This window comes from Nocardia sp. NPDC050630 (assembly GCF_044457245.1).
Classification (GTDB): domain Bacteria; phylum Actinomycetota; class Actinomycetes; order Mycobacteriales; family Mycobacteriaceae; genus Nocardia.
This window is the reverse complement of the sequence record NZ_JBITGN010000001.1, coordinates 1,689,414-1,741,296: the sequence shown is the minus strand read 5'-3', so window position 1 is coordinate 1,741,296 and position 51,883 is coordinate 1,689,414. Positions and strand designations below refer to the sequence as shown.

Genomic DNA, 51,883 nt, shown 5'->3' with positions numbered 1-51,883 from the left:
CCCAGAGATCCAGATGTCCGCCGATCCGGAGAAATCATGTCCGCCAGCCCGGAGCCAAATGTCCGCCCAGCCGGATTATCACGTGTCCGCTAGCAGGTGTGCGGTCCGGTTCGTCCGGCAGCGGCCAGGCAAAGGTATCCGCTCCGATCCCGGCCGCGCGCAAGCCGTCCCGGAGTCGCAGTAGACCTTCGGTCAGGAATCGCACCGGCGGTGATTCATCGTTCACCGCGATCTCTGTTTTCGGACCGTCCCCGAACAGGTTGCAGCGCTGCCATTCGCTGGTGATGTCGCGACCGGTCAACGGCTGCAAGCGAACCGCGAAGATCGGTTTGTTCAAGTCCTCGGCGTGGCGGTATTCGACCTTGCATTCGTGCGATGTGTCCCAATTATCGGAGACCAGACAGATGACCGCTTCGCACCGATCGCTCGCGCGGCGCAGCGCGTCTTTCCACCGCACACCCGCCGGAATCCCGGTCTGCCGGTCCAGATCGAGAAAGATCTCACCGGTCAGGCCTGGATCGGCTGCGATCAACCATGCCTTGACTGCGATCGCTTCGCGATCGTCAAGGCTGGAATGACTCAGAAAGACCCTGGACATCGGGCTATCACACCGTGCGTCGATCCTGGTGGAAGCCCACATCGAATATCGCAAGCGTCATACGAAAATCCTGCGCTCGAACAAACCGACGCACGCGAGTACCACCTACTCGATAACTCGCGCAAACACTACGCAAACGCTGTTGCGGCTACCGACAACTTCGGAAATCCGCATCGTCGACCTGGGGATCGCCTGCCGGGCGCTGCTGTGGAACCGGCTCGCGGGTTCATACGGTGTTGAGCAGTGCCATGAATCCGAAATCCATGTGGAGTTGAGCATGGCAGTGCAGCAGTGAGCGGCCGGGTTGGTCGGCGCGGAAGTCGACGTCCATCCGTTGGTAGCCGCCGAGCATCGCCACGTCCTTGTGTACTCCGGCGGTGGGTGTGCCCGCGATGTGGGTGATTTCGAAGCTATGGCGATGCAGGTGCATGGGGTGGATGTCGTCGGTGGCGTTGTAGAAACGCAACCGATACCGCTTGCCGTGCGTGATGTCGACGATCGGACGCTTGTTCTCCATATCGAAGGGGGCGCCGTTGATGGTCCACAGGTTGAATCCGTCTTGGGCGGCGTTGCGTTTTTCGATGAGCATTTCGATGACGTCATCGGCGGCCGGTGGCACTTGATCGGGAGTGGTGAATATCCGATAGTCCCATTGGAACGGCTGGGGCGGGAGCCATAGCGGTTCACCGGTGCGGTCGGCGTATTCGACGACGATGCCCATCCCCGCTTCCCGGTCCTCGTCGGCCAGATCTCCCAGCACCCACACACCGGGGTCCGTCATCTCCACGATCGCCGAAATCCGCTCGGCGGTGCCCAGCCACAGTACGGGCACCGTGGTGGGTCTGCGGACCGGGTTGCCGTCGAGGGCGACGACAGTGAAGGTGTGACCGGGCAGGGCGAGGCTGCGTGTTTCGGTGGCGCTGCCGTTCAGCACATGCAGCAGCACTCGATCGCCGGTCTTGACCCGGATCGGATCACCGTGGCCGAGGATGCGGCCGTTGATGGTAAAGGCGTCGTAGCCTACCTCGTAGCCGTGGGGCTCGCCGCGTGCCAGAGATGCGGCCATTGCCGCCTCACCCTTGTCTCTCAGTTCGGGCACCGGTTCTCCGGCCAGGAAGTCTTCGGGCATATCGCCTTCCTGGCTCAGGTTGGGCTCGAATTCCTTGAGGGTCAGGAACATTTCGTGGTCGTAGGCTCCGGGATTGTTCGCCGGTTCGATGTAGACCGGGCCTACTTGACCGCTGTACTGGCCACCGGTCACATTCGCACCGGGGTTCAGATGGGTGTGGTAGAAGCGGAATCCGGACGGCCCCGGAACGAATGAGATTCGCCGCATGCCACGGGCCGGAATGAACGGAGTACCTTCCTCGGCCGATCCGTCCACTTCCACACCGATGTTTTGACCGTGCCAATGCAACTGTTCGGGGATATCGGTGTCATTGTGGATATCGACCCAGGTCCGTTTCCCCTCGGTGAATCTCAGGAGTGGGCCCGGGAATTGACCGTTGTAGGTAACGGTCGACACGACCCGGCCTGGTGCGATTTCTATCTCACCCCGACCGATGCGCACGGCGTAATCGGGCTTACCGCTCGGGGGCGTGTCGGAAGGGTTATGCGCGCATCCTGTGGCGGCCATACCGGTACTCGTCAGCAGGGCCATACCGCTCCAGCGGAGGAAATCACGTCGATCTATACGCACGCTGATTCACTTCCTTCGCCTTCCGCGACAGATCGAATCGAACAGCGTTGATCCGGACTGGAACGACAATATCGAAAGTCCGCCGCACCGGCATCCGTGCGGCAGAGTCTGATAAACCGTCGCGGTGCTGACCGTCGGGCTGTTGATAGTCCGACCTCACATGCCGATTCATCCCGGTTGCTGGCGGGTCGATGCTAGTTGAGCGGCGACCAGCGACGAAGTAGCTTCGGGTGCTGACTGCTGTGCTGTCTGGAACCGCTCAGTTCGTCGAACGCGACGAGCAGTAGGCGCGCTGGCCAGTCGACCCCACGGTGTGCAGGTGACTTACCGCCTGGGCGTATGAGCCGAAAAGGAACTGAGCGAAGATCACGGCCAGAACACAGTAGTGCCCAGCTGCCACCACAGTCACCGATGAGTGCGAACGCGGTCCATCGGCAGCACGGGGTCTGTGTGGCGATCGAGCCGCTGAACAGAGCTCCGACGTCGGCGACCGAGGAGGCTTCGCCTTCAAGGCCTCATCTTAAATCGGAGAGTTGTCTTCGAATTGTTCCCCGGTTTCCGCCGGTTCGGGTGGTAGCCAGCGGTAAGCTCTACTTGACGCCTTACCGTGTACCAGACGGCGTCCCTGTTCGGTCCGGTCGATGCATCAACTGTCGGCCTCGCCGGAGGATCTGCCCCATCCGGGGCAAATCCTGTGAACTTCACCAAGCAACCAACCGCGTGTCAGCATTCCGATTCGGCACGTGACGCATTCAGAGCCTGATTCCGGCAACTCGGCAGCGTGGCCAGTTCGCGGACGTCATAGAGCTCGTCGGGGTCTACATCACCGAATTCGGCGCACCAGACAGGAGCGCATCGGCCCAAGAGGGCGACTACGGAGATGTTGAGAATCATTCTCGATTCAAGCCTTTAGTTGAAGGATGAAAAATGTCCAATAAGACAGTCAAAACCGTTGCCGCCACTGTTATGGCCTTGCCCTTGTTAGTCCTCGCAGCTCCTGCGGCTTCGGCCGACTCACCGTCGTCCTATGCCACTCCGACGACCGGATCGGTCGTGTTGTGTTTCCCTCTCGGTAGTGTCGTCTGGTGCATCTGAGGTTCCAGGCACGCCGAATGGGCTAGCCGTCTAGACGGCATTTCCCCCTTCCGGTGCGTCATGGGCGACGCACCGGAAGCGGAGATGGCAGGTAGCGGTGTCGTTGGTCCGACCTTGTCGGGCAGCGGGCCGGTACCGAAAGCAGTAGTAGGCCGCGCACAGATACGATCCGCCCTAGATGATGCGGCGTGGAATCGTTGTGGCGCTGTTGGTTCGGGGGTGTCCCCGCGTGGGTTGTGTGGGACACAGCAGGTCGGCGTCGGATGCTGGACGCGGAAGTAATCGACGGTCCGTTCCCACACGGGGTTGCGGTAGCCACGGATCGCCCGCCTCAATCACGCGAAAACGCAGCGGCCGCAGCCATTTCCAGGTCCTGGTACGGCTTGCCACTCACGTCCTCGATGACCTGGTGCATTGTTCCGCCCGTGAACGGGAACGGTGAGCGGTACCTCGCGGATACGGACTGACCGCTGTCACGGCCGACACGGATTCCTTCGCCGACGCCGGAGAAGACGATGGGCTGGGTCCGCATGTCATCGAGTGAGCCGACCGGGTCCTCATCGATGTAGAGGATGGCCTCGCCGGTGGGTGTGAAGTTGTCGGGGCGGGTACCGCGGCGTTCGTACCGGATCCCGAGGATGTGGTCGCCCAGGGGGACGGTTCGATCGGAGACGATGGTCTGCTCTTCCTCGCCGAGGAAGTTGTAGGTGTAACAAAGGCGGCCGTCCTTGACGTACAGGGTGTGTCCACCGAGCCGGCCGCCGTGGGCGAACAGCACCCCCTGGGCATCGGCACTGTCGATCGTCGCCTCTGCGAGCAGCGCGAACGACCGCCCCTGAATCTCCAGCGCCGCACCGGGTCCCACCTCCGCGACGTCCGGATAGTAGACAGCATTGTCGCGCTTGGCGCCATACGTCGGGCGCGAGCGGGTCATCATCGAGACGACGTCGAGATCGTTGAGCGGGAAGCCGTGGTATTTCTCGGCCTCCGAGAACCACAGCGCCTTCAGCTCCTCCAACTTCTCGGGATGAACCTCGGCCAGGTCGTGCATCTGGCTGCGGTCTTGCTCGATATGGAACAGTTCCCAGCGGTCCTGGTCGAAATGCCCCCAACCGGACGGGCATGCCGCGTGAATGGCGTCGGCGAACCATCCGTCGTGCCAGATCCCGCGCGTGCCGAGCATCGAATAGAACTGCGTGTGCTTGCCGACGTCCGCGTTCGCGTCATCGAACAGCGCTCGGAAACTGACGCCTTCCAAAGGACGCTGTGGCACGTTCTTCACCGTGTCCGGTGGTGTGATGCCGAGCAGGTCGTAGACGGTCGGTGTGACGTCGCAGACGTTGAGGTACTGGTGGCGCAACTCGCCGCGGGCCGCCACCCCGGCCGGCCACGACATCAGGCATGGGTCGGCGATGCCGCCTTCGTGCGAGGCGTATCGCTTGTACAGCTTGTACGGGGTGTTGAACGCCATCGCCCACCCGATGCTGTAGTGGCTGTAGGTGGTCGGCGAACCCAGCTCGTCGAGTTTGGTCAGACTGTCCTCGACCGTGTCGATGTAGCCGTTGAAGAACTTCATCTCGTTGGCGGTGCCGTTCGGACCGCCCTCGCCGCTGGCACCGTTGTCCGAGAAGGCGACGATGATGGTGTTGTCCAGTTGGCCGCTTTCTTCGAGATAGTCCAGCAGCCGGCCGATCTGCGCGTCGGTGTAGGACAGGAATCCGGCGAACACCTCCGCCTGCCGGCGGAACAGCCGCTTCTCGTCCTCCGATAACGAATCCCACGCTCGCACCGTGTCCAGCATCGGCCACGGCTTGCCGTCGGCACTGGTGGCATTCGCATACGGGTTCATCGGCGACAGCTCGGTGTTCTCCGGCACCAGACCCATGCGCTTCTGGTTTTCGAGCACGATCTCGCGATACTTCTCATAACCCATGTCGAACCGGCCGCGGTACTTGTCGGCCCATTCCCGTGGCACATGGTGCGGCGCGTGCCCGGCCCCCGGGCACAAGTAGGTGAACCACGGCTTGTCTGGGGCGACCACCTTCGAGTCGCGGATGAACTCGATCGCCTTGTCTGCCAGATCCTTCGACAGGTGATATCCGTCTTCCGGCGGGTACGGCTGTGGGATCGGGTGATTGTCGTAGACCAAATTCGGATACCACTGGTCGGCCTCGCCGCCCAGGAAACCGTAGAACCGTTCGAACCCGCGACCCAGCGGCCAATGCCGCTTCGACGCGGCCAGATTCTCCTCTTCCAGTGGAGTCATATGCCATTTGCCGACCGCGTAGGTATTCCACCCGCGCTCGGCGAGAACCTCCGAGCACAGCGCGGTTTCGGCCGGTATGCGACCACACATACTCGGGAACCCGTCGGTGAACTCCTCGATGGTCGCCATACCGACCGAAGTCGCATTCCGGCCGGTCATCAAGGAGGCACGCGTGGGTGAACACAAGGCGGTGGTATGGAACTGCGTGAACTGCACACCGCTATCGGCGACGCGCTTCATATTCGGCATCTCGACCAGACCGCCGTAACAGTCCCAGGTGCCGATTCCGATGTCGTCCCACACCAGATACAGCACATTCGGCGCGTCCCGTGGTGCGGTCGGCTCCGCATAAGGCCCCCAATCGGGGACCGAATCACGGATATCGAGCGCGACCTTCCCTTCGAACTTCCTGGCCATCATCCACCTCCGATAACTAGAGCTGTTCGTTTGCCATTCGTCCTGCTGCCCGGGCTCCGGACCTCATGCGGGGTACAACGCGAACACCGATCGGTGCGGCTGTGATGTCGGGACAGGCACGCCCAGCTCCGGTGATGGCGGAGAGGGGTACGGATATTCGATTCGACGTGTGGTGGTCACGCACCTCGCGGACATGATGTCCGAATATTTGCTGATCAACGCCTTCCGTACTCAGAGAGTACGGCGTCGGACGGCGCCGTGTCAGCAGTTGCGCTCAGTCCCGCAGGGCGCAATGCGGGGCAGCTGGTCGCGCCAGGCGGGAGTTTCAGTCGACGCCGAGGGCGACTTCGGTTGATTTGATGAGGACGGTGACTCGGGAGCCGTCGCTGAGTTCGAGGTCGTCGGCCGCGTCGCGGGTGATGGAGGAGGTGATTTCGTCGCCGCCGGCCAGCCGGACACGGACCACGGCCATCGCTTCGCCGCGGGTGACCGAGACGACTGTTCCATCGAGTTGGTTACGTGTGGATAGTCGCATGGCTGTGATCCTACGGGTTTCAGCCTCAGGTGGTGCCCGCGCTCATGCCGCCGGAAATGGTGATCGCTTCGCCGTTGAAATGGCGCCCGGATTCACCAACGAGGAGCAGGATCGCTTGGGAAACCTCTTGCGGCACAATCAGATCACCATTCGGCGGACCGCTGGCGAACATCGCCTCCACATCCTCTAGCGTGGGATTCTCGATATCGGGCACCATCGCCGAATACATTGCCGGATTCATGATCATATCGGTGCGCACACCGGCCGGAAGTACCGCATTGACGGTGATGCCGTGCGGAATTACTTCGTGGGCAAGCGATTTGACCAATCCGATGACGCCCCATTTCGCCGCGGCGTAGTGGCCGGAGTTCGCAGCCCCCATGCGGCCGACGATGGACGAGGTGGCAACAATTCTGCCCCATCGGCGCTCGATCATATGTGGCACCACGGCGCGGAAACTGTGGAAGACGCCGGTGAGGTTGACATCGATCATGTCCTGCCACATCTGCTCGTCCATCTCGGCGATGGCCGCGCCCGAGGCGATGCCCGCGTTGGCGAGCAGAATGTCGATCCGACCGAATTCGGCGATGGCCAAGTCGGCGAGCTCGTCCATCGCCGCGCGGCTGCGAACATCGGCCTGTACCGCGACGCAGCGCCGCCCGGTCTCCTCGACGAGCTTGACGGTCTGGGCGAGATCGTCTTCGGAGCTCAACGGATAAGGCACGCTACCGATCGGTTCGCTGATATCACACACCACGATGTCGGCACCTTCGGCCGCCAAAGTCACCGCGTGCGAACGTCCTTGACCGCGAGCGCCGCCAGTGATTACCGCAACCCTGCCCGCCAGCTGCCCCATGCACGTCCCCTTTCGACCGGTGATCCCATGCTTTCATGATCCGTGGCACATGCGCATTCGAAATAGCAGCGCGATCCACACCACGGGTCAGGTCGCGGACCAGCCCGACCAGCGGGTGACGTCGATGGCGAGCACCGGTCCGGGGGGCGGCTGGGTGCGGTAGATGGGATAGCGCGCGGTCAGAAGCTTCAGCGCCCGCTGCGCTTCGGGGGCGTCGGCGATTCGTGCGGTGCCGTCGGCTCTGGTCCACCACAGGTGCGTCCAGTCGTCGCTGTAGTGGTCGGCGAGCACGGCGACGGTGGGGTTCGCTGCGATATTAGCCAAGCGGCGCAACGCTGTTGTCGTCTTCGGCTTCGCATCGACGGCGCTGTAGATGATGTCGTCGATGACCGCGAATACGATCGGCACGATGTGTGGGTGCAGGTCCGTGGATACGGTGGCGAGTCGGGCCACCGGTTCTGCTGTGAACCGTTCCCGCGCTGCTTTCGCGTTCAGTCGCACCGCTCCTCCGCCTTACGATCGGCAACAGACCCATTCTCACCCGATCGGTGATTAGATGCGGACGAACAGTGGCCGCGCGGGATCCACGGGAATCGGTATGGCAGGGCCGATTCCGAACAGGATGAACACCGCGGGCTCCGGGCTGTCGCTCAAAGTGCCGTCGTAGTGCGGTGTACCCGCTGTGCGCGTGGCGAATTCGCCGGGGTACATGGGCGCGGTGGTGGTGAGGTCGATGGTGGGGCCCGCGCCGACGGTCCATACGCCCGAGAGCATTACGGCATGGCGGTCGAAGGTGTAGGCGTGCGGTGCGCTCATCCAACCGGGGTACCAGCGGGCATAACTGGCGTAGAAACCGGGGCCGCGATGTGAGCCGAGCACGTCGGCGGTTTCGAAGCTGTGGGGCGGTGCGCCGGGAGCAGGTTGCCAGTTCAGGTCGGCCAAGCCGTGAATCGTGGTGCCCGGACCCGGAGACCGGTCTGCGATGGTCGGAAATTCGACTGTCAACGGCTCGGCAGCGTTACCGTTGGAGCCCTTCCAGACAACGGGCAGCATCAGGCCGAGCGCTGGCGGCGCCAGCGCGATTCTGCGGCGCATTTCGCGCACTGTCTCGTCGTCGGCTTCGGCTAGGTATCGGTTGTCTTCCACGCGCATGACCTCCTGGACGTCATCGCAGCAGGTGCAAACCGAATTCTTGACGGAGCATACGACGGTGTGCCAATAGTTTGCTGGAAATCCGACGAGATCAACTCGAGCCCGCTCATCGCATCGCCATGGTGGTCCGCACACTGTCCGGCCGTACGATGCGAAGCGACTCCAGTCCACGGACGGTAAAGATGTGCCCATGACCAGCCATGTCCTCGCGATCGATCTCGGCAAGACCGGCTGTCGCGGTTCATTGCGCGTCGACGGAAGCCAGGTCGGCTATGCGCAAGCACCGGGTGCGCCCGGGCTGGCACATGCGACGGGTGTCATTGCGGCGGAGCGTGCGATCTACGCGGTAACAGATCAGATCGCTTCGCTGCCAACAACATTCATGCTATCGGTCGGCGCAGCGGGTGCCGCATCGGCACCGGACGCGGCGACGGCACTTGCTCGACGGCTGGCGCAAATCCCCGGCGCGGCAGCGGTCGCTGTTACTTCCGACGCCGTCACCGCACACGCCGGGGCATTGGGCGGGTCCCCGGGAGTCGTGCTCGCCATCGGAACCGGAGCCGTCGCTACCGCCGTCGACGAGGCGGGCCGGTTCACCCGAGTCGACGGCTGGGGGCCGCAACTAGGCGATGAGGGCAGTGGCGGCTGGATCGGCCTCGAAGGTCTACGCGCCGCGCTACGTGCCCATGACGGCCGCGGGCCGCGCACCACCCTGGTCGAGAAGGTTCGCGAACACTACGGCATCGAACTGGACGCGCTGCCGAAATACCTTGGCGAACAAGATAATCCGGCTCTGGTCGCCGCCGAGTTCGCACCCTTCGTAGCGGCCGCTGTCGACGATACCGCGGTCGCGATCATGGCGGCCGCCGCAGGCTCACTCGCTCGCACCGTCCTTGCCGCGATCGAACGATCCGGAATTCGGCCACCGGTCCCCTATGCGATCACGGGCGGTCTCACCAAACTCGGCGCGCCACTCCTGGAACCGCTCGGCCGCCAGATCGCGCACGCGATCGACCGCCGCGATCCGCTCGGCGATCCGATCGACGGCGCAGCCCTGCTCGCCGTCGATGCCACCACTGTGCTCGAAGCGCTGGTCACTCGACTCTCTGACACTTATTGACAGCACCTGTGACACACCTGACACTTAGTTGCACTCAGTCCATCGCGTCACCGGGGAGCTGCGTTGAACGCCCTCAATCTCGCCGTCATCGTCGTCTATCTGGTCACCGTTGCGTGGATCGGCCTGCGGCTGTCCGGAAAACAGAAGTCCAGCAGCGACTATTTCGTCGGTGAGGGCCGTATGCCGTGGTGGACGGTGTGTTTCTCGGTGGTGGCCACCGAAACGAGTGTGCTCACCGTCATTTCGATTCCGGGAGGCGCGTACACCGATCAAGCCTTCGGAAATGTGGAATTGGCCATCGGGTACGTCATCGGGCGCACGGCCGTGGCGATCGTGCTGATCCCGCTCTACAAGCGCGGCGGTTTCGTCAGCGCCTATCAATACCTCGAGCTGCGTTTCGGTCGGTATCTGCAGGGCGTGGCCTCGGTAACCTTCGTATTCACCCGGCTGCTCGCCGAGGGCGTGCGGCTGTTCGCCTCCGCCATTCCGATCAAATTACTGCTCAACGAATTCGGACTCGACTTCGGCTACGACGCGATCATTGTGGCACTGACGCTGCTGACCGTCGTGTATACCTACCTCGGCGGCATCAAGGCGGTGATCTGGACCGACGCATTGCAGATGGGCCTTTACCTCACCGGTGCGCTCATCGCGATCTGCGTGCTCACCGGCCATGTCGGTGCTTCCGGCTGGTCGGATGCGTTGCATGCGGGCAAATTCCGTGTCTTCGATACCGATTTCGGTCTGGCGCACATTCTCACCAGCACTTTTGCGTTGCCGACCGCGATCCTCGGTGGCGCGATTTTCGCCATGGCCTCGCATGGCTCGGATCAGCTGATCGTGCAGCGCATTCTGGCGACGCGGTCGCTGCGCGACAGTCAGAAGGCGATGATCGGTTCGGGCATCTTCGTTGCCATCCAGTTCGCCGCCTTCTCCCTGGTCGGCGTGCTGCTGTGGCCCTATAACGGCGGCAAGACGGCCAAGGAACTCGGATTGGCCAGTTCGGACAGCCTGTATCCCAACTTCATTCTGCACGGGCTGCCAGTGGTGGTCTCCGGACTGTTGGTCGCCGGAATCCTCGGCGCGGCAATGGGTTCGCTGTCCTCGGCGTTGAATTCCATGGCCAATTCGACGGTCGCCGATATCATTCGTAGCTTCTCCCGGCGCACACTCGCCGATGACACGCTGCTGCGGTTGGCGCGCGTGATGACACTGGTGTGGGCGGCGCTGATGGCGCTGTTCGCCATGGGTTTCAGTGCGACGACGGGCAATGTGTATCTGACAGCGCTCACCATCGCGGGCTACACCTACGGTGCGCTGCTGGGTGCGTTCCTGCTCGGACGGCTGGTCGCGCGCGCCAACCAGTTCGACGCGATCCTCGCCTTCATTGCCACGGTGATCGTGATGACATTCGTGGTGCGGGTGGTCAAGGTCGATGTGACCGTCGCCGGGAAGGTGGTCGAAAAGGGTATCGCGGCACAGTGGTTGGTGCCGATCGGCGTGCTCGTGACATTGGTCGTCGGTGGTTTCGCGAGCCTGTTCCATCCGGCGTCCGCTGCCGATGAGCCGGAGCATGTTGCGGCGGTGGCGTAGTGCGTGTCATCGGGCTGATGTCGGGAACCTCGCACGATGGTATCGATGCCGTCGGGGCGGATATCGTATTGCGGGATACGACGATTCAGGTGCGACTCGTCGGACATCTCAGCCGACCATATCCCCGACGAACTGCGCTCGGAACTCATCGCCGCCTTGCCGCCCGGTGCCATAGAGATGGCGACCGTGTGCCGTCTGGATACCGCGATCGGCCAGAGCTTCGCCGATGCGGCAATCGCGGCAATGTACGAGTTCTTCGGCGGCACAGCCGATCTCGTTGCCTCTCATGGGCAGACCGTCTACCACTGGGTGAGCGACGGTGTGGTGCGAGGCACGCTGCAGCTGGGTCAGCCCGCATGGATCGCCGAACGCACCGGGTTGTCGGTCGTCAGCGACTTTCGTGCGCGCGATATCGCGGCGGGCGGACAGGGCGCCCCGCTGGTCGGGCTGTTCGACCTGCTGTGGCTGGCGGGACATTCCGAACGCGCGACCGCGCTGAATATCGGCGGGATCGCGAATGTCACGGTCACCGGCGACAAACCGGTCGCCTTCGACACCGGACCCGGCAACGCATTGATCGATGCGGCGGTCGAATTGTGCACCGGCGGCGTCGAGCATCTAGACCGTGCCGGGGAACGCGCCGCCCGCGGCGATATCGATACCGGTCTGCTGGAAACCCTTCTCGCGGAACCCTACTACCGCGCACCGGCCCCCAAGACCACCGGGAAGGAGCTGTTCAACCGCGCCTACCTGGAGCGCGTGTTGGACGGCCATGCGGCATCCGCCGACGATATTGTCGCCACTGTGACCGCGCTGACAGCCCGTACCATCGCCGACGCCCTCGCACCACTGCGCCCGACCGAGATCATCGCGTCGGGCGGCGGCATACGCAATCCCACGCTGATGGCAATGCTCGGCGCCTATCTGGGGCCCACGAAAGTGCGCACATCCGATGAACTCGGCATACCGTCGGCGGCGAAGGAGGCCACCGCATTCGCCGTGCTCGGCTTCCTCACCGCTCACGGTCTCGCGGGTAACCATCGCGCCTGTACCGGAGCGGGTCGCGCGGCGGTGCTCGGTTCCATCACCCCGGGTGCGGCCGGATTCACGCTGCCCAGTGCGCCAACAACCGTGCCCCTACGACTCACGCTGGCGGGGTGAATAATGCCCGATTCCGACGACGTACGCACTCGCCTGCTGGCGGCGCTGCCACGACTCACCCCGACCGCACTGCGCGTCGCCCAGGTGATCCGGCTCGACCCGGCCGCCGCCGCACAGCTGACGGTGAGCCAACTCGCCGAGCAGTCGGCGACCAGCACCTCCGCGGTGGTCCGGTTGGCGAAAACCCTCGGCTACGAAGGCTATCCGCAGCTGCGACTTGCCATGGCCGCGGTCGGCGGCGATGAGGGCACGCCGGTATTCGCCACCGATATCGATGCCGACGACGCGTTATCGAAGGTGCTGCACAAACTGACCGCCTTCGAAACCGAGGGCATGATGGCGACCGCCGAACTCGCCGATCCGGCGACCATGGAAGCCGTCGTCGACGCACTGGTGGGCGCGCGGCGGGTGCATCTGGTCGGCATCGGCGCGTCCGGACTTGTCGCGATGGATATGGCGCAGAAGCTGACGCGCATCGGAATGTGGTGCGCAGCATGCACATCCGAGGACGACGCACTTGTGCAGGCCAGCCTGCTGGAGACCGGTGATGTAACGGTCGCGTTCTCGCATTCGGGCGAAACCGCCGCGATCGTCGAAGCCGTGCGCCGGGCCGTCGACGCGGGCGTGACGACGGTTGCTGTGACGGCCGGGGCGGGGTCCGGACTCGCGAATGCCGCCGCGCACACGGTGCTGGTAGCCGGACGTGAGGACGGATTCCGTTCCGCGGCAATGGCGAGTCGGATGAGTCAGCTCCTCATCGTGGATGCGCTGTATGTCGGTGTCCTGCAACGCACACCGTCGGCGGCCAGGGCGCTGCGGCGCACCTACGAGGCGGTAGCCGATCGTCGCAACAAGGAGGCCGAATGAACTACCCGGTGTCGCGGTGACCGAAATCGGTTCGCTGACAACCGAAGCGTCGAATCCACGCACCACCACGTTGGATTCGATGCCGATCGATGAGCTGCTGCGCACCATGAACGCCGAGGATGCCGGTGTGGCTTCGGTTGTCGCGCAGGCGATCCCGCAGATCGCACAGGCGGTCGAGCTCATTGTCGCGGCGCGGCGGCGGGGCGGTCGGCTGATCTACCTCGGCGCGGGCACCAGCGGTCGCCTCGGCGTACTGGACGCCGCCGAATGCCCACCGACCTTCGGCACCGCTCCCGGCGAGGTCCTCGGCATAATCGCGGGTGGACCGCAGGCCCTGCTGCGGGCCGTCGAAGGTGCAGAGGACGATCCGGTGCTGGCCGCCGCCGACCTGTCCGCCATCGCACTCACCAGCGACGATGTCGTTGTGGGGCTGGCGGCGAGCGGTCGAACCCCCTACGTCATCGGTGCGCTGCGATACGGCCGCTCGATCGGTGCCGCGACGGTCGCGATCTCCTGCAACCGCAATGCGCAAGCCAGCAACTGCGCCGACGTCGGCATCGAACTCGACACGGGCCCTGAGGTTTTGACCGGCTCCACCCGGTTGAAGGCGGGCACAGCGCAGAAGATGGTGTGCAATATGCTCTCCACCGCAGCCATGGTTCGGTCGGGCAAGGTCTACCGGAACCTGATGGTGGATGTGCAGCCCACCAATGCCAAACTCGTGGACCGCGCCCGCCGTATCGTCGCCGAGGCGACCGGAACCGACTCGGCGACAGCCGCAGCACTACTGGACGCAGCCGACGGTCAGGTCAAAACGGCCATCGTTATGCGCCTGGCCGGAGTCGACGTGTCGGCGGCCCGCGCACTGCTGTGCGACGCGGACGGTCGCGTGCGCGACGCGGTCCAGCACTGAATATCCCGTTCGCCGCACGGCCAACCGGCTACCCTGACCCACAGTTCCGCGACACCGCCGGAACGATGTGTCGGCAATTCGGAGGCACCATGCTGTCCCTGCAGGAGATTTCCGACCGTCTGGAGATCGAGGACCTCATGGTCCGATACTCACATGCGGTCGACACCCATCAATGGGATCTGCTCGACGAGATCTTCACCGAGGATGCGCATATCGATTACTCGGCGATGGGCGGCCCTGCCGGTGATCTGGAATCCACCAAGAAGTTCCTGTCCACCGTCATGCCGAACTTCCTTGCGTTCCAACATCTGATCAGCAATTCGTCCATCAGTGTCCACGGCGACAGCGCAACCGGGCGCACCATGTGTCACAACCCCATGCTGGTCTCGACCGGCGAAGGTCAACAGAGTCTGATGCTGTGCGGGCTCTGGTATCACGACACCTTCGCCCGTATCGATGGTCGGTGGCGAATCAAGCAGCGTGTCGAGGAGAAGAGCTTCATGTTCGTCGCACCCGGCAGTGCCTGAATACGAATCGAGGCTCCCGAATTCGGGAGCCTCGATCGATCATTCGTGGTGGCATTGGCATTTATCGCCGCAGGAGCATTTGCCGCCATCCTGGCAACCGCACCGGCAGTCCGGACCACAAGCACAGGGAAGAACGCTGGGAGCCATCCACAACCTTTCCGAAGTAGAGCTTGCCGCCTGAGCTATAGCCGGGAAGTATAACCAGGCGATCAGCCGGTCTGCCGAGTAGTTCGAATAATGGAGGTACTGATTCCGCGTCCGCTGGTCCGGCAAGGCGCGGGCCGGAATTTCCGGACCGCTGTGGGGGTTGGTGCGGAAAACAATCGATGGGAGTGCAGTGAACGACTTCAACGCGCAGGTGATCAATGAGTTCCGCGCCAACGCGGGCAAGGTCGGCGGCATGTTCGAGGGTGCGCCGATGGTGCTGATCACGACGACGGGCGCCAAATCCGGCCGCCAGGTCACCAGCCCGCTGGTCTATCTCCCCGACGGCGAACGAATCGTGCTGATCGCCTCGAACGGCGGTGCCGACAAGCATCCCGCCTGGTACCACAACCTGCGCGCGAATCCGGAATTCACCGTGGAACTCGGTACTGCGAGCTATACGGCGAAGGCCGAGGTGGTGACCGGCGCGGAACGTGATGAGCTGTATGCGCGGATGGTCGAGATCATGCCGGGTTTCGGCGAGTACCAAGCGAAGACGTCTCGGGTGATTCCGGTCGTCGCGGTGTATCGCCAAGAGGCCTGATGCTCCGATAGTGCCAGCCCGGTCCCTGATCGCCGGGCTGGCACCAGCCGATCAGGATTTGTCGCCGAACCAGCGGCACAGCGCTTCGGCAAGTCCATCGCGATCGCCGGAATCCGCTGCCCAGGCAACGCAACCGTCCGGTCGAATCAGCATTGCGGAAAGCTCGCGTGGTGCAACGGGTTTCGCGGTCACCACGCGCACCCGCTCCGACCACGGTGCGGCGATCGCCCGCAGCTGCGCGGAATCGGCCAGATCCAACAGAAACGCCCGACCATCGGCGAAGTGCGCACCGACCCGACTGCCATCGGACAGCTCGATATCCGGTGCGACCGCGCCGATCAGCTCGTGGCCACCGCCGAGGTCGTAGCGGTGCAGTACACCGGAGATCCTCTTGAAGATCGCGGTGCTGCCGTCGCGGGTAGCCAACAGATCGGTCATCACTTTGCGTAATGCCTTGCTGCGCTGATCGAGTCGCATGAGCGCCACTTGTGCGCGGGTCCACTCCAGCACCCACGCGCCGACGGGATGACGTTCGGCGGTGTAGGTGTCGAGCAGGGCTTCGCTCGCATCGCCGCGCACCACCGCGGCCAATTTCCAGCCGAGGTTGACCGCATCGCCGATGCCGAGATTGAGTCCCTGCCCACCGAACGGCGAATGCACGTGGGCCGCATCGCCGGCGAGCAAGACCCGGCCCCTGCGATAGTCGGTGACCTGGCGGGTGTTATCGGTGAATCGCGTTGCCGAATGCACAGCGGTGATCTCGACCGGCACACCCGACACCGCGCGTAGGCTGGCCTGCAATTCGGCCGCGGTGACCGGGGTTGTCCGGTCGGCGGGCGGGCCGTCGAGTTCGACGGTCAGGATCCGGCCCGGTGTCGGACCGCTGGTGTAGATCCCGGTGTGGGTGGTGTTCCACCCCGGACGTAAGCCCTCCGCACCGGTCATTTCGACGACCGCCTGATGGCCGGTGATCTCCGGGGCCAGACCCGGGAAATCGAATCCGGCCAGCTTGCGGACCGTGCTGCGGCCGCCGTCGCAGCCGACCAACCAGTTCGCGCGGACGGTGCCGTCGGCGAGGCGGACGGTGACACCGGTTCCGTCATCGTCGAATTCGGTCAACTCGACACCGCGCCGGATCTCGATCCCGAGTTCGTCGGCACGCCGAGCCAGGATCGCCTCGATGGCCTGCTGGGCGACCAGCACCGCCTCGGCGCCCGGGCCGAGTTCGGCGAAAACCGGGTCGTCGAAGTCGATTTCGTCTGCGCGAAGCATGATGCCCGCGAAATGACCAGCGATCGGCAGACGCTGGGTGGCGGCATTCGGGAACATGCCCGCCGCGCGGATGCGCTGCACCGTCGCATTCTGCTGTTCGAGCAGGTCGGGCAGCATGCCCCGGCGGTAGAACGCCTGCGCAGTGGGCACATTGATCGCAGCGGCCTTGATGGTCATATCGGGTTCGGCCAGCCGCTCGACCACCAGCACCTCGGCGCCACCGAGGCGAAGTTCGCAGGCCAGCATCAGTCCGACCGGTCCGGCACCGGCGACGACCACATCGAATGTCTCGTTCATGAACTCGACTCTGCCGATGGGCGGTTGCGGCTGGCTTACATCGCCTTGCATGCGCCTTGCATCGCGCCGGAACCCGCCTCAGTCGAACTGATCGATGGCGGCCACGGCGATCTCGTGGTCGGTCTGCGACAACGCGGCACCAGGGACGCCCAATGCGCCGATGACGGTATCGCCTGAGCGAATGAGCACACCTCCACCGTAGGCGGACCAGCGAACGTGCGCCGGCGAGGCCGAGTCCGATGCCGAAGAGATTCCGGAAGTTCTGCGAGGTGCTCGAAACCGTGGTCCGACGCGGGGTGCTGCGTAGAGAATCGAATCGAGCGAAGGAGTCTCATGGAACCGATTGTTTCCGTCACCGGTGGCAAGATCCGCGGCTGGACGACCGCCGGGATCAGCGCATTTCTCGGCGTGCCGTATGCGGCGGCGCCGGTCGGGCCCGCGCGCTTCCGGCTGCCGACGCGCGTGCCGGACTGGCAGGGGGTCCGTGATGCGCTCACCCACGGCGCGACCTGCGTGCAGACCCCATATCCTCCACCGATCCATGCGCTGATCGGTAGTGACGGGATACCGGGTGAGGAATATCTGAATGTCAATGTGTGGACCCCGGATCCAGGCGGTGCCGGACTGCCGGTCATGGTGTGGATTCACGGTGGCGCATTCACTCGTGGATCCAATGCCAGGGCGATCTATGACGGTTCGGCGTTCGCGCGCGACGGGGTCGTGCTGGTCTCGATCAACTACCGGCTCGGGATATCCGGCTTCGCGGCGGTGCCGGACGCACCGCTGAACCGAGGGCTACACGATCAACTGTTCGCGCTGCAGTGGGTGCAGGAGAACATCGCGGCCTTCGGCGGGGACCCGAACCGGGTCACGGTATTCGGGGAGTCGGCGGGCGGAATGAGCGTGGCGACGCTGATGGCTTCGCCGCTGTCGCGTGGGTTGTTCCGTCAGGCAATCATGCAGAGCGGCAATGGATCCGCCGCAGTGGCCGTCGAAGATGCCCGCAAACTCGCCGGAGAATTGGCCACGAGTATCGGAATCAGCCCCACCGCGGCGGATTTCGGCGAGCTCGGTCCCGATGAGTTACGCGCGGCGCAGGATGGGCTCGCGTTGGCGCTGATGAGTGATCCGGATCCGGCGCGGTGGGGGTCCTCGATCATTGCCAACGGGATGGGGATCATGAGTCTGCTTCCGGTGATCGATGGCGAGGTGGTCGAAGGGAAACCCGTCAATGTTCTTGCCGCGCAACCTGATCGTGCCGTCCCGCTCATCGCCGGATGCACCGCCGAGGAGTTCCGGTTCTTTACGGTGCCGACGGGGATCGCCGCCGGGATCACCGCGCAGACCCTGCCTTTCGTGCTTACCCGCTATGGACTCGATCCCGGGCTCGGGGACATCTACGGTGCCAATCGTCCTGGTGCGTCAGCGGCGGATGTGTTCGCCGCGATCATTACCGATCGGGCCTTCCGCTCGGATACCCTGCGGATCGCTCAGTCCATTGCCGCCGCGGGTGCGCCGAGCTTCGCCTATGAGTTCGCGTGGTCGTCCGGTATCGAGGGACTCGGTGCCTGTCACGTTCTGGAGGTGCCGTTCGTCTTCGACGCACTCGCCGGGGCGCACACCCTGACCGGTCCCAATCCGCCGCAGCCGCTCGCCGATGAAATCCATTCGGCGTGGGTGGCTTTCGCCGCGTCCGGTGATCCGGGGTGGGCGCGTTTCGAGGAGGATTCGCGGCTGGTGCAGGTATTCGACAGTCCGCAGTCGGGTGTGGTGAGTGATCCGCGCGGGGACGAATTGGCGGCGTTGCGGAAGTCGGTAGCCTGATACGGGGCGTGGAGCGAACCGATCGAGAGCGGGTGGAATTGCTCGCACGCGTTACTTGCCGAAGGTGCTGGAAATCGTTGTGGCAGAGGCGCATAGGGCGGCCCGAGCCGCGGCCACGGCCGGGTGTCGACCGGTACCGCGACGGTAGGCCAACAGGGTTTTGCGTCGGGTCGGCAGGGCTGTGAGCAGTATGTTCGGCGGTGGAGCGAGTGCGCCGAGTTCGGGGACCAGGGCAACGCCCTGACCTGCGGCGACCAAGGCGAGGACGGTGCTGAAATCGTCCACATGATGACGGACTCGAGGAGTGAATCCGGCTGCCTGGCAGACCCGGATCGTCATGGTGTGGCAAAGCGTGCCGGGAGTGCCGAGGATCCAGGAGGTGTCGTGGTGGTCTTCGAGCGGTGTGGCGGTCGGGGCGGCCAGGTAGATGGTCTCCTCCAGGAGCGGCTCGGTGTCCAGAGCGGGATCAGGTTCGGCGGGTACGTAGTCGTACTCCTGGACCAGCGCCACGTCCAGGGCTTCGGCACGAAGTGCGTCCGGGACGGTAGCTGGATCCAGTTCTGTCACAAGCAATTCCAAGCGCGGATGGTCGTGGCTCAGTGCGACCAAGGCGGGGGCGAGGATCGTGGCGACGGCCGTCGGGAAAGCGCCGATGCGCAGTGTTCCGGTAAGTGTTGCGCGCGAGGCAGCCAGGTCGGCGGTGGCCTGCTCGAGAGCCGCGAGGATTGTCTCCGCGTGGTCGACCAGGGTGAGTGCGGCAGGGGTGAGAGTGACGCGTCGCCCGGTTCGTTCGAGCAGAGGTACTCCTGCTTCGCGCTCCAGTGCGGTCAATTGCTGTGACACGGCCGACGGTGTGTAGCTCATCGCCTCCGCGACTGCCGCGATTGTCTTGCGATGGGCCAGTTCGCGCAGGAGGCGTAGTTTTCGAACGTCGAGCATCAGCTCAGCTTATGCTCAACGGAAGAAAAGTGAACTGGACCTGAAGTATCGTCGCAAGCCAGTCTTGAAACCATGACGCTCACCGGTCTCTTCGTCCCCCTGATCACACCGTTCACCGCTAATGACGAACTCGCCGCCGACGCACTGGCGGGCCTGGCCAACGAGGTCCTCGACGACGGCGCAACCGGCATCGTCGCCCTCGGCACTACTGCCGAAACCGCCACCCTCACCCCGGACGAACGTCGTCGCGTCCTCGACATCTGCGGCACCGTCTGCCGAGAACGCAACGCTGTCTTGATCGCCGGTGCGGGCACCAACTCCACCGCGGATTCGGCTCGAGCGCTCGCTGCCCTCGGCCCCACCATCACCGGCGCCCTCACCGTCGTCCCCTACTACACCCGCCCCTCCGAAGCCGGGGTAGTCGCCCACTTCCGTCACCTGGCCGCTACCAGCCCGGTCCCCCTGATCGTCTACAACATCCCATATCGCACCGGCCGCACCCTCGGCCTCGACACGCTCCACGAGCTCGCCGGTATCCCGAATATCATCGGCTTCAAACACGCTGTCGGCGGCATCGACGAGACCACAACCACTTTCATGGCCACCCTCCCACCCGACATCACCGTCCTTGCCGGTGACGACCTGTACGCCCCCGCGCTCCTGGCCCTCGGTGCCCACGGCGCCATCCTCGCCACCGCCCACTTGGCCACCTCCGCCTTCGCCACCCTGATCCACCTCTGGCGCAATGGTCCCATCGATGAAGCCCGCGCCCTCACCCGCCGCCTCACACCGCTGTCGGCGGCTCTGTTCGCCGAACCCAACCCCGTAGTCATCAAATCCGCCCTGGCCGCGCAAGGCCGCATCCCCACCCGCGCCGTCCGCCTGCCCCTCCTTCCCGCCACCACCGAAGCAACCACCGCTGCTCTCGAAGCGCTAACCCACCTCAACGCCACTATCCCCGCTTGATCCCCAATTCCCCAGCGCCGAAGTCTGATTCACAATCCCACGCGGACAGCGCGTTCAGACGAGTTCCTCCCTACCGCTGAGTGCGTGGGTGCGCTAACTCGACCGAATGAACTCGAGCCGCGGCCGTTCGGATCTCGTCGCAGAGGCGGGCAGTATTTGTTGGCTTCGTGGTGTCGACATGGATCACCGGGGTCAATGCCAATGGTCGCCCATGGATGGCCCAGGTGTCCCAATCGCGCGCAAGCCGGAGCCCGTCGTTGTGCACCGCGGCGCGCTGCCGTCGCGCATATCTGGCCCGCGCCGTCTCGACAGCAGCGTCACACCAGATCTCGATCGCGCGATCGGCGCTGACGCGCCGAATTCCCGCTCTCGCGAACTCGAGGTCGCGCGGCTGGAACCACCACGAATCGATCACCACCGACTGCGGTGTCGCCGTGGCCATCGCCCAGACGGCCTCCATTGCGATCGCGCCGAGCGAGGGTACGGATTCGGGCCTCGAAATACATTCCGCCAAGGCTTCTTTCACTGTGTCCTTGGACAGCAGTTGCGCATCCAGTTCGCGGGCGAGCGGTGCCGCCAATGTCGACTTACCCGAGCCCGGTAGGCCATTGACCAGCACCAGGAGTTTGTCCTTTGGTTGCGTCACCCTGACATTCTCACTGGTCTCATGGTTGATTCAGCGGCTCGGATGGGGTTTGCGCCAGGTGGGACGGTGGGCGTTGGTGATCCAGCGCAGAGTCCATTCGGCCGGGCCGTAGCGGAACCAGCGCAGCCAGAGTGCGCTCACGACCAGTTGGAGGGTGAACACGAGGAGGGCGGTCGACATGGTCGCGAGAGGGGAGAATGTTCCGGCGGCGGCGAATCCTATGCCGGTGAAGATCACTAGGCCGATGGCTGATTGGGCCAGGTAGTTGGTGAGGGCAATACGCCCGGCGGGGGCCAAGGCTGCGCGGATGAAAGACGTGCGGGGACTGTGCATCACGCGGAGCAGTGTTGCGACGTAGGCGGCGGTGAGCAGGGGTGCGGTGGCGACGCTGATCGCTACTGGGAGGGTGTGACCGGTGCCGCCGCCGATGGCGAAGAGGATGCTGCCCGCCAGGCCAGTGGGGAAGCCGATGAGTTGGATTCGGCGCAGGATCGGTTCGTCGCCGTGTACATGGGTGAGCAGTTTGCGGCGGCCCGCGACCAAGCCGAGTAGGAACATCGCTAGTGCGGTCGGTCCCTGCAGCGTAAGGGCTTGCAGGACAAGGAGCCCGAGGCCATCGAGGTGTTCGCCGATGATCTCGCCCCAGCCGCCGAGCATGGCCTGGGTTGCGCGCTCGGCATTGGCTTGTGCCTCGGCAGTTGTGGGCAGCAGTGCCGACGCATCCATGAACGCCGTGGCGAGCAGCAGGCTCGCGACGACCAAGCCGTACAGAATCGCGGCGACGCATAGTGCGGTTCGGTCGCCGACCCGCCGCATCCAGAACAACACCAAGCACGCCACCGCATAGGTGGTGAGCACGTCACCCGCATACAGGAAGACGATGTGCAGCACACCGAGGACGAACAGTCCCCCGATGCGGCGCAGCATCCGCGGTTCGAAGGCGGTTCGCGCCGCGGCCGCCGAGTCCATCTGCAGGGTGAAGCTGTAGCCGAACAGGAATGAGAACAGCAGATAGAACTTCATCTCGACGAACACCTCGGACAAACCGCGCACGACATCGTCAAGGGTGGAGGTAAACGCGGGGTCGGTCACCAGATTGCCGGGATAACCCGAGGCCATGAAGGTGATGTTGACGACGAAGATGCCCAGCAGGGCGAAGCCGCGCAGTGCGTCGACGTCGTGTACTCGTGATCTGGAGGCGACCAGCTGATCGGTCATTACGTTCTCCGCACATCTTTAGTATCCGAGGGATACTATCCACCATATACTATCTCTGGGGCTAATATCCCGCAGATGCATCGGCGATCCCGAGGAGGCAACGCCATGACCGACGACGCGCTGCCCGCCGACCTCGCCAGGCTCTGGCGACGCCCGGTATCCACACGGCTCGGACGACCGGCGGAACTGGACGTTGACCAGGTCGTGCGCGCCGCAGTGGACCTCGCCGACCGCGCCGGGCTCGGCGCGGTCACGCTGCTGAAGGTCGCGCAGACACTGGGTTTCACCAAAATGGCGCTATACCGCCACGTCGGCTCCAAGGACGAACTCTTCGAGCTGATGGCCGATTTCGCCACGGGCCCGGCACCGGATCTCAGGGCCGGACTCGGCTGGCGGGCCGGGCTGCGGCAGTGGGCGCATGCGATGCGCGCGGTCTATGCCGAACATCCGTGGCTGCCGCAGTTACCGATCTCCGGCCCGCCGCGCGGGCCGAACACGATCGGCTGGATGGATGCCGCATTGCGCGCGCTCGCCGACACCGGACTCGAGTGGGCCACCAAGGTCGGCATCCTGACGCTGGTGAGCGGGCATGTGCGGCAAGCGAGTCTGCTCACCCAGCAGATCACCGAGGCGCGGCGCGGCACCGGTCTCGACGAGGTCCAGGCCAATCGGAACTACCGCCGCACGCTCGCCGTCCTGGTCGACCCGCACCGCTTTCCCGAGGCGGCCGCGCTGTTCGCCGGTCCACTGTTCGAATCGCCGCCGGACGGCGATACCGATGCGGCCGACCAGGACTTCGTTTTCGCGCTGGAACTGATCCTCAACGGCGTGGCCGTCGAGATCGACGGCGCATAGGACTCAGTCGAGCAGACGCCAGGCCCAAGTGGTGGACAGTTCCAACGGGTCAGTCGTGGTGACCGTCCGCGGATGGGTGTTGATGCCGTTGGGCGGACCGGATTGTGGCTCTACACAGGCGGCTTCGGGCTGTTGGTCGAAGACGACGACCCACTCCGCGGGACTGGTAATGGTCAGCTCCAGAGCGTGGGGCCAGGTCAGGGTCACAGCGGTGCCATCGGGCATCCCGAAACAGTCGTCCCATGGCCCGGGTTGCGGGGCAATGCGGCGTCCGGTCGGGAGATAGTCGGGGCCGCGCTCCTCCTGCCAAGCGGGGGTGAAGTCCAGCTGAATATCCTTGCCGGAGCCTAAATTTCGCAGAAACCACGGATGCCAACCGACCTGCGCCGGAAACGACTCGCCCGCTGTTTCGACCCGCATGGTCAGGGTGATCGAGTAATCGGTGAGCTGGAATTCCTGGGTGACCCGTCCACGATACGGCCACGGGTCGGCGAGTTCGCAGCTCAGCGCGGCGGTGGATTCCGTTGTGCTGAGGACGTGCCAGGCCGTGTCGCGGGCCGTGCCATGGATTGCGTGCGGATCGGCGTTGATCGGTAGCTGGTGCAACGTTCCGTCGTACCGGAACTGGCCTGAACCCATCCGCCCACACCAGGGTGCCATGGGGAATGCGCCGTACCGCGCGCCCTGCCGCAACAGTTCCAGATCGCCGACTCGGAAACTGGTCAGCCGCCCGCCATTCTCCGGGTCGATGCTGACCTGCGCCGTGCCCGCGGCCAGCACAACACCGGAATTGCTTGCGTCGGCCATGAGCGCTCCTCCTTGCGACTATGGGGGTCAGGTAACACACAGTGCCATGAGCAGTACGGTCACGCTGACCAACGCGGCGCGCCCGAAACCGTCGAGCTGACTTATCTGGCGCGACGGGCGCGGGCATGCTTGGGTTAGACGGCATCGGCGGCCGGAAACGCGAGGTGACAGATTTGCTGGATATAGTGCGGGGCGTGTCCTTCGTCCAGCTTGCGCTCGACCGGATCCCGGAGCCGTACCGGTCGTATCTGATCCAGCGACGTGAACTGCTCAAGTTCGCCGTGGTGGGCGGGATCACCTGGTTCATCGACACCGGAATCGTCTATGCGCTGAAGCTGACCGTGCTCGGCGAGAAGCCGCTCACCGCGCGCGTGCTCGGTGTGTTGATCGCGACCATCGTGTCGTATGTGCTCAACCGGGAGTGGTCCTTCCGGACCAGGGGCGGTCGCGAGCGGCACCATGAGGCGGCGCTGTTCTTCGCCATCAGTGCGCTCGGTATCGGTGTCACGCTGTTGCCGCAGGCGGTTGCGCTGTATGTGCTCGATATCCGGGTGCCGCACGTCAGTCCGGTGACCCAGGCCGTATCGAACTTCATCACCGGCCAGATCCTGGGCGTGCTGCTCGCCATGGCGTTCCGGTACTGGGCGTTTCGGCGGTACGCCTTCCCCGACGATCTCGTTCAATCGGAGCTCGAACCGCGCTAGGTCGCTTACCTTCCAGGTAATTGCCCCGCGTCGGCAACCGGGCGAAGATCGCCGGTATGACACAGATCGGGCTGTTGCTACCCAGCCGCGAAACCTCGATGACCGGCGAACACGATGCCGCCGGATTGGTCCGATTCGCGCGCGCCGTCGAGGATGCTGGATTCGATTCGGTGTGGATCGGCGATTCCCCGCTGGCGCGCACCCGAGTCGATCCACTACCGCTTCTCGCCGCCGTCGCCGCGACTACCACGCGCGTCCAACTCGGCACCGCCGCACTCACCGCGACACTGCGTCATCCCCTGCTCGGCGCCCACACCGCCGCAACCGTCGACCAGCTCAGCAACGGCCGATTGATCCTCGGCCTCGGCGCCGGATTCCCGCTACCCGAGAGCCGCGACGAATTCGCCGCTGTCGGTGTGCCTTTCGATCAACGTGTTGGCCGACTCGACGAAACGGTGGCCATCTGGCGGCGGAGTTGGTCCGGTGGCACCGAATTCGACGGCCACTACTGGCAACTCGACGACCTGACCCGCACCCTGCCCGCCGCGAGCCAGGACGGTCCCCCGCTGTGGTTGGCAGGCAGTGACACGCCGAGGGTGCTGGAACGGGTGGCACGACACTACGACGGCTGGCTGCCGTTCCTACCAGACCAGGGCGCCTACGCCCGCGCATGGCAGACCCTGCGTGAAAAGACCACCCGCACCATCACCCCGGCCCTCTACGCCACCATCAATATCAACTCGGACTCCACCGCCGCGCGCACCGAACTCGACGGCTACGTCCGTCGGTACTACCGTCGTTCACTCGACGAAATGTCGATGATCCAAGCCTATTTCGGCGGTTCCGCTGCCGAGTGTGTCGACTGGCTCGGACGCTACCTCGATGCGGGGGCGCGGCATCTGGTATTGCGCATCGGCTCATTGCAGGCCCGCCGCCAACTGGACCTCCTCGCCGACGCAATACTCCAAACGGCCTGAACCTCAGGCCTTCAGCTGGGCGATCTGAATCAGGTTGCCGCAGGTGTCATCGAGCACCGCGGTGAGAACCGGTCCCTGATCGAGCGGTTCCTGAGTGAATCGCACACCTAGCCCGCGCAACCGCTCGTACTCGGCGTACAGATCGTCCACCGCGAACGAGGTGAACGGAATCCCGTCCTCGACCAGCGCCTCTTTGAACGGACGGGCCGCCGGATGCCCATCGGGCTCCAAGAGCAGTTCTACGCCGTCCGGTTCCTGCTGGGAGACGACCGTCAGCCAGCGCGCCTCGCCGAGTGGCACTTCGGTCTTCTTCACGAAGCCGAGCACGTCGGTGTAGAAGCGCAATGCCTTGTCCTGATCGTCGACCAGAACACTGGTGATATTGATACGGATCATGGGTCCTCCTGGAGCCAGCGGTGCGTGAGCTGCCGCAGTGGTTCTCGATTCAAATGGTGGAACTTGTACCGGCCGTCCCGGCGCGTGGTGACCAGACCGGCGGCCGCCAGCACGTCCAGATGCTGCGATATCGCTTGTCTGCTCGAGGTGAGCTGGTGCCGCATGGCGAGTCGCGCGCAGAGCTCGAACAATGTCTGACCGTCGCGATCGGCCAGTTCGTCGAGGATCGCCCGACGCGTGGGATCGGCCAGTGCCTTGAAGACATCGCCGCTCACATCCACACTATAGGCAAGTAACCACTTGCCTATCAAGTGCGGTTCGGATCGAAAACAGGGCGCGCGAATGTATCGGGGGCCGAGCTAAATTGGGTTGATGAGTTATGAGTTCGTGGTGCTACCCGCAGGCGCGGCGGCATCGCCGGGGGACGTACTTCCTTATTTTCGATCCAGACGCGGCCAACCCGCCGACGACCACCTCTACCAGACCGTCATCGCCGGACTGCACGGCTGGAACAGCCGAATTCCGGCCGCGGCACGACATGCCAGGCTGCGCATCGAGGCGGCCGGAGATGCGGTCCGGGTAACCGCCGCCGACAGCGTGGATCGCCGCAGGACGCGCGGCTCCGCCATGGACTACGCCGCGCCGCGGGTACGCGAGCTCATCGAAGCCCTCATCGCGGGTTTCGCATATGAAATCTACGATGCGCGCACAAACACCTTGACCAGCCCCGAAATTCGTCGCTACGCCTCGATAGATATCGGCGGTGAACGCAAGTACTCCTCACTGACCCAGCGCGAGATCTTCGACTGGGTCCGCCAACTCCATCTGCTGGCTGCCGCCCCCTTCCTGATCGCCGAAAAACGAAGCAGCGCAACAAGCTTCATCCGGACCCGCCGCAACTCCCCCACCGACTACACCCTCGAACTACACCACCCCATCCGCAACCAACGCCTCGGCACCACGCTGACCGACGGCGCAATGGTCGCCCAACTCATCTGGGACTGGGCCTGTGACGAGTGGAGCCGCCTGGACGGTATCGATTGGGCACCGTTGGATTGAAATAATCAGTGCCACTGGATAATTCGCGCCGAATCCGCTCGCCGGTCAACGCCTTCCTCGGCCATACATTCGCCTACGATGAATGTCCGGGCAATACGCACACCGCGTCCAGGCCGAGCACGTGATTGAGCCGCCCGAAGGCCAACCACGATCCGATGCTCATACTCAATTCGACGATTTCGGTCTGACTGTAGTGCGCTCGCATTCGATCCCAGAACTCGTCATCGAGATGGTGGTGATCGGTGGCGTAGCGTTCGGCGTATTCGGCGGCCAGTCGGGTGCGTTCGTCGAACCGGTCGGTGGTGCGCCAGTTGGTCACCGCGTCCGCGAACTCGGGCTCCACCTTCTGACCGTCGCGTTCGGTGCGCCAATCCAGACAGAAGATGCAGCCGTTGACCTGGGCGATCTTCAGTCGTGCCGCCTCGAACTCGCGCAGTCCGAGGGTCGAATGCGAATACACCGACAGCGAGAACTTCGAGGCGGCCAGGCCGATACCCGGCACCATCTCGCCCCACACGTAACCGATCGGGTCCTTGCCCTCGGGGATGTCGATGATCATGGATATTTCCTTCCGAGCTTGCCGACTGCGGGACGCAGTGGGACATCGAGCGCGTCATAGAGTCCGGGATCGGCGTCGACGAGCCAGTCGATGGCATTGACCAATCGACCGACCGCGGTGGCATTGCCTCCCGCCGAACGGTTTCCGTCCTCGTCGGCGGCCTCGATGGTGATTTCGATGCGCGGGTGGCCCTCGATGAGCACGCGGTGTGCGCCCTCGCCGTCCGGTGGCCTCGGCCAGTCCGGCGCGCAGGACGGATGGATCCGAGTGACGTGCTCGATAACGATGCGCGCCTCGCCCTCGACGATCCCCTGCACCTCGAATCGCAATGCACCCTGTGTGCCCGCCGTGAACTCGCCCATCCGCTCAGTGCTCACGGTGGCGTCGAGTGCGCGCCGGTCCAGGGTTTCCCGGATCTCCTCGAGTTCGACCTGCAGCGCCCGCGCCATCAATCGAATCTGCCCACCCCACACCATGGTCGGGATGCCAGGCGCCACCATCGGCGGCAGATAGTCCATCGGTTGGCCCATGCCGACCAGATAGCGCACCGAATCGGGCTGTTCGTAGGTGGTGTAGTCGAATATCTCCTGGCAGCGGATCGCGTCCACGGTGCTGCCGAGTCCGCTCATCAGCAGCGGCAGCACGTCATTGCCCCAGCCGGGATCGACACCGGAGACGAACAGCGACCCACCGCCGCGTGCGACCGCCGCTAGCACCGGTTCGCGCATTTCCGGCGGGGCGCTGCGCGGATCGTAGAGCGCATAGAGCGCCGGGGTCACGACGACCGCGCCGGACTCGACCGCCCGGACGATATCGGCGAGCGCGTCATCGGGGCGGATATCACCCGAAGCCGCGTACACCACAGCACGATGTCCCGCGGCCAGGGCGGACTCTATATCGGCTGTCGCCGCGACAGCGAGGTCGTAATCGAGCCCCGCGAGCCGCCCCGCATCACGGCCGACCTTATCCGGATCGTGGACGAGCACGCCCGTGAGTTCCAGCGCCGGATGAGCGTCGACGGCGCGGATGGCCGCGCGGCCGACATTGCCGGTGCCCCAGACGATCGTGGGGATCATCGAGTGAGCGTAGCAAGCGCTTGGTTTGGTGGCCCGGATTATTCGAATTACGCAGCAGGACTAAGGAATTCGTGTGGCTATTTCGCGGCGTTGTAGCGGACCAGATAGTCGGCGAAACGCCGGATGTCGGCGTCGTCCCATGCCGTCAAGCGCTCGGCGAACTCCTGATGGCGACGCCGTTCGGCCGCCCCCGCGACCCGCCGCCCCTCCGCGGTCGGGCGCAGGATGTGGTTGCGCCGGTTGTCCGGATCGACCTCCCGGGTCAGATAGCCCAAGCGCTCCAGTGCGCCCACCTGTCGACTGACCGTGGACTTGTCGAGCAGGAAATGGTCTGCGAGATCGGTCGCCTGACAGCCGTCGCGCTCGATCACCAGATCCAGAATGCTCGATGCGACCAGCGACAACTCCGGATGCAGCTCCGAGGCGCGGCCGCGGGCTCGCCGGGCGAAGGCGGTCAGCTCGCGCTGGATGATGTGGATCGCCGCGCTGCGCGGTTCACTGGCCATGGTTGCACTATACATCAGTTGTATGCTACAACTGTAATAGTTGTATTTACCAACTATTAGGAGTTGACACTCATGCGCTCGCACCAGCTACGGCATGTCGCCGCACATCTGCTGACCCCACTGCTGATGTGTCTCGGCATGGGACTTGCCTATCTGGGTGCGTTCCATCAGCCCGAGCCGAACCATCTGAAGGTGGCCGTGGTCGGTACCTCAGCGCAGGACATGGTGCTGGCGCAGACCATGAAGGACAAGGCAGGTGACGCACTCGAGGTCGTTACGCTGCCCACCCGCGATGATGCGACCGCGCAGTTGCGCGACCGCACGCTCTCCGGTGCGTACCTTCCCGACCCGCGACATCCCGAACTGCTTGTAGCCAAAGCGAATTCCGATACCACCGCCATGGCGGTCGAGCTGGTGTTCCGGCAGGTCGCCGGGACACAAGGGGTGCCGATGACAGTCACCGATATCGCCCAGACTGCCAGCGGCGACCCCACCGGACAGGGCCTGTTCTTCCTGCTGGTCGCCCTGAGTATCGGCTCCTACGGCAGCGTTGCCGCGATCGGCGCGGCGGGCGCCGGACTGTCCATGGGGGCGCGCGCGGCGATCGGCGTGGTGACCTCGCTAGTGGTGAGCGTCATGGGAATCGCCCTGGCGGCGCCGGTCTTCCACATCGTCGACCATGATTACGCGGCGATCTGGGCGATGGGTTGGCTGTACTCGGCGGGAATCATCACCGTCGGCATCGGACTGCACACCTTCTTGAAGCGTTGGACCACTCTCGCGCTGATGGTGCTGTTCGTCATGCTCAACTTCACCACCTCCGGCGGCATCTACCGTCCCGAACTGCAGAACGGCTTCTTCGGTTCGCTGCACGCCTTCTGGAACGGCGCGGGTTTCGTGGAGGGTGCGCGCAGCCTGCTGTATTTCGACGGCGGCGCGGATTTTGCCGGTCGCATCGCGAGCCTGTTCGCGTGGCTGGCCGTCGGCGCGGTACTGCTGGTGATCGCCGCACGATACGAACGGCATAACTTCCCCGCGCCCGCCGCTCCGGTCCGCGCACAGCGACCGGTAGCGGCCGAGGAGGAAATTGACGAGACGGTCGGCGTCTGACGCCTGTTGCTTCCACCCACGGATGTAGCCCATCCGTGGGGCGAGTTTCGTGGTCGCGGCGCGGGGCGGTACCGGGTACGATGATCACATCGCCGCTCTGGCACTCGAATTCCGCAAAACCTAATTTATATGTAACCATGAGTTACATATAAATTTGTGCCGTTGTCACGTCGGGCACGCTCTGCGATATCGCATGGTGCGCAACCGCTGCCGAGTTGATCGACACACCTAGCAGGGTGCAAGATCATGGATGTGTCGCGTGGCGGCGCCGGGTGGACGGCGATCGGCATGGAGGCACCGTGATCGAGGAGCTCGCCGTGCGTCCACCTTCGCGCTCGCACTGAAGTCGAGCAGGGCATCGAGGCCCACTGCATTCCAGCACCCTTCGCGGAGCCGCATGGCTGTGCGTCTTCCTCGCGCGAGAGACGATTCATGGCATCAACCGAGCGAATTGGCACGGGTTTTGGCCGAACTGCGCACCGACCACCAACTGGTCGCAGATATCCTGCGCAGACTGACCGAACTGCTCGACTCGATCAGGCCGGACAATGCCGATACCCTCCGGCGCGAATTGGATGGGCTGGCCGCCATTCGGGACTGAGATAGCCACCAAATCAGAGGCAGGTACGGTATTACCGGCCGGACCGCGTAGACAGGGGCGAGGAAGCATCGGTGAAAGGTCGGGGCGCGATATGAATCAGCCGTATTCGCACTGGTATGCCCAGAACTCGCCGGAGAACCTACCGCTGGCCGCGCGGTATCAATCCGCCGACCCGATCACCTGGAACGGCAGCCTGATCTACCCGATGTACACCGAACAGGTTGGGGCGGCGCCGATCCTGGTCACCATGAAGTTGCTGTCCGCGGCACCGCCCGCTGGTCTGCGTGGACACGGAATTGGGCTGTCGGTGGTCGATGGGCATATCGGCATCGATGGCAGGCGCCTGGCCGGGGTGGACGTGTGGAGTGATGCACTCACCGCCGGCGTTACCTTCGAGGTGGTTCCGACCGCGCCGGGCACGCTGTTCTCGCTGACACCGGTGTGGGTCGACGGATTCGGCGCACAGAAATCCTGGTCCGGCAACTATGGCATCCTCATCGAACAACCACCGACCGGGCGAATCGTCCTGTGGTGCAGCGTCGGCGAGGGCCCGCCCAATTTCGCCAACCTGGTGATCGAGGTGGACACCGCCAGTTCGCCTGCCGCCTCCGTCCCGGCTCCGGCGGCCGCTACCCCCGTGCCAGCGTCCCAGTCATCGCAACTCGCAGAACCGCGACAGGACAGATCCCGGCAGCCGACGCCACCGACTCAGCCGCAGCGAGCCGTGTCCATTGGGTCAGAGCAGCCCGGACTCCCCGAGCCGCCGCCAATACCGCAGCGAGCCGTGCCGGTTGCCCCAGAGCAGACTCGGCTTCCCGAGCCGCAGCCGACACCCCCGGACCGCGAATTGGTGCGGTTTCCGGAACCACCGGAAACGGCGTTCGTCCGCCCTGAGTTCCCGGCGGCAGAGCAGACTACGCCGCTGCAATCCGCGCGTATTCGGTTGGAGGAACCGTCGGTTGCCGCGCCGGTACCCGAGCGTGCAGCGGATGCCGACCACATCCCGCTCCCGGAACCGCCGAAGTCCGAGCAGCCGAAATCGCAGCAGCGCACCAAGGACGGCGACCGCGGCTATCGCGCCGCCCTCTACGATCTCGGCGTCGCCATGTTCGGCCGCGGCGAAGAGGAACAGGCGTGCGGTCTATGGGCACAGGCCGCAGAGGCGGGGCATGCCGGGGCGGCCTATGACCTCGGCGTCGTCCTGTTCAATCGTGGCCAACTCGGCGATGCCGAGCGCTGGTGGCGCACCGCGGCCGATCGCCGCGAATCACGCGCCATGACCGGACTCGCCGACCTCCTCGAACGTCAGGGCAACCACGCTGAAGCCCAGATGTGGCGCGCCTGCGCAGCGGAGGAGAAGACCGATGAACACGATCAATCGGTAACTTCCGGCTGAGTATCAGCGGAATCGCTGCCGCCAGCTGGTCCCCTGGCGACCATCAGCGCGAAATCGAGCACGTCGTCCACGGGGCGGCGGGATTCTCGGCACACGGATCGTCGGCGGCCTGACCGATCTCGTTGGTTCAGGAATCTGGGGTTCCGGTAGTAACCGCCAACGGATATGACGTAGCCGCAGCCGACCGCAGATGAATCGCGGGTTCGGCCTGCGGTAACGGCTGGTTGGCTTGGCTCCCAACGCTATTGGTTGGTGCCGGAGGTCGGGTGTGAGTAGTTGCGGTACAGAAATCCCGGTGAGAACGATCATGGTCATGAGCTGAGCGCCGCGGCATCCGGTCGGGGCCGGGAGACGTCTGCGTTGCGGAGGTCGGCGAAGTCGGCGTGGGCCTGCTCGACGGCTTCGGGGTATGCCTCGCGCTTGGCGTGCTCGGCGAGCGCTCGGTAGATGCTCGCCACCGAGGGGTTCTGCCTCTTGCGCTTGCCGGTAGGGATGATCAGGTCGGGCTGGATCTGCTCGACGGACTCGCCGCCCGCGCGGCGGCGCAGCACGGTGTGCAGCATGTCGTCGGTGATGACCGGGGCCGGCCACCGTGCTTGCCCTTGCGGGCCGCGGTGTCGAGTCCTTCTAGCGTGGACTCGCGGATTTCTCCCGCTCGGTCTCGGCCATCGCGGCGAAGAACGCGAACAGCAGCTTGCCGGGCCCGGTGGGGTCGTAGATGCCGGGTAGCGGCCCGGCGAGCTCCTCGGCGCCGACCAGGGCGATGGGGCCGCCGCCGCTCCGGCGAGCCGGTCATCGGCTCGACCGGCCCTGACTCGGCACGCTGGCCGTGGCCGCGGTGGGGATGATATCGGGCGGGCGTTGGCGGGCGAGAGGGGTGGCGGTCAGGGCGGTGACCGCCATCGCGGCGATGCCGACCAGCGCTGCGGTGGTGTAGGCGTGGTCGTTCGGGAAGAGATGACCGGTGTCGGTGGCCAGGACCAGGCCCCCTATCGCGCTGCCCAGGGACCGGACCCGGGGCCATCATCGGATGCTGATCCGTCGGCGTAGCGAGGTCGTGTCGGACATTCAGCAAGACCGCCGTCGTCGTCATCACCGCGAAGTCCGCCGGGCGTAAGGTCTTCGGCCTCGCCACCCCAGGCGTCCGTCTCGCTTGACCTCTTGCGCGTCAGTCCGGCAGCCAGTGCAGCTCGTGTGCCAGGGTTTTGGCGACGGTACGGATGCGGCGGTGTAGTGGTGACTGCTCGCGTGGGAGGACCAGGTGGATCGTCAAGGTGGGCGCGCCCCGCAGCGGTCGCCAGGTGAGACCGGCCGGTGCTGCCGTGACCGCGGCTTCACCGGCCGGAGCGAGGGTGACCCCGTCGTGTAGGTCGCGCTGAGACATGTCGAAAGAGACTGCGGGCGTGTGGAATCGGGGGTGTGGTCGGGTGTCGCGGAACAGTGCGGACAGCTGGTCGTGGATCACAGGGTTGGCCGTACGGGCGGGGAGTCGCAGCGGATACGCGGCCGCGTCGGCGATCTCGATCTCCGGGTGTTCGGCCAGCGGATGATGCTGTGCCAATTGGACCCCGATCCGTTGACGCCGCAACAGGAACCGGCGCACGCCACGCCCCGGCTGTTCACCGCGGGTGATCCCGGCATCGATGCGGCCGTCGGCGACCGCGGGGGAGATCTCCGGTGTCGCCATCGGGACCGCACCGACCTCGAGCCCTGGGCTGCTGCGAATGAGCCTGTCCACCAGGGCCGGTGCCGTCTCGGCCCCCGTGCTGAGGCTGTATCCGATGCGCAGCGTGCCCAGTTCACCGGCCCCCGCGCTCCGGGCGGTGTCCCATGCCCGGTCCAGCGCCGCCAACGCGGGCGGCGCGAACTCCGCCAATGCCGCACCGGCCGTGGTCAATACGACGCTACGCGTGTTACGAACCAGCAGGCTCGTACCGAGTTCCGCCTCCAATCGGCGCATCCGGGCACTGAGTGCGGGCTGCGCGATACCGATCCGTGCAGCGGCGGCGCGGGTGAAGTTCAATTCCTGCGCCAGCACCAGAAAGTACCGCAGGCTAACCGTATCCGGCGCCACGTGCCCTCCCCCTCGATTAATAACGATCCGCTCCGAGTCTATCCCGTATCGGTCTTTCCCTCGACCACATATCAAGCCCTAACCTGCGCATATGACGATTCAACTGACCGCAGTACCCGTCGCCGGGATCGAGCAATCTGAGCGTCAATTCGAAGTCGGACCTGTCCGGCCGAACACAGGAGGTTTCCATGGCTAAGGGCTACTGGGTCAGTGTCTACCCCGCCATTTCCGACCCTGAGAGGCTGACCGCCTACAACAAGCTGGCCCGTCCGGCTGTCCAGGCTGGGGGCGGGCGCGTCCTGTCCCGTGGCGGTCGAGTCGTCGCTCACGAGGCCGGAATCGCGCAACGCGTCGTTCTGATCGAGTTCGACAGCTTTGAACAGGCCGTCGCGGCATACGAGAGCGAGGCATACCAGAAGGCGCTGGTGGCCCTCCCCGACGGCGTCGAGCGCGACTTCCGCATCATCGAAGGCATCGACTGACCGACGGGCTCAGCCATCGCTGAGCATCCGTCACCTGATACGCACACGGTAGTGAACGACGACTCACCAGACGAGTTCGAAGCCATGCCCCGCGTCCCAGTTCGTCGTCGACATCCTCGACAGCCTGATCCCTGTCGGGCGGATCGAAGAAGCGACGCGACGGTCGGGCCAGCTGGACTGTCTCGCTGACCTCGTCGACGAAACTCACGCTCGCCCGAAGCGAACCGCGAACCGCTTCTCACGCGACAGATCGCAGCGAACACACGGCTTCGATGACCAGGGGCGCATCCTGCATCCATCCGCCGTGTGCCCCATCGGGGCTACTCAGGGTACTGATGTTCAGTTTGAAGAACCGCAGTTCAAGACCTCTTTCGGGGGTTTTGGCCGGCGGTTTTTCTGTTCTTGGAGTAGCCCAGGGACGCGCCTGACTGCGCCAGGCTGGCGTAGAGAGCGTTCGCCATCTTGAAGCCGTTGGTCAGGATGCTGGCGTGACAGTGTGCGTGGGTGCTCGTACTGGGGGTTCCGGTAGTAACCGCCGAAAACCCACAGGTACCCACCCGGGGCGGCCTTGCAGGCGGTACGGAGGAGGCGCGCCTCCGAATTCACCGTAACATCGAAACGATGTACACATCGTTTCGATGTAGGATCCTGGGGTCATGCTTGAACTCGCGATACTCGGCTTCCTGACCGAAGGCCCCCTGCCAGGTCACGAGCTGCGCCGCCGCATCACGCACCTGACCGGCTACAGCCGTCCGGTCAGCGACGGAACCCTCTACCCGGCGATCAACCGGCTGACCAAGGCCGGGCTGATCGAACGACGCCGCGCACCCGAGGCGGGCGGCGGCCGGTACGTGCTGAACCTGACCGCGGCAGGACGTGAGGACATGCTGCGGCGGCTGCGGGAACCGGCCGAGCACGAGATCACCGACTTCTCCCGCTGGTTCGTGATCCTGGCGTTCCTCTCGCTGCTGCCCGACAGCGCCGAGCAGCACGCCGTGCTGCGACGCCGCCTGGACTTCCTGGAGGCCCCCGCCAGCTTCTTCTACGACGGTGACACCCCGCTGCGCGCCGAGCAGGTCATCGACCCTTACCGGCGCGGCATGCTGCTCACCGCCCGCGCCACCAGCCGCGCAGAACGCGCCTGGCTCCACGAGGTCATGGACGGCGGCGGCATCCCAGCAGCCGACGAGCAGCCCCATCCTCAGACCCACACCCGTGATCGGAAGGACTGAACATGCTTGCGTCCTGGTACGACCAGCAGGGTCCGGCCGAAGTGCTCCAGCTCGGCGAGCTGCCCGACCCCACCCCCGGACCCGGTGAGGTCCGTGTCCGTGTCACCGTCTCCGGCGCCAATCCCGGCGACACCAAGAAGCGTCGCGGCTGGACCGGCTCGGCCATGCCCTATCCGCGGGTGATCCCGCACAGCGACGCCGCCGGCATCATCGACGCCGTTGGCGACGGCGTCGACGCGTGCCGCGTCGGGACGCGCGTGTGGGTGTACGGCGCCCAGTCCTACCGCCCCTTCGGCACTGCCGCCCAGTACACCGTCGTCCCCGGCGACCTCGCCGTCCCACTGCCCGACCACCTGTCCGACGACCTCGGCGCGAGCCTGGGCATCCCCGGCATAACCGCGCACCGCACCGTCTTCGCCGACGGCCCCGTCGACGGCAAACTGGTACTGGTCAACGGCGTGCTCGGCGGGGTCGGCTCACTGGCCGCCCAGCTCGCCCGCTGGGGCGGGGCCACGGTCATCGGCACCGTCCGACGCGGCACCGAACTGGACAGGATCGATCCCGAGGTCGTCTCCCACGCCGTCACCCTCGACTCAGGCGACCCCGCCGCCGCGATCCGCGCCCACGCACCCGACGGCGTGGACCGGATCATCGAGGTCGCCCTGTCCGACAACGCCGACCTGGACGACGCCGTCGCCGCGAACGACGCGGTCATCGCCGCGTACGCCACCCGCCACGACCGCACCGAGATCCCGTTCTGGACCCTGCTGTTCAACAACGTCACCCTGCGCCTGCTCGGCAGCGACGACTTCCCCGCCGAAGCCAGGCGCCAGGCCACCCGCGACCTCACCGCCGCGGCCGCCGTCGGCGCCCTCACCGTCGATGTCGGCGACCGCTTCCCGCTCGCCGACATCGCCAAGGCTCACAACCGCATCGACGCCGGCGGTCGCGGCCGTGTACTGGTCGACATCCCCCAGTAAAGAAGCTCCGGCGTGACCGCCTCATCTCCAGCAGTCGAGCGTGAGGGCGCTGCGGGCGGGGTGGAAGCTTCCGCCGCCGGTTCGGGACCCTGCGGTGTCGGGCGCGGTGCGGGGGCCTGGCAGCATGGCCGCTGCACCGGCGAGATCGACGTGGGAGTTCATGTCCAGCTCCAACTGGCCGTAGGGGTTCACTTGGGTCCAGAGCGACGGGTAAGAAAATCGGTCGCGGACAACTCCGGCGTGCTCTAGGTTTTCCCGTATGGGAGGCAGTCCTGGCTGGAACGGAGCGTGCGTGGCCTGCGCGTACTACGTGCGGCCCCGCGCGGCGGCCCGGCCTCTGCCCGCGCACTGCGCTGCTCCCGCGCGATCGATCTGATCGATTTTCCTCGCGCTGAGATGGGTTGCGCCCCATAGCGTTCCGGCACGGGTCCGGGCGAATCACACATTCCTGATTCGACCACTCCGTTCGGAGGACAACCCATGTCCCGCAATCGTTCACTGCCGCATGCCCGGGTCCGCCCCGGCAGCACTCGCCAACAGCTGTCGCAGAACTTCCTTACCGATACCCGCATCGCGGAAAGGCTGGTACGCGCCGCCGGTGTCCGTGCCGATGACCTCGTTGTGGAAATCGGCCCCGGCGACGGCAAGCTGACCGGTCATCTCCTGAACCGGGCGCACCACGTCCTGGCCTACGAAAGAGACCGGCATTACGCCGAGAATCTCCGTGCACGCTTTGCAAGCGACCAACGAATTGACGTGTACCACGCCGATATTCGCGATATAACCCCTCCTCGCGAGCGATTCACGGTTGTCGCGAATATCCCGTTCGCCGCGAGCACCGATATCCTGCGCTGGTGTCTCGCGGCACGGGAGCTCACCTCGGCGACACTACTGACCCAACGCGAGTTCGCCCGCAAATACGCCGGGGACTACGGCCGCTGGCCCAAACTGACTGTCACCCACTGGCCCACGGTCACAATGGAACTGGGCATCAGCGTGCGCCGCGACCACTTCCATCCGATCCCACGGGTCGATGCGGCCGTACTTCGACTGCGCAGGCGTGAACACCCACTTCTCGCGCGAAGGGAACTGCGTCGCTATCGCCAACTCGTGGAACTCGGCTTCTCCGGCCTCGGCGGCTGCCTCTCGGCCACACTGCGCCGCGCCTATCGCACCAATCAGATCCGAGCAGCCTGCGCCGTGGCCGCAATCGCCCTCGACGAACCGGTCGGCCTCGTCTCCCCCGACCGCTGGCTCACCCTGTACCAGGCATTGAACTAGCAAATCAGTTGCCCAACTCGACCGCCACCGGGGTATCGGCGGAGCTACGATGCGCAGATGGCGCACCCCGCTCCGCCGGTTCCGGGGGCGACGGTCGCTCCGGACCGCTCGCCGAGTGCACCACGTGGCACCGGAGTCGCCGAGGTCGTCGAGCGATTCGCGCAGGCATGGCGGGCGGCCGATACACCGCCGGATCTGCCCGCCTATCTGCCGGACTCCCCTGCCATTCGCCGGGTGACGTTGATCGAACTGATAAAGGTCGACTTGGCGAACCGCTGGATGCGCGGCACCGAGCCGAAGCGTCTCGCCGAGTATGTCGAGGACCTGCCGGAATTGCGTACCTGGCCGCTGCCGCCGGATCTCATCTACGAGGAATTCCACGTCCGCAGACGCGCGGGTACTTCGGTGGATGTCGAGGAATACACCGCGGCCTATCCCGAACAGGCCGAGCAACTCTCGCAGATGCTGGCTACCGACGATTACCGCAGTACTCTGCTAGCCGGCTACGCCGATCCGGTGAACCTCGACGAGATCGACGTCGGCCAGAAGATCGACGACTTCGACCTGATGACCGGACTCGGCCGTGGCGCGTTCGCACGGGTGTTCCTGGCCAGACAGCGCTCCATGCAGCGACTCGTCGCGGTCAAGATCTCTCAGGACAAGAGCGCCGAACCACAGACCCTGGCCCAGCTCGACCACGACTACATCGTTCGCGTCTTCGACCAGCGCGTACTGGAGAATCGCCGCCTGCGCCTGCTTTATATGCAATATGTGCCGGGCGGCACACTGTTCACCGTGCTCGAGCGGGTGCGCAAAACGCCGGCGGCCGAGCGGTCGGGCGCACTCTTGCTCGATGTCATCGACTCCGTACTCGCCGACAAGGGCGAGATCCGCCCCAGCGAATCGACCGTACGTGCCGAACTGACCGAATTATCCTGGCCGGAAACCATTGCCTGGCTCGGCCGCAGACTGGCCCAGGCACTGGACTATGCCGGACGGTGCGGGGTGCTGCACCGCGACATCAAACCGGCCAATGTGCTGCTGACCGCCGAGGGCGTCCCGAAACTCGCCGATTTCAATATCAGCTTCAGCGGCAATGTCTCCGGTGATAGTCCGGTCGCCTACTTCGGCGGCTCGCTGGCCTATATGTCACCGGAGCAGTTGGCTGCCGTGCATCCGGACAAATCCACGACGGCCGCCGATTTGGACACCCGCAGCGATCTCTACGCCTTGGCCGTCATGCTGTGGGAATTACTCACCGGTCGCAAACCATTCGACGACGACACGGTGACCGGCGGCGATCGCACCGCACTGGACGGCATGTTGAACCGTCGTTCGGGCAGCCCGCAATCGCTGCCGTATCAGGATCTTCCGGCCGATTGCCCGGTCGCGCTGCGCCGCGCCCTGGTCCGCGCGCTCGATCCGGATCCGGATAAGCGGTGGGCGCGCGGTGCCGATATGGCACAGCAATTCGATGTCTGCCTGGACGCGCGCGCCCGTGATCTGGTCGACCCGCCGCCGCATAGTTGGCGACTGCGCGCCCGCGTATTCATGCATCCCATCATGGCGTTGGCCATCGGCGCTCCGAATGCGCTGGCGATCCTGTACAGCTATAACCATAATCGCGCGCTCATTATCGCCAAACTGGACGAGCAGGCGCAGCACCGATTCGACCAGTTCGCCGTCACCACTTACGGCATCTGCTTCCTGATCGGGATCATCGTCACCAATGTGCTGCTGGTCGATCTGTGGTCCATCTCGCGCGGGCTACGCAAAGGCAAGTCCTACAATGCGCCCACGCTGGCGCGTGCCCGCAGTGATGCTGTCCAACTCGGCCGCCGAAATGTGTTGACCTGCTTCGCGCTATGGGTATTGGCCGGTGTCGTTGTCCCGGTCTCGGTGCAGGTCTCCGGCAATCACCTCACCGCCGGAGCCTATGTGCATTTCTTCATCACCCAGATCGTGTGCGGTGCGATCGCCATGGCCTACCCGTATTTCCTGGTCAGTTTCTATGCGGTGCGCAGCATCTACCCGATGTTCCTGCCGCACGGCGGACTCGGCGCCGCCGATGACACCCAGCTGCGCCAACTCGACCGCACCAGTACCTATTTCCTCGCCATCGCCGCCGCGGTCCCGCTGCTCGGCGTCGCGGGCGCGACTTTCATTCCCGCCGGGGATATTCCGGCGGTCATTGTGCCGCTGCGTGTGCTGTGTGTGGGCAGCGCGCTGGCCTTCATCGCCATCTATTGGTTGTTCCGGATGCTCGAACAGGACCTCGCCGCTTTGGAGCGCATTGTGGCTCGGTGATCAGCCGTGCTGGATGAGCATGCCCGCCGATTTGCTCGGCGGCGTGGCATCGGTGTAGCCGTCGAAGAGCGTGAGCGTGCCGACGTGATGACCGTCGGCGAATCGCTCGACCACCGCGGCGTTGTCGTATCCGATCGCGGCATGGCTCCGACCGAGGACCAGCCGGACCGGCGGTGCGCTTGCCGGAAGACTGCCAGGCGGCGCGTTACCAGCGAAGCGGGTCCGGTGGACGAGGTGGCACTGCACAATGTGATCTAGAGGTGCTTCGTGCACTGTCATTGCGCGAGGACTGGGGAACCAGGAGCGAATATGACCGCCAGAGCAGATCTCGAACACGAACTGGGCGGCCCCGTCGCGGCCCTCGATCAACTTTCCGAGGCGGAGTCGGCCGAATTGCTGACCATGTTCCGTGACGCGCGCAAGGCCGAGACAGCCGGACTAACCAAGGCCGTCGACCGACTGGTCGCTGCGCTGCCCTGGCCACTGAGCACGGCAGCCAAGAAGGTCATGTTCGGGAATCGGCTCGGCTGATGACGGACCTGGTGACCAGGGCGCAGCTGGTGCTGCTGGCCCGCACACTGCACGTCCCTGTCGAACGCCTGTCGCATTTGGAGAAACTCGGCGCCGGGCAACTGCACGAACTGCAACAACGCATGGCACGTGTCCTCTTCGACGACCATTCCGCGACCTTCGGGCGGCTCAGTAAGCTAGTGCCGATCATCCCGCTGAGCGTTTCGATACCGCTGGTGCAGCGGGTCGTGCCGCCGATGATGGGCGGACGCGCCGCGGGTGCGGTGGGGATCGAACATCCCAAGAAGGCCGCGGAAGCCCTTCGCATGCTGGACCCGAAATATGCCGCCGATTGCGCGCCGTATATCGACCCGCGCACCATCGGCCGACTCGCCGAGGTCGCGCCGCCGGAACCGGTCGTGCGGGTCGCCAATGAACTGTTGCGCCGCAAGGACTATGTCACGGCCGGTCCGTTCCTCGGCTTCGCGACGACACAACTCGTCCGTGCCATCGAGGCGGGCGTACCCGATGACGAGGGCCTGATCCTCTCGGCGGCCTATGCCTACTCCGGCGCGAATATCAGCGCGATCGTGCGTCAACTGCTGTCCGGGCCGCTGGATCGGATACCGCATATCCTCGGTACTGTCCTCGCCGGTTCCACCGAGCTGCGTGTGGCGGCGGTATCGGTTTTCGCCCGCTGCGACGAGGATGTGATCGAAGCACTCGGCGACATCCTGCTCGATATCGGCCGGCCCGAAGCCATTACCGAACTCACCGCAACCTTCATCGAGCATGGCGCGATCAATGACATGCTCCGCTTCACCGCCTACCTGAGCCCATCGGCCCTGGATACGCTGGTGGCCAACCCGATCACCGCGGACCCAGCGGCGATGGCGGCGCTTGTCGCCGCGCTCGCCGGACGCAGCGATCCGATCTTGTGGCGCGGCCTGCTCGACCTGGTCGAGCGCACCGATGCCGAGATCCAACGCCGAGTCGGTACACAGCTACTGGAATTGCCCGAATCGACCTTGACCGCGATACCTGGCATCGCGACCGAGGGCCGGTTGTGGTCGACACTGCTGCGGGTGTTGTCCGTGGCCGATGCCGACACCCAGGCCCGTCTCGGCGAGCTGTGGGCCAAGCTGCCCGCCGAGGATCGCACGGACATCCAGGGACGTGCCCGCGATCTCGGACTCGCGACGCGCTTGGCGGCACTGACCGTCACGCTCGATATCTACGGCTGACGTCAGCACTCCTCGCAACCAAAGACATACGCGCGCAACCGGTCTCGGGTGAGGCGGCCCGAGACCGGTTGCGCGCGTAAGTGGGACTAGACCGGCGTGAAGTCCCGACTCGCGATATACGTCGGTCGTGGCGCCGGAGCCGCGAACGGCTCCACCAGTGTGTTCTCCACACTGTTGAACACCAGGAAGATATTCGATCGCGGAAACGGCGTGATGTTGTTCGACGAACCGTGCATGATGTTCGAATCGAACAGCAGGGCCGATCCGGCGCTACCGGTGAACTGGGTAATGCCGTACCGGTTCGCCAGCGCATCGATATCCGCGTGCGTCGGTACGCCGATCTCCTGCTCCTGCAACGACTCCCGATAATGCTCGGCCGGAGTGCTGCCGGTGCACGGCACGAAGGTGCGATGCGAGCCGGGCATCACCATGAGGCTGCCGTTGATCGGATAGTTGTTGGTCAGTGCGATGGACAGGCTGACCGCACGAGGTGCGGGCATACCGTCCTCGGCATGCCAGGTCTCGAAATCCGAATGCCAGTAGAAGCCGGTGCCACGGAAGCCGGGCATGTAGTTCACGCGGCTCTGATGGATGTAGACATCCGAGCCGAGCACCTGCCTGGCCAATCCGGCCACTCGGGATTCGCGCACCAGATCGGCGATCGCACTGCTGAGCCGGTGCACCTCGAAGACCGAACGCACCCGGTTCGAGGCCTTCTCGACGATCACCCGGTCATCACCCTGTAGCGCCGGGTCACCGGCGAGACGGTCGATTTCGGCACTGAACTCCGCGACCTCGGCGGGGTTCAGCAGCTCCTCGACGATTCCGAAACCATTGGCATCGAAGGAGGCCAACTCCTCGGAATCGACCGCGCCCCAGACCGTGGGATCGGTCCGGTCCCGGTGCTCGCCCGCCGTGACGAGCCGAGTCGGGTAGCGATCGTCGGTCTGCACCAACGTCATTGCTCCTCCTATCCGCTTACCTGGGCCGCGACCAGCGGGTAGACACCATCACTGTCGTGGACCTCCTGCCCGGTGACCGGCGGGTTGAATACGCACATCATCCGCATCGCGGTACGCACCTGCAGGCGGTGACGCTCGTGTCCGTCGAGTAGGTACATCGAGCCCGGCGCCAATTCGTAGCTGACGCCGTTGTCCAGATCCGTCAGCGTCCCTTCACCTTCGATGAGCCACACGGCCTCCACGTGATGGCGGTAGTGGAACTCGTGCACGGTCCCGGCCTCGATGCTGGTCTCGTGGAAGGAGAATCCGACGCCGTCGCCGCCGAGCACGATGCGCTTACTGCGCCAGCCCTGTCCCGCGACATCGCGTTCGGTGCCGGTGATCTCCGCGGTACTGCGCACGATCATCTCAACGCTCCTGTCCGCAGACGGTGCCGATCGCGCCGGTCAGCACCCGTAGACCATGCTCGACCTCCTCGTCGGTGACCGTCAACGGCGGCAACAACTTGACCACTTCGTCCAGCGAACCGGAGGTCTCCACCAGCAGCCCGCGCTCGAAGGCCACCTGGCAGACCTTGCCCGCCTGGGACGGATCGTCGAAGACGACGCCGTGCACCAATCCGCGACCCCGCGTCGAAATGCCGGGGAAGTACTCGGCCGCCTGGGTCAAGGCCGCACCGATTCGCTGTCCCTTGGCCTCGGTGGAGGTCTGCAGGGCACCGTCGGACCAGAAGTGCTCCAACGCGGCCTGTGCGGTGATGAAGGCCGGGTTGTTACCGCGGAAGGTGCCATTGTGCTCACCCGGCGCCCAGACGTCGAGCTCCGGCTTGAACAACACCAGCGCCAGCGGCAAACCGTAGCCGCCGATGGACTTCGAGAGTGTCACGATATCGGGGGTGATACCGGCGACCTCGAAGGAGAAGAACGGGCCGGTCCGGCCGCACCCCATCTGCACATCGTCGACGATCAGCAAAATGCCACGCGCGGTGCACAATTCGGACAGATGCCGCAGCCACTCGGGGCGCGCGACATTCACACCGCCCTCACCCTGCACCGTCTCCACGATCACCGCCGCTGGCCGGTCGAAACCGGAGGAGGTGTCGTCGAGCACCCGCTCCATCCACTGGAAATCGGCGGTGGTGTTGTCGAAGTAGCCGTCATAGGGCATATGTGCGGCATGTACCAGCGGCACACCGGCACCAGCCCGCTTGGCGGCATTGCCGGTCACCGACAGCGCACCCAGCGACATGCCGTGGAAGGCGTTGGTGAAGCTGATGATCGTCTCGCGTCCGGTGACCTTGCGGGCCAACTTCAGTGCGGCTTCGACGGCATTCGCGCCGGTCGGACCGGGGAACTGGACCTTGTATTCCAGGCCGCGCGGTGCGAACACGGTGTCGCGAAGGGTTTCCAGCAGTCGACGCTTGGCTACGGTAGACATATCCAGGCCGTGGGTGATCCCGTCACTGGCGATGTAGTCCAGCAGCGGCTGCTTGAGCACCGGATTGTTGTGGCCGTAGTTCAACGCACCCGCTCCGGCGAAGAAGTCGAGGTACTCCTTTCCGTCCTCGGCGCGCAACCAACTCCCGGACGCGGTGGTGAACACCGTCGGCCAGGCGCGGCAATAGCCACGGACATTGGATTCGAGCTCCTCGAAAATGGTCGTCTCGGCGGTAATCATCGTCGATTCTCCTGCTTTCGGGCGGTAGGGGCGATCAAATAGAGGTCTTCGGCAGCGTGGCTGTCCGGGAAGAGTTCGGAATCGAACAGGGGTTGTTTGGTCAGCTCGGCCGATCGGCGACGCGCCACCGAGGCGAACATCGCGATCGAGGCCGGATTGTCCGGTGCGATCGTGGTCTCGAGTGCCGTTACACCAGCGCCGGCCGCGGTGTCGAGCAGCGAATCCAGCAGCGCGACGCCGAGGCCGCGTCCCCGCTGCTCCTGCTCGACCGCGACCTGCCACACGAACACCGTCTGCGGTGCCTGCGGACGCAGGTAGCCGATCACGAATCCGACAACCTGGCCACCGACTTCGGCAACCACCGAGGTGCTCGCGAAATCACGACACCACAGCAGGTAGGCGTAGCTGGAATTGGTGTCGAGGACCTGCGAATCCTTGGCGATCCGCCAGATCTGGGCCGCGTCACCGACTCTCGGCGGGCGCAGCACCGGCTGGGTGTGCGGCCCGGAAATCGGTACGGCCGAAGGGTATTCGGTCACCGACGGTTCGATCGTCGTGGTGGACAAGGTGTGCAGTGACATACGTCTCCCTGGTCCGGTCTGCATTACTTATCCAGGCTTACGAAGCAACTTTGAGGTGAACCTGTCGATCTCTTTGCGGTTGTATTACGAAAAGAAAACAACCGCAGGCAGCGTCACACTTCGGTACCACTGCGGCGTTGGTCACAGCGCTCAGCGCTGCAGATCCAGTCGGTAGCCGAGACCGCGCACGGTGACCACGATGCGCGGCTCGGAGGCGTCGAGCTCGATTTTGGTGCGCAGGCGGCGCATATGAACATCGACGATCCGTTCATCGCCGAAAAAGCCATCGTCCCATACTCTTTCGAGCAAAACGGTGCGGCTGAGCACCCGTCCGGGCGATTCGGCGAGTTCGCAGAGCAATTTGAATTCGGTGATGGTGAGCCGGATTTCGTCCTCGCCGCGGCGCACCGCACCACCGTCGCGATCCAGCACGAGCGGTCCGTCGGGATGCGCGTCGAGTACGGCCTCGCGTGGCGCTTCGCGCTCCAACGTCAGGCGCGCGCGTCGGCGCAGTGCGCGCATGCGCGCGGAGATTTCCTTGATCTCGAACGGCTTGGTGACGTAATCGTCGGCACCGGCCTCCAGTGCAGCCACCACATCGTGGGTGTCATCGCGCGAGCTGACCACGATGATCGGCACGTCGTGCTCGCGCCGGATCTCCCTGATGCAATCGAAGCCGTCCATGTCCCCGAGCATCAGTTCGACGATCATCACATCCGGCGCGCCGTTGCTGCGCAGATACGTCAGCGCGTCCTCGGCCTCCTGCGCCTCGGCAACGTCGTAACCCTCATCTTCCATGGCCGTGCGCAGTGCGCCACGTACCACTTCGTCGTCGTCAACGATCATCAGGTTTGCGGTCAAGCCCTCATCCCTTGCAGCCACGCGGACGCGACGCGACGCGGACACTCGCGTACCCAGAACCGACGCGAAAGCCCGCCTTCGAGCACCTTTGCCAACTGCTTTAGTACCCCGACCGACCAATTGGTAAACGGCAGATCACGGGTAGTTGGTTAGCGTCCGGCTACTCCACCCTGCGCATGAAGACCCGATTTGTGCAAATTGCACGTGACATACGGCACATTTCGGCCAGTGTCACCACTCGTCGCGATGAGATTGTTCCAGCCGGTTGAAGTTGCTGGGCCCGCCGTCTGCCCTGCGCTCCTGATAGCGGAACATCAGCCGGCGCGCGTCGAAGGTGGCGAACCATTCGTCCCAGCCCACCGCGCGCAGCACCGCGCCGCCGTACCCGGGGAAATCGAAGCGCAGGACGCCGAGGCGGCCGTCGTATTCACTGCCGGGCATGGTGGCCGGTCGCGCGCCGCGCTGCTCGGCCCACTGTCGGATCACTTCATGATTGCGGGTGACGAGGAAGCGGCCGGGCTGCTGCGGGCCCTCGCCGCGAACGACTGATTCCGGCGGTTTCTTCAGCGACCTCGAAGCCCCCGGTCCGGCGTACAGATCTCGGGTGCCCGGTCGTCGCTGATCGTTCATGACGACCTCCTTGCGCGTCGGCATCAATAGTCCGGTTCCTCTTCGCGTACCCGCGCGTACCGCCGGGCAAACAGTGGATCGGATCACTACGAAACGCATTGCGCGACAATGCATTCCCTTTGTCGATCAGTCGCGCAGCGCGGCGTCGCGCAACTTGCCGAGCGTTCTGGACAGTATGCGCGAGACGTGCATCTGCGAAACCCCGAGCTGTTCGGCGATCTGGGACTGGGTCATGGACTCGAAAAAGCGCATGACCAGCACCTCGCGTTCGCGGTCGGGCAGTTCCTCGATCAGCGGTCGAACCGCCAGATAATCCTCGACATACTGGTAGCTCGGCTCTTCCTCACCGAGGCTGTCCATCAGCGGTTGCGGTGCGTTCTCGGCGTCGTCGCCGACTACCGCGTCGATCGAACTCGACTGATAGGCATTGCCCGCGATGAGCGCCTGGGTGACCTCGACCAGATCCACATTCAGTTCCGCGGCGATCTCGCGGGCCTTGGGCAGCCGGCCGAGCCGCTGTGATAGCGCCTCGATGGTCGGACCGATGCTGAGCTGGATCTCCTTCGTGCGCCGCGGCACCCGAACCGCCCAGGTGTTGTCCCGGAAATGCCTGCGCACCTCGCCCATGATCGTGGGCACCGCGAACGACAGGAAGGAGGAACCGCGCGACACATCGAAGCGATCCACCGCCTGCACAAGACCCAGTCGAGCCACCTGCAGCAGATCGTCGAAGTTCTCCCCGCGTCCGGAGAATTTGCGTGCGATATGTTCGGCCAGCGGCAGGCACCGGCCGATCAACTCCTCGCGCAACAGTTCTCGACGGTGATCAGCCAGGTCGATGGCGGCGATCTTTTCGAAGAGCGGCTCGATATTGTCGTAACTGTCGCGGTGCGCTCTCGAATCAGCCGCCATCACCACTCCGTGCCCAGCTGAAGTCGACGACGGTCGGGTATCCGGAAACCGAATTGTCGAACGGCTCCTGCGCCGCAGAGATCGACTGCGTCAGCGTGCGGACGATATGCCAGCCGAACCCGGCCTGACCGACCACCTTCTCCGACACCGCGACGGCGGCGACGCGCACGAACATCTCGTGATCGTTGTATGTGAAATCACAATCCACGGTCGACCCCGGTGTTGCCTCCAGGATCAACGAGGTGGCCACCTCGTCGAGCGCGAGCCGGATGTCGACCACCTCATCGATCGCGAAATCGGCGATGAGCGCGACTGTTTCGGCGAGTGCGCGCAGCATGGTCAGCTGCTCCAACTCGGCAGGGATGCGTACTCCGATCGTCGTCGTCTTCTCCGTCTTCTCCGCCGCGGACTGGGAACTCCACTCCCCCATGCCCATCACCACCTCTTTTCCTCCGAGCCGACCGGAACCTGCCTTCGAGTCGGGGGCCATTCGCGACTTACCCGACCGGTCACCATCGAAACATCGCAACCGGTGTGGATTCGACTCAGTCGGCCTCGATTCGTTCATGCGCAGTCAACAGCAGATGGTCGAATCTCGTGCGCAATTCGGCCATCGAATCGGTCAGCGTGCCGAGGTCGGCGACCAACCGGGCGGCCAGTTCCCGCAACTTGATATTGGTCTCTTGGGAGCGCCAGCTCAGCACCCGGAACGCCTGTTCGGCGTTGACGCCGTACACCAGCATCAACGCGCCCTTGGCCTGCTCGATCACCGCCCGCGCGGCATACAGCTCGGGCAGTGCGTCGTCGAGGGTTTCCTGTTGTCGCTCCTCGAGCGCGTCGGTGACATCGATGTAGTACCCCGACGTCCCGACCACCCTTTCCGACTCATCGAGCATCTGATCGGCCACCACGATGACGTGGTGCACGCGACCGGTCGTATCGATGATTCGGTGCCGACTGGAGAACGGCTGCGCGTTTTCGATGGACTTGGCCAGGGTATCGGCGACTTGCGCCCGATCCTCGGGATGCTTGTGCGACAACAGCAGTTCGGTGCTCGGTGTTACCGTCCCCGGCTCGTATCCGTGCAGTTGCGCGACCTCGTCGGACCACTCCCACCGCTGGTCGGCGAACCAGAAGTTGAAGGTGCCGACGCTCTGCGCCTTACCCATCGCGATGACTCTGCCCAACACCTGCGCCTGCTCGGGCGAAACCGATCCACTCTCCATCACAGCGCAAGTATGGAGTGTGATCATGCGCGGTGCCGGGATATCGGCGCGACCAGGGACTTAAGGCCTCATTATGTGTCGAGTGCGGCGCGCATGGTCGGAAAATCACAGCACACGGCGCACACGCCGGTAATAGCGAGCACCCGCTCGATCTCCTGGCGCCCCGCGACGATCCGCACCGCGGGGCCGCCGTGCGCGGCCCGCTCGGTGATCGCTCCAATGGCGGCCGCGACCCGAATACTCAGGAATTTGGTGGCGCGCAGATCCAGGACAACCGCATGGCACCGGGTCGTAACGGCGCGTTCGAGCATTGCGCGGAATTCCGGAAGCGCGGCCGCGTCGAGTTCACCCTCGGCTCGCACCACCACACACTGTTTACGCCGGTCGACCCGCTGTGCCCAGAACCGGTTGCGTGGTCGTTCACCGGCCGGGTGCCGACCGTTGGATCGATGCTGAAGAGCGGCTGACATGTCAAACCTCCCAACGGAGATGCCGGTCCTGGGCGGCAGGATCGGATCGGCAGGAGGGCGACGGTTGGAGGAATACCACTACGCTGCGTTGGTCGTCGTCGCCACACTGTCGAGTGTCGCTGAGCGCTCCCGCTGGCCGAGTCCCGCGTGGGGTACCGCTTCGAACCCGGGTTCGGCTGTAAGTCTCAACCGCATCAAGTCTGGCACGCCGGCGTGCCCCGGATCAACCATCATCAACTATCCGAGCCAGCGGGGCGGTCGCGCCAGCGCCACGGCAGCATCACCCACGCCACCGCGAACAACAGCGCGACCACGACACCCGCCACCGCACCGGCGATGGCGCCAGCGACGGTGGCCATCACCAGAATCGTCGCACCGGTCAACGCGACGCCGAGCAGCGCGATCCCGGCCATCGCGCAGCGATGCGCCGCGGCCACTACATTGCCCAGCCGATGTCTCCGGAACAGGATGCGATGCCAGGACACCGGCGCGACCAGGAACACCGTCGCCCCCATCGCGGCGGACACAGTGCCCAGATATAGCAGTCGCATCAGCTGCGACAAGGTGGTGAATCCGGCCTGGAACGGAAGGATCAGTAGGGCGCTGATCAAGAACTGCACACCGGTCTGCACGACGCGCAGCTCCTGCACCAGATTCGACCAATTGCGGTCCAGCCGTTGGGTTTCGGTCTCGTGCCTGGCTTTGCGATCCCATTCCTGATCATCGATGGTCACGGCTGGGTCATCGCCCTTCGATGTCGTCGCCATGGCTGCTCCTGGGTTCGCGCTCCGTGTTGGCGGCGTACCCGCGCCGGGCCGCCATACACCCCGCGATCGTTGATCGCCAGCGCTGATTCGGTGTTCGACGGGCGGGTATGCCGATGATGACGCCGATGCGATCGGCGGCATCGTTTCGAGGAGGAGCGATCCATGATGAGAATCACCGGAAACGGCCGAGGTCGCATCGGCGCGGTGGCCGTTGCGGCAGCGCTGGCGGTCTTGGCGAGCGGCTGCGAGGAGGCCGAGAAGGCCGTGAACAAGGGCGGTGACACCCCCTGTAACGAATTCGTCGCCCAGGACAAGGACAAACAGCGTGTCACGGTGACCAAATTCCTCGAACAGGAACGCAACGGCAATGCGCCGGCCACCAATGACCAGACCGTCGACGCCTCGATCGCGGCCATCGAACTGATGTGCCGTGCCCAGGCCAATCCGGACACTCCTATCCGCAAAGCGGACTTGACCGGAATCCTGGTGCCGAAGTAATTCTCGGTAGAACGAAGTAATGGGTTGCCGGACCGATTGTCCGACAACCCATTACCTGTCATACGCAGCGATTATCGATAATCACTGCCCCTGTTGGTAAGCGCGCTGGCGCTGTTCGTCGAGCTTGGCTTCGGCACGCTGCTTCTCGGCGGCCGCTTCCTTGCTGGCTGCTTCACGCTGTGATTCCGCCTTATCCTGCTGGGCCTTGCCTTCGTCCCGCAGGTCATCCTTTCCGAAGACTGCGCCGGCGGCCTCCTTGACCTTGCCCTTGGCGTCCTCGACGACGCCTTCGACACCTTCGCGGGGACCACTCTTCTGCTCGGCCACGATATCTACCTCCGAAATATCGGTTTTCAGGTGGACATTCGCCGCATACCCGGGATCCGCACGTTGAATCCGGAGTTCGCATTTTCTTCGCGTATTCCTGGAATTCG

57 protein-coding genes are annotated in these 51,883 nt (G+C 64.7%); 24 read left to right on the top strand and 33 right to left on the bottom strand.

Going from position 1 to position 51,883, the window contains the following annotated elements; all coding sequences use genetic code 11:
• Positions 1 to 34: 34 nt before the first annotated feature.
• The 7 genes from ACIBG0_RS07410 to ACIBG0_RS07380 all read right to left on the bottom strand — a co-directional run bounded on the left by ACIBG0_RS07410 (position 35) and on the right by ACIBG0_RS07380 (position 8,612).
• Positions 35 to 598 (bottom strand): toll/interleukin-1 receptor domain-containing protein, encoded by a 564-nt coding sequence (locus ACIBG0_RS07410; RefSeq protein ID WP_397030116.1) that lies wholly within the window; start codon positions 596 to 598, stop codon positions 35 to 37.
• Between the two features lie 226 nt (positions 599 to 824).
• On the bottom strand, positions 825 to 2,303 hold the full coding sequence (locus tag ACIBG0_RS07405) for a multicopper oxidase family protein (protein WP_397030253.1): 1,479 nt from the start codon (positions 2,301 to 2,303) through the stop codon (positions 825 to 827).
• Positions 2,304 to 3,723: 1,420 nt separating this feature from the next.
• Positions 3,724 to 6,075, bottom strand: coding sequence for an arylsulfatase (locus tag ACIBG0_RS07400; protein WP_397030114.1), 2,352 nt, complete (start codon positions 6,073 to 6,075; stop codon positions 3,724 to 3,726).
• A 325-nt stretch (positions 6,076 to 6,400) separates the two neighbouring features.
• A complete protein-coding gene (locus ACIBG0_RS07395) occupies positions 6,401 to 6,610 on the bottom strand; it encodes a molybdopterin-binding protein (protein WP_040690806.1) in 210 nt (69 codons plus the stop codon).
• A 25-nt stretch (positions 6,611 to 6,635) separates the two neighbouring features.
• Positions 6,636 to 7,466, bottom strand: coding sequence for a mycofactocin-coupled SDR family oxidoreductase (locus ACIBG0_RS07390; protein ID WP_397030112.1), 831 nt, complete (start codon positions 7,464 to 7,466; stop codon positions 6,636 to 6,638).
• A gap of 87 nt (positions 7,467 to 7,553) precedes the next feature.
• Positions 7,554 to 7,961 carry a TIGR03668 family PPOX class F420-dependent oxidoreductase gene (locus tag ACIBG0_RS07385; RefSeq protein WP_397030251.1) on the bottom strand — a complete coding sequence of 136 codons (408 nt, stop codon included), beginning with the start codon at positions 7,959 to 7,961 and terminating at the stop codon, positions 7,554 to 7,556.
• Between the two features lie 57 nt (positions 7,962 to 8,018).
• Positions 8,019 to 8,612 carry a hypothetical protein gene (locus ACIBG0_RS07380; protein ID WP_397030110.1) on the bottom strand — a complete coding sequence of 198 codons (594 nt, stop codon included), beginning with the start codon at positions 8,610 to 8,612 and terminating at the stop codon, positions 8,019 to 8,021.
• A gap of 196 nt (positions 8,613 to 8,808) precedes the next feature.
• On the opposite strand from ACIBG0_RS07380, the gene ACIBG0_RS07375 reads away from it, so the two are divergent.
• From ACIBG0_RS07375 to ACIBG0_RS07345, 7 genes are all read left to right on the top strand, one after another.
• Positions 8,809 to 9,738, top strand: a complete 930-nt coding sequence (locus ACIBG0_RS07375) for an N-acetylglucosamine kinase (RefSeq protein ID WP_397030108.1) — start codon at positions 8,809 to 8,811, stop codon at positions 9,736 to 9,738.
• 63 nt (positions 9,739 to 9,801) lie between these two features.
• A complete protein-coding gene (locus ACIBG0_RS07370; RefSeq protein ID WP_397030106.1) occupies positions 9,802 to 11,331 on the top strand; it encodes a sodium:solute symporter in 1,530 nt (509 codons plus the stop codon).
• A 36-nt stretch (positions 11,332 to 11,367) separates the two neighbouring features.
• The gene (locus tag ACIBG0_RS07365) at positions 11,368 to 12,492 is read left to right on the top strand and encodes an anhydro-N-acetylmuramic acid kinase (protein ID WP_397030104.1); all 1,125 of its coding nucleotides are present in this window, start codon (positions 11,368 to 11,370) and stop codon (positions 12,490 to 12,492) included.
• Between the two features lie 3 nt (positions 12,493 to 12,495).
• On the top strand, positions 12,496 to 13,359 hold the full coding sequence (locus ACIBG0_RS07360; protein ID WP_397030102.1) for a MurR/RpiR family transcriptional regulator: 864 nt from the start codon (positions 12,496 to 12,498) through the stop codon (positions 13,357 to 13,359).
• Between the two features lie 16 nt (positions 13,360 to 13,375).
• A complete protein-coding gene (gene murQ / locus ACIBG0_RS07355) occupies positions 13,376 to 14,272 on the top strand; it encodes an N-acetylmuramic acid 6-phosphate etherase (RefSeq protein WP_397030100.1) in 897 nt (298 codons plus the stop codon).
• Between the two features lie 89 nt (positions 14,273 to 14,361).
• Entirely contained in the window at positions 14,362 to 14,799 is a 438-nt protein-coding gene (locus tag ACIBG0_RS07350; RefSeq protein WP_397030098.1) for a nuclear transport factor 2 family protein, read from the top strand.
• Positions 14,800 to 15,136: 337 nt separating this feature from the next.
• Positions 15,137 to 15,547, top strand: coding sequence for a nitroreductase family deazaflavin-dependent oxidoreductase (locus tag ACIBG0_RS07345; RefSeq protein ID WP_397030097.1), 411 nt, complete (start codon positions 15,137 to 15,139; stop codon positions 15,545 to 15,547).
• Between the two features lie 51 nt (positions 15,548 to 15,598).
• On the opposite strand, the gene ACIBG0_RS07340 is transcribed toward ACIBG0_RS07345, so the two are convergent.
• A complete protein-coding gene (locus ACIBG0_RS07340) occupies positions 15,599 to 17,116 on the bottom strand; it encodes an FAD-dependent monooxygenase (protein WP_397030095.1) in 1,518 nt (505 codons plus the stop codon).
• Between the two features lie 78 nt (positions 17,117 to 17,194).
• The gene (locus ACIBG0_RS07335; protein WP_397030249.1) at positions 17,195 to 17,368 is read right to left on the bottom strand and encodes a heme-binding protein; all 174 of its coding nucleotides are present in this window, start codon (positions 17,366 to 17,368) and stop codon (positions 17,195 to 17,197) included.
• An 81-nt stretch (positions 17,369 to 17,449) separates the two neighbouring features.
• Between ACIBG0_RS07335 and ACIBG0_RS07330 the strand changes: the two genes are divergently transcribed.
• A complete protein-coding gene (locus ACIBG0_RS07330) occupies positions 17,450 to 18,940 on the top strand; it encodes a carboxylesterase/lipase family protein (protein WP_397030093.1) in 1,491 nt (496 codons plus the stop codon).
• 51 nt (positions 18,941 to 18,991) lie between these two features.
• On the opposite strand, the gene ACIBG0_RS07325 is transcribed toward ACIBG0_RS07330, so the two are convergent.
• A complete protein-coding gene (locus ACIBG0_RS07325) occupies positions 18,992 to 19,879 on the bottom strand; it encodes a LysR family transcriptional regulator (RefSeq protein ID WP_397030092.1) in 888 nt (295 codons plus the stop codon).
• 72 nt (positions 19,880 to 19,951) lie between these two features.
• Here ACIBG0_RS07325 and dapA point away from each other — a divergent pair, with 72 nt between their 5' ends.
• Positions 19,952 to 20,845 carry a 4-hydroxy-tetrahydrodipicolinate synthase gene (gene dapA, locus ACIBG0_RS07320; protein ID WP_397030090.1) on the top strand — a complete coding sequence of 298 codons (894 nt, stop codon included), beginning with the start codon at positions 19,952 to 19,954 and terminating at the stop codon, positions 20,843 to 20,845.
• 70 nt (positions 20,846 to 20,915) lie between these two features.
• Here the strand turns inward: dapA and ACIBG0_RS07315 are convergent, their stop codons facing one another.
• Positions 20,916 to 21,491, bottom strand: a complete 576-nt coding sequence (locus tag ACIBG0_RS07315; protein ID WP_397030088.1) for an AAA family ATPase — start codon at positions 21,489 to 21,491, stop codon at positions 20,916 to 20,918.
• Positions 21,492 to 21,521: 30 nt separating this feature from the next.
• Entirely contained in the window at positions 21,522 to 22,709 is a 1,188-nt protein-coding gene (locus ACIBG0_RS07310; RefSeq protein WP_397030087.1) for a DUF418 domain-containing protein, read from the bottom strand.
• Between the two features lie 105 nt (positions 22,710 to 22,814).
• Here ACIBG0_RS07310 and ACIBG0_RS07305 point away from each other — a divergent pair, with 105 nt between their 5' ends.
• Positions 22,815 to 23,564 carry a TetR/AcrR family transcriptional regulator gene (locus ACIBG0_RS07305; RefSeq protein ID WP_397030086.1) on the top strand — a complete coding sequence of 250 codons (750 nt, stop codon included), beginning with the start codon at positions 22,815 to 22,817 and terminating at the stop codon, positions 23,562 to 23,564.
• 3 nt (positions 23,565 to 23,567) lie between these two features.
• On the opposite strand, the gene ACIBG0_RS07300 is transcribed toward ACIBG0_RS07305, so the two are convergent.
• Complete coding sequence (locus ACIBG0_RS07300) at positions 23,568 to 24,371, bottom strand: aldose 1-epimerase (protein WP_397030084.1); 804 nt, start codon at positions 24,369 to 24,371, stop codon at positions 23,568 to 23,570.
• 194 nt (positions 24,372 to 24,565) lie between these two features.
• On the opposite strand from ACIBG0_RS07300, the gene ACIBG0_RS07295 reads away from it, so the two are divergent.
• Positions 24,566 to 25,075 (top strand): GtrA family protein, encoded by a 510-nt coding sequence (locus tag ACIBG0_RS07295; protein WP_040690789.1) that lies wholly within the window; start codon positions 24,566 to 24,568, stop codon positions 25,073 to 25,075.
• Positions 25,076 to 25,131: 56 nt separating this feature from the next.
• Positions 25,132 to 26,052, top strand: coding sequence for an LLM class flavin-dependent oxidoreductase (locus ACIBG0_RS07290; protein WP_397030082.1), 921 nt, complete (start codon positions 25,132 to 25,134; stop codon positions 26,050 to 26,052).
• A gap of 3 nt (positions 26,053 to 26,055) precedes the next feature.
• Here the strand turns inward: ACIBG0_RS07290 and ACIBG0_RS07285 are convergent, their stop codons facing one another.
• Both ACIBG0_RS07285 and ACIBG0_RS07280 read right to left on the bottom strand, forming a co-directional pair.
• Complete coding sequence (locus ACIBG0_RS07285) at positions 26,056 to 26,445, bottom strand: VOC family protein (protein ID WP_397030248.1); 390 nt, start codon at positions 26,443 to 26,445, stop codon at positions 26,056 to 26,058.
• On the bottom strand, positions 26,445 to 26,723 hold the full coding sequence (locus ACIBG0_RS07280) for an ArsR/SmtB family transcription factor (RefSeq protein WP_397030081.1): 279 nt from the start codon (positions 26,721 to 26,723) through the stop codon (positions 26,445 to 26,447). The genes ACIBG0_RS07285 and ACIBG0_RS07280 overlap by 1 nt, the downstream gene beginning before the upstream one ends.
• 97 nt (positions 26,724 to 26,820) lie before the next feature.
• On the opposite strand from ACIBG0_RS07280, the gene ACIBG0_RS07275 reads away from it, so the two are divergent.
• On the top strand, positions 26,821 to 27,507 hold the full coding sequence (locus ACIBG0_RS07275; protein ID WP_397030079.1) for a hypothetical protein: 687 nt from the start codon (positions 26,821 to 26,823) through the stop codon (positions 27,505 to 27,507).
• Positions 27,508 to 27,580: 73 nt separating this feature from the next.
• On the opposite strand, the gene ACIBG0_RS07270 is transcribed toward ACIBG0_RS07275, so the two are convergent.
• From ACIBG0_RS07270 to ACIBG0_RS07260, 3 genes are all read right to left on the bottom strand, one after another.
• A complete protein-coding gene (locus ACIBG0_RS07270) occupies positions 27,581 to 28,066 on the bottom strand; it encodes a carboxymuconolactone decarboxylase family protein (protein WP_397030077.1) in 486 nt (161 codons plus the stop codon).
• Positions 28,063 to 29,142, bottom strand: coding sequence for a dihydrodipicolinate reductase (locus ACIBG0_RS07265; protein ID WP_397030075.1), 1,080 nt, complete (start codon positions 29,140 to 29,142; stop codon positions 28,063 to 28,065). The genes ACIBG0_RS07270 and ACIBG0_RS07265 overlap by 4 nt, the downstream gene beginning before the upstream one ends.
• A gap of 77 nt (positions 29,143 to 29,219) precedes the next feature.
• A complete protein-coding gene (locus ACIBG0_RS07260; RefSeq protein ID WP_397030073.1) occupies positions 29,220 to 29,648 on the bottom strand; it encodes a MarR family winged helix-turn-helix transcriptional regulator in 429 nt (142 codons plus the stop codon).
• Positions 29,649 to 29,720: 72 nt separating this feature from the next.
• Between ACIBG0_RS07260 and ACIBG0_RS07255 the strand changes: the two genes are divergently transcribed.
• The 3 genes from ACIBG0_RS07255 to ACIBG0_RS07245 all read left to right on the top strand — a co-directional run bounded on the left by ACIBG0_RS07255 (position 29,721) and on the right by ACIBG0_RS07245 (position 32,755).
• A complete protein-coding gene (locus ACIBG0_RS07255) occupies positions 29,721 to 30,758 on the top strand; it encodes a hypothetical protein (protein WP_397030071.1) in 1,038 nt (345 codons plus the stop codon).
• A gap of 397 nt (positions 30,759 to 31,155) precedes the next feature.
• Positions 31,156 to 31,359 (top strand): hypothetical protein, encoded by a 204-nt coding sequence (locus ACIBG0_RS07250; RefSeq protein WP_397030069.1) that lies wholly within the window; start codon positions 31,156 to 31,158, stop codon positions 31,357 to 31,359.
• A gap of 91 nt (positions 31,360 to 31,450) precedes the next feature.
• Entirely contained in the window at positions 31,451 to 32,755 is a 1,305-nt protein-coding gene (locus ACIBG0_RS07245; RefSeq protein WP_397030067.1) for a hypothetical protein, read from the top strand.
• A 311-nt stretch (positions 32,756 to 33,066) separates the two neighbouring features.
• On the opposite strand, the gene ACIBG0_RS07240 is transcribed toward ACIBG0_RS07245, so the two are convergent.
• Both ACIBG0_RS07240 and ACIBG0_RS07235 read right to left on the bottom strand, forming a co-directional pair.
• Entirely contained in the window at positions 33,067 to 33,318 is a 252-nt protein-coding gene (locus ACIBG0_RS07240; RefSeq protein ID WP_397030065.1) for a hypothetical protein, read from the bottom strand.
• 605 nt (positions 33,319 to 33,923) lie between these two features.
• Complete coding sequence (locus ACIBG0_RS07235; protein ID WP_397030063.1) at positions 33,924 to 34,829, bottom strand: LysR substrate-binding domain-containing protein; 906 nt, start codon at positions 34,827 to 34,829, stop codon at positions 33,924 to 33,926.
• 188 nt (positions 34,830 to 35,017) lie between these two features.
• Between ACIBG0_RS07235 and ACIBG0_RS07230 the strand changes: the two genes are divergently transcribed.
• The 5 genes from ACIBG0_RS07230 (at position 35,018) to ACIBG0_RS07210 (ending at position 41,111) form a co-directional block, all read left to right on the top strand.
• Positions 35,018 to 35,311 (top strand): DUF1330 domain-containing protein, encoded by a 294-nt coding sequence (locus ACIBG0_RS07230; RefSeq protein ID WP_397030062.1) that lies wholly within the window; start codon positions 35,018 to 35,020, stop codon positions 35,309 to 35,311.
• A 656-nt stretch (positions 35,312 to 35,967) separates the two neighbouring features.
• Positions 35,968 to 36,543 (top strand): PadR family transcriptional regulator, encoded by a 576-nt coding sequence (locus tag ACIBG0_RS07225; RefSeq protein ID WP_397030060.1) that lies wholly within the window; start codon positions 35,968 to 35,970, stop codon positions 36,541 to 36,543.
• 2 nt (positions 36,544 to 36,545) lie between these two features.
• On the top strand, positions 36,546 to 37,523 hold the full coding sequence (locus ACIBG0_RS07220; RefSeq protein ID WP_397030058.1) for an NADPH:quinone reductase: 978 nt from the start codon (positions 36,546 to 36,548) through the stop codon (positions 37,521 to 37,523).
• Between the two features lie 480 nt (positions 37,524 to 38,003).
• Positions 38,004 to 38,804: a 23S ribosomal RNA methyltransferase Erm gene (gene erm / locus ACIBG0_RS07215; RefSeq protein WP_397030056.1), complete on the top strand. Its 801-nt coding sequence runs from the start codon at positions 38,004 to 38,006 to the stop codon at positions 38,802 to 38,804.
• 57 nt (positions 38,805 to 38,861) lie between these two features.
• Complete coding sequence (locus ACIBG0_RS07210) at positions 38,862 to 41,111, top strand: serine/threonine-protein kinase (RefSeq protein WP_397030054.1); 2,250 nt, start codon at positions 38,862 to 38,864, stop codon at positions 41,109 to 41,111.
• Here the strand turns inward: ACIBG0_RS07210 and ACIBG0_RS07205 are convergent, their stop codons facing one another.
• Positions 41,112 to 41,390, bottom strand: a complete 279-nt coding sequence (locus ACIBG0_RS07205) for a hypothetical protein (protein ID WP_397030053.1) — start codon at positions 41,388 to 41,390, stop codon at positions 41,112 to 41,114.
• A gap of 30 nt (positions 41,391 to 41,420) precedes the next feature.
• Between ACIBG0_RS07205 and ACIBG0_RS07200 the strand changes: the two genes are divergently transcribed.
• Positions 41,421 to 41,642, top strand: coding sequence for a hypothetical protein (locus ACIBG0_RS07200; protein WP_397030051.1), 222 nt, complete (start codon positions 41,421 to 41,423; stop codon positions 41,640 to 41,642).
• Positions 41,642 to 42,865, top strand: coding sequence for a hypothetical protein (locus tag ACIBG0_RS07195; RefSeq protein WP_397030049.1), 1,224 nt, complete (start codon positions 41,642 to 41,644; stop codon positions 42,863 to 42,865). Before ACIBG0_RS07200 ends, ACIBG0_RS07195 begins: the two co-directional genes overlap by 1 nt.
• Before the next feature lie 86 nt (positions 42,866 to 42,951).
• Here the strand turns inward: ACIBG0_RS07195 and thpD are convergent, their stop codons facing one another.
• From thpD to ACIBG0_RS07140, 11 genes are all read right to left on the bottom strand, one after another.
• On the bottom strand, positions 42,952 to 43,827 hold the full coding sequence (gene thpD, locus ACIBG0_RS07190; RefSeq protein ID WP_397030048.1) for an ectoine hydroxylase: 876 nt from the start codon (positions 43,825 to 43,827) through the stop codon (positions 42,952 to 42,954).
• Positions 43,828 to 43,835: 8 nt separating this feature from the next.
• Positions 43,836 to 44,234 (bottom strand): ectoine synthase, encoded by a 399-nt coding sequence (locus tag ACIBG0_RS07185; protein WP_397030047.1) that lies wholly within the window; start codon positions 44,232 to 44,234, stop codon positions 43,836 to 43,838.
• A gap of 1 nt (position 44,235) precedes the next feature.
• Entirely contained in the window at positions 44,236 to 45,504 is a 1,269-nt protein-coding gene (ectB, locus tag ACIBG0_RS07180; protein WP_397030045.1) for a diaminobutyrate--2-oxoglutarate transaminase, read from the bottom strand.
• Positions 45,501 to 46,085 carry a diaminobutyrate acetyltransferase gene (gene ectA, locus ACIBG0_RS07175; RefSeq protein ID WP_397030044.1) on the bottom strand — a complete coding sequence of 195 codons (585 nt, stop codon included), beginning with the start codon at positions 46,083 to 46,085 and terminating at the stop codon, positions 45,501 to 45,503. Before ectA ends, ectB begins: the two co-directional genes overlap by 4 nt.
• A 150-nt stretch (positions 46,086 to 46,235) precedes the next feature.
• The gene (locus ACIBG0_RS07170; RefSeq protein WP_397030042.1) at positions 46,236 to 46,946 is read right to left on the bottom strand and encodes a response regulator; all 711 of its coding nucleotides are present in this window, start codon (positions 46,944 to 46,946) and stop codon (positions 46,236 to 46,238) included.
• A 231-nt stretch (positions 46,947 to 47,177) separates the two neighbouring features.
• Positions 47,178 to 47,576 carry a hypothetical protein gene (locus tag ACIBG0_RS07165; protein WP_397030040.1) on the bottom strand — a complete coding sequence of 133 codons (399 nt, stop codon included), beginning with the start codon at positions 47,574 to 47,576 and terminating at the stop codon, positions 47,178 to 47,180.
• A 126-nt stretch (positions 47,577 to 47,702) separates the two neighbouring features.
• Positions 47,703 to 48,488, bottom strand: coding sequence for an RNA polymerase sigma factor SigF (locus ACIBG0_RS07160; RefSeq protein WP_397030038.1), 786 nt, complete (start codon positions 48,486 to 48,488; stop codon positions 47,703 to 47,705).
• Positions 48,478 to 48,978: an ATP-binding protein gene (locus ACIBG0_RS07155; RefSeq protein WP_397030036.1), complete on the bottom strand. Its 501-nt coding sequence runs from the start codon at positions 48,976 to 48,978 to the stop codon at positions 48,478 to 48,480. Before ACIBG0_RS07155 ends, ACIBG0_RS07160 begins: the two co-directional genes overlap by 11 nt.
• Before the next feature lie 55 nt (positions 48,979 to 49,033).
• Positions 49,034 to 49,714, bottom strand: coding sequence for a PAS and ANTAR domain-containing protein (locus ACIBG0_RS07150; protein WP_397030247.1), 681 nt, complete (start codon positions 49,712 to 49,714; stop codon positions 49,034 to 49,036).
• A 71-nt stretch (positions 49,715 to 49,785) separates the two neighbouring features.
• Positions 49,786 to 50,184, bottom strand: coding sequence for an STAS domain-containing protein (locus tag ACIBG0_RS07145; RefSeq protein WP_397030034.1), 399 nt, complete (start codon positions 50,182 to 50,184; stop codon positions 49,786 to 49,788).
• A gap of 233 nt (positions 50,185 to 50,417) precedes the next feature.
• Positions 50,418 to 50,951: a DUF6328 family protein gene (locus tag ACIBG0_RS07140; RefSeq protein WP_397030032.1), complete on the bottom strand. Its 534-nt coding sequence runs from the start codon at positions 50,949 to 50,951 to the stop codon at positions 50,418 to 50,420.
• Positions 50,952 to 51,113: 162 nt separating this feature from the next.
• On the opposite strand from ACIBG0_RS07140, the gene ACIBG0_RS07135 reads away from it, so the two are divergent.
• Positions 51,114 to 51,449 (top strand): hypothetical protein, encoded by a 336-nt coding sequence (locus ACIBG0_RS07135; protein ID WP_397030030.1) that lies wholly within the window; start codon positions 51,114 to 51,116, stop codon positions 51,447 to 51,449.
• An 81-nt stretch (positions 51,450 to 51,530) separates the two neighbouring features.
• Here the strand turns inward: ACIBG0_RS07135 and ACIBG0_RS07130 are convergent, their stop codons facing one another.
• Positions 51,531 to 51,776, bottom strand: a complete 246-nt coding sequence (locus ACIBG0_RS07130; protein ID WP_397030029.1) for a CsbD family protein — start codon at positions 51,774 to 51,776, stop codon at positions 51,531 to 51,533.
• Positions 51,777 to 51,883 lie beyond the last annotated feature (107 nt).

Coding starts and splice junctions, on each gene's coding strand:
- ACIBG0_RS07410 (WP_397030116.1), bottom strand. CDS start 598: ATGTCCAGGGTCTTTCTGAGTCATTCCAGCCTTGACGATCGCGAAGCG.
- ACIBG0_RS07400 (WP_397030114.1), bottom strand. CDS start 6,075: ATGGCCAGGAAGTTCGAAGGGAAGGTCGCGCTCGATATCCGTGATTCG.
- ACIBG0_RS07395 (WP_040690806.1), bottom strand. CDS start 6,610: ATGCGACTATCCACACGTAACCAACTCGATGGAACAGTCGTCTCGGTC.
- ACIBG0_RS07390 (WP_397030112.1), bottom strand. CDS start 7,466: ATGGGGCAGCTGGCGGGCAGGGTTGCGGTAATCACTGGCGGCGCTCGC.
- ACIBG0_RS07375 (WP_397030108.1), top strand. CDS start 8,809: ATGACCAGCCATGTCCTCGCGATCGATCTCGGCAAGACCGGCTGTCGC.
- ACIBG0_RS07365 (WP_397030104.1), top strand. CDS start 11,368: ATGGTATCGATGCCGTCGGGGCGGATATCGTATTGCGGGATACGACGA.
- ACIBG0_RS07360 (WP_397030102.1), top strand. CDS start 12,496: ATGCCCGATTCCGACGACGTACGCACTCGCCTGCTGGCGGCGCTGCCA.
- ACIBG0_RS07350 (WP_397030098.1), top strand. CDS start 14,362: ATGCTGTCCCTGCAGGAGATTTCCGACCGTCTGGAGATCGAGGACCTC.
- ACIBG0_RS07340 (WP_397030095.1), bottom strand. CDS start 17,116: ATGAACGAGACATTCGATGTGGTCGTCGCCGGTGCCGGACCGGTCGGA.
- ACIBG0_RS07330 (WP_397030093.1), top strand. CDS start 17,450: ATGGAACCGATTGTTTCCGTCACCGGTGGCAAGATCCGCGGCTGGACG.
- ACIBG0_RS07325 (WP_397030092.1), bottom strand. CDS start 19,879: ATGCTCGACGTTCGAAAACTACGCCTCCTGCGCGAACTGGCCCATCGC.
- dapA (WP_397030090.1), top strand. CDS start 19,952: ATGACGCTCACCGGTCTCTTCGTCCCCCTGATCACACCGTTCACCGCT.
- ACIBG0_RS07310 (WP_397030087.1), bottom strand. CDS start 22,709: ATGACCGATCAGCTGGTCGCCTCCAGATCACGAGTACACGACGTCGAC.
- ACIBG0_RS07305 (WP_397030086.1), top strand. CDS start 22,815: ATGACCGACGACGCGCTGCCCGCCGACCTCGCCAGGCTCTGGCGACGC.
- ACIBG0_RS07300 (WP_397030084.1), bottom strand. CDS start 24,371: ATGGCCGACGCAAGCAATTCCGGTGTTGTGCTGGCCGCGGGCACGGCG.
- ACIBG0_RS07290 (WP_397030082.1), top strand. CDS start 25,132: ATGACACAGATCGGGCTGTTGCTACCCAGCCGCGAAACCTCGATGACC.
- ACIBG0_RS07275 (WP_397030079.1), top strand. CDS start 26,821: ATGAGTTATGAGTTCGTGGTGCTACCCGCAGGCGCGGCGGCATCGCCG.
- ACIBG0_RS07270 (WP_397030077.1), bottom strand. CDS start 28,066: ATGATCATCGACATCCCCGAGGGCAAGGACCCGATCGGTTACGTGTGG.
- ACIBG0_RS07265 (WP_397030075.1), bottom strand. CDS start 29,142: ATGATCCCCACGATCGTCTGGGGCACCGGCAATGTCGGCCGCGCGGCC.
- ACIBG0_RS07260 (WP_397030073.1), bottom strand. CDS start 29,648: ATGGCCAGTGAACCGCGCAGCGCGGCGATCCACATCATCCAGCGCGAG.
- ACIBG0_RS07255 (WP_397030071.1), top strand. CDS start 29,721: ATGCGCTCGCACCAGCTACGGCATGTCGCCGCACATCTGCTGACCCCA.
- ACIBG0_RS07250 (WP_397030069.1), top strand. CDS start 31,156: ATGGCTGTGCGTCTTCCTCGCGCGAGAGACGATTCATGGCATCAACCG.
- ACIBG0_RS07245 (WP_397030067.1), top strand. CDS start 31,451: ATGAATCAGCCGTATTCGCACTGGTATGCCCAGAACTCGCCGGAGAAC.
- ACIBG0_RS07240 (WP_397030065.1), bottom strand. CDS start 33,318: ATGCTGCACACCGTGCTGCGCCGCCGCGCGGGCGGCGAGTCCGTCGAG.
- ACIBG0_RS07230 (WP_397030062.1), top strand. CDS start 35,018: ATGGCTAAGGGCTACTGGGTCAGTGTCTACCCCGCCATTTCCGACCCT.
- ACIBG0_RS07225 (WP_397030060.1), top strand. CDS start 35,968: ATGCTTGAACTCGCGATACTCGGCTTCCTGACCGAAGGCCCCCTGCCA.
- ACIBG0_RS07220 (WP_397030058.1), top strand. CDS start 36,546: ATGCTTGCGTCCTGGTACGACCAGCAGGGTCCGGCCGAAGTGCTCCAG.
- erm (WP_397030056.1), top strand. CDS start 38,004: ATGTCCCGCAATCGTTCACTGCCGCATGCCCGGGTCCGCCCCGGCAGC.
- ACIBG0_RS07210 (WP_397030054.1), top strand. CDS start 38,862: ATGGCGCACCCCGCTCCGCCGGTTCCGGGGGCGACGGTCGCTCCGGAC.
- ACIBG0_RS07205 (WP_397030053.1), bottom strand. CDS start 41,390: ATGACAGTGCACGAAGCACCTCTAGATCACATTGTGCAGTGCCACCTC.
- ACIBG0_RS07200 (WP_397030051.1), top strand. CDS start 41,421: ATGACCGCCAGAGCAGATCTCGAACACGAACTGGGCGGCCCCGTCGCG.
- ACIBG0_RS07195 (WP_397030049.1), top strand. CDS start 41,642: ATGACGGACCTGGTGACCAGGGCGCAGCTGGTGCTGCTGGCCCGCACA.
- thpD (WP_397030048.1), bottom strand. CDS start 43,827: ATGACGTTGGTGCAGACCGACGATCGCTACCCGACTCGGCTCGTCACG.
- ACIBG0_RS07185 (WP_397030047.1), bottom strand. CDS start 44,234: ATGATCGTGCGCAGTACCGCGGAGATCACCGGCACCGAACGCGATGTC.
- ectB (WP_397030045.1), bottom strand. CDS start 45,504: ATGATTACCGCCGAGACGACCATTTTCGAGGAGCTCGAATCCAATGTC.
- ectA (WP_397030044.1), bottom strand. CDS start 46,085: ATGTCACTGCACACCTTGTCCACCACGACGATCGAACCGTCGGTGACC.
- ACIBG0_RS07165 (WP_397030040.1), bottom strand. CDS start 47,576: ATGAACGATCAGCGACGACCGGGCACCCGAGATCTGTACGCCGGACCG.
- ACIBG0_RS07160 (WP_397030038.1), bottom strand. CDS start 48,488: ATGGCGGCTGATTCGAGAGCGCACCGCGACAGTTACGACAATATCGAG.
- ACIBG0_RS07155 (WP_397030036.1), bottom strand. CDS start 48,978: ATGGCCCCCGACTCGAAGGCAGGTTCCGGTCGGCTCGGAGGAAAAGAG.
- ACIBG0_RS07150 (WP_397030247.1), bottom strand. CDS start 49,714: ATGGAGAGTGGATCGGTTTCGCCCGAGCAGGCGCAGGTGTTGGGCAGA.
- ACIBG0_RS07145 (WP_397030034.1), bottom strand. CDS start 50,184: ATGTCAGCCGCTCTTCAGCATCGATCCAACGGTCGGCACCCGGCCGGT.
- ACIBG0_RS07140 (WP_397030032.1), bottom strand. CDS start 50,951: ATGGCGACGACATCGAAGGGCGATGACCCAGCCGTGACCATCGATGAT.
- ACIBG0_RS07135 (WP_397030030.1), top strand. CDS start 51,114: ATGATGAGAATCACCGGAAACGGCCGAGGTCGCATCGGCGCGGTGGCC.